Source organism: Marinobacter sp. 2_MG-2023 (genome assembly GCF_030546935.1).
Taxonomy (GTDB): Bacteria; Pseudomonadota; Gammaproteobacteria; order Pseudomonadales; family Oleiphilaceae; genus Marinobacter.
In genome coordinates this window covers 113959-171099 of the sequence record NZ_JAUOPH010000002.1, presented here as the reverse complement: position 1 = coordinate 171099, position 57141 = coordinate 113959, and the positions used below count along the sequence as shown (strand labels likewise).

52 protein-coding genes (2 of these 52 cut by a window edge) are annotated in these 57141 nt (G+C 55.0%); 23 read left to right on the top strand and 29 right to left on the bottom strand.

The window, feature by feature from the left end; genetic code table 11:
- The 4 genes from argE to Q4501_RS04605 all read left to right on the top strand — a co-directional run.
- A protein-coding gene (gene argE / locus Q4501_RS04620; protein ID WP_303594612.1) for an acetylornithine deacetylase crosses the window boundary here: on the top strand, positions 1–362 show its 3' portion. Its footprint begins 835 nt before the window's first position; the window shows 362 of its 1197 coding nt (coding positions 836–1197); the start codon falls outside the window, past its left edge; the stop codon is at positions 360–362.
- Positions 363–551: 189 nt separating this feature from the next.
- The gene (argA, locus tag Q4501_RS04615) at positions 552–1859 is read left to right on the top strand and encodes an amino-acid N-acetyltransferase (RefSeq protein WP_303594610.1); all 1308 of its coding nucleotides are present in this window, start codon (positions 552–554) and stop codon (positions 1857–1859) included.
- A 285-nt stretch (positions 1860–2144) separates the two neighbouring features.
- Entirely contained in the window at positions 2145–5957 is a 3813-nt protein-coding gene (locus Q4501_RS04610) for a DUF1631 family protein (protein WP_303594609.1), read from the top strand.
- 40 nt (positions 5958–5997) lie between these two features.
- Positions 5998–6864: a phosphoribulokinase gene (locus Q4501_RS04605; protein WP_303594608.1), complete on the top strand. Its 867-nt coding sequence runs from the start codon at positions 5998–6000 to the stop codon at positions 6862–6864.
- A 45-nt stretch (positions 6865–6909) separates the two neighbouring features.
- On the opposite strand, the gene speD is transcribed toward Q4501_RS04605, so the two are convergent.
- Positions 6910–7704 (bottom strand): adenosylmethionine decarboxylase, encoded by a 795-nt coding sequence (gene speD, locus Q4501_RS04600; protein WP_303594607.1) that lies wholly within the window; start codon positions 7702–7704, stop codon positions 6910–6912.
- Between the two features lie 171 nt (positions 7705–7875).
- Positions 7876–8298 (bottom strand): OsmC family protein, encoded by a 423-nt coding sequence (locus Q4501_RS04595; protein WP_303594605.1) that lies wholly within the window; start codon positions 8296–8298, stop codon positions 7876–7878.
- 267 nt (positions 8299–8565) lie between these two features.
- Here Q4501_RS04595 and crp point away from each other — a divergent pair, with 267 nt between their 5' ends.
- Positions 8566–9207 carry a cAMP-activated global transcriptional regulator CRP gene (gene crp, locus Q4501_RS04590; protein ID WP_096783948.1) on the top strand — a complete coding sequence of 214 codons (642 nt, stop codon included), beginning with the start codon at positions 8566–8568 and terminating at the stop codon, positions 9205–9207.
- 32 nt (positions 9208–9239) lie between these two features.
- Here the strand turns inward: crp and modC are convergent, their stop codons facing one another.
- From modC to Q4501_RS04570, 4 genes are all read right to left on the bottom strand, one after another.
- Entirely contained in the window at positions 9240–10319 is a 1080-nt protein-coding gene (gene modC, locus Q4501_RS04585; RefSeq protein WP_303594601.1) for a molybdenum ABC transporter ATP-binding protein, read from the bottom strand.
- Positions 10319–10996 carry a molybdate ABC transporter permease subunit gene (gene modB / locus Q4501_RS04580; RefSeq protein ID WP_303594600.1) on the bottom strand — a complete coding sequence of 226 codons (678 nt, stop codon included), beginning with the start codon at positions 10994–10996 and terminating at the stop codon, positions 10319–10321. Before modB ends, modC begins: the two co-directional genes overlap by 1 nt.
- A 19-nt stretch (positions 10997–11015) precedes the next feature.
- Entirely contained in the window at positions 11016–11783 is a 768-nt protein-coding gene (modA, locus tag Q4501_RS04575; RefSeq protein ID WP_303594598.1) for a molybdate ABC transporter substrate-binding protein, read from the bottom strand.
- A 141-nt stretch (positions 11784–11924) separates the two neighbouring features.
- Positions 11925–12665 (bottom strand): glutathione S-transferase family protein, encoded by a 741-nt coding sequence (locus Q4501_RS04570; RefSeq protein ID WP_303594597.1) that lies wholly within the window; start codon positions 12663–12665, stop codon positions 11925–11927.
- 175 nt (positions 12666–12840) lie between these two features.
- On the opposite strand from Q4501_RS04570, the gene Q4501_RS04565 reads away from it, so the two are divergent.
- Positions 12841–13818, top strand: a complete 978-nt coding sequence (locus Q4501_RS04565; RefSeq protein ID WP_303594595.1) for an META domain-containing protein — start codon at positions 12841–12843, stop codon at positions 13816–13818.
- Here the strand turns inward: Q4501_RS04565 and Q4501_RS04560 are convergent.
- The 4 genes from Q4501_RS04560 to Q4501_RS04545 form a co-directional block, all read right to left on the bottom strand.
- Positions 13788–14627 (bottom strand): ABC transporter substrate-binding protein, encoded by an 840-nt coding sequence (locus tag Q4501_RS04560; protein WP_303594593.1) that lies wholly within the window; start codon positions 14625–14627, stop codon positions 13788–13790. The genes Q4501_RS04565 and Q4501_RS04560 overlap by 31 nt on opposite strands.
- A gap of 109 nt (positions 14628–14736) precedes the next feature.
- The gene (locus tag Q4501_RS04555; RefSeq protein ID WP_303594591.1) at positions 14737–15795 is read right to left on the bottom strand and encodes an ATP-binding cassette domain-containing protein; all 1059 of its coding nucleotides are present in this window, start codon (positions 15793–15795) and stop codon (positions 14737–14739) included.
- Between the two features lie 9 nt (positions 15796–15804).
- Positions 15805–16839 (bottom strand): proline/glycine betaine ABC transporter permease, encoded by a 1035-nt coding sequence (locus Q4501_RS04550; RefSeq protein WP_303594589.1) that lies wholly within the window; start codon positions 16837–16839, stop codon positions 15805–15807.
- Between the two features lie 118 nt (positions 16840–16957).
- Positions 16958–17929, bottom strand: a complete 972-nt coding sequence (locus Q4501_RS04545; protein ID WP_303594587.1) for an ABC transporter substrate-binding protein — start codon at positions 17927–17929, stop codon at positions 16958–16960.
- A gap of 341 nt (positions 17930–18270) precedes the next feature.
- Here Q4501_RS04545 and Q4501_RS04540 point away from each other — a divergent pair, with 341 nt between their 5' ends.
- Positions 18271–18888 carry a glutathione S-transferase family protein gene (locus tag Q4501_RS04540; protein WP_303594586.1) on the top strand — a complete coding sequence of 206 codons (618 nt, stop codon included), beginning with the start codon at positions 18271–18273 and terminating at the stop codon, positions 18886–18888.
- A gap of 41 nt (positions 18889–18929) precedes the next feature.
- On the opposite strand, the gene Q4501_RS04535 is transcribed toward Q4501_RS04540, so the two are convergent.
- A complete protein-coding gene (locus Q4501_RS04535) occupies positions 18930–20093 on the bottom strand; it encodes a GGDEF domain-containing protein (protein WP_303594585.1) in 1164 nt (387 codons plus the stop codon).
- Positions 20094–20188: 95 nt separating this feature from the next.
- Here Q4501_RS04535 and Q4501_RS04530 point away from each other — a divergent pair, with 95 nt between their 5' ends.
- Complete coding sequence (locus tag Q4501_RS04530; RefSeq protein ID WP_303594584.1) at positions 20189–20797, top strand: DUF4202 domain-containing protein; 609 nt, start codon at positions 20189–20191, stop codon at positions 20795–20797.
- Between the two features lie 45 nt (positions 20798–20842).
- On the opposite strand, the gene trpC is transcribed toward Q4501_RS04530, so the two are convergent.
- From trpC to rpe, 6 genes are all read right to left on the bottom strand, one after another.
- Entirely contained in the window at positions 20843–21658 is an 816-nt protein-coding gene (gene trpC / locus Q4501_RS04525; protein WP_303594583.1) for an indole-3-glycerol phosphate synthase TrpC, read from the bottom strand.
- 160 nt (positions 21659–21818) lie between these two features.
- Positions 21819–22847, bottom strand: coding sequence for an anthranilate phosphoribosyltransferase (gene trpD / locus Q4501_RS04520; protein WP_303594582.1), 1029 nt, complete (start codon positions 22845–22847; stop codon positions 21819–21821).
- 13 nt (positions 22848–22860) lie between these two features.
- Positions 22861–23442, bottom strand: a complete 582-nt coding sequence (locus Q4501_RS04515) for an aminodeoxychorismate/anthranilate synthase component II (RefSeq protein WP_303594581.1) — start codon at positions 23440–23442, stop codon at positions 22861–22863.
- A gap of 15 nt (positions 23443–23457) precedes the next feature.
- The gene (trpE, locus tag Q4501_RS04510) at positions 23458–24945 is read right to left on the bottom strand and encodes an anthranilate synthase component I (RefSeq protein ID WP_303594579.1); all 1488 of its coding nucleotides are present in this window, start codon (positions 24943–24945) and stop codon (positions 23458–23460) included.
- Positions 24946–25192: 247 nt separating this feature from the next.
- Positions 25193–25882 carry a phosphoglycolate phosphatase gene (locus Q4501_RS04505; RefSeq protein WP_303594578.1) on the bottom strand — a complete coding sequence of 230 codons (690 nt, stop codon included), beginning with the start codon at positions 25880–25882 and terminating at the stop codon, positions 25193–25195.
- Entirely contained in the window at positions 25879–26580 is a 702-nt protein-coding gene (rpe, locus tag Q4501_RS04500) for a ribulose-phosphate 3-epimerase (protein WP_303594576.1), read from the bottom strand. The genes Q4501_RS04505 and rpe overlap by 4 nt, the downstream gene beginning before the upstream one ends.
- 90 nt (positions 26581–26670) lie before the next feature.
- Here rpe and Q4501_RS04495 point away from each other — a divergent pair, with 90 nt between their 5' ends.
- Positions 26671–27618 carry a DUF3530 family protein gene (locus Q4501_RS04495; RefSeq protein WP_303594573.1) on the top strand — a complete coding sequence of 316 codons (948 nt, stop codon included), beginning with the start codon at positions 26671–26673 and terminating at the stop codon, positions 27616–27618.
- Positions 27619–27621: 3 nt separating this feature from the next.
- On the opposite strand, the gene Q4501_RS04490 is transcribed toward Q4501_RS04495, so the two are convergent.
- From Q4501_RS04490 to Q4501_RS04480, 3 genes are read right to left on the bottom strand one after another with little or no spacing between them, the layout of a single operon-like run.
- On the bottom strand, positions 27622–28371 hold the full coding sequence (locus tag Q4501_RS04490) for a molecular chaperone DjlA (protein WP_303594571.1): 750 nt from the start codon (positions 28369–28371) through the stop codon (positions 27622–27624).
- 4 nt (positions 28372–28375) lie between these two features.
- Positions 28376–29083 carry an N-acetylmuramate alpha-1-phosphate uridylyltransferase MurU gene (murU, locus tag Q4501_RS04485; RefSeq protein ID WP_303594570.1) on the bottom strand — a complete coding sequence of 236 codons (708 nt, stop codon included), beginning with the start codon at positions 29081–29083 and terminating at the stop codon, positions 28376–28378.
- Entirely contained in the window at positions 29080–30126 is a 1047-nt protein-coding gene (locus Q4501_RS04480; RefSeq protein WP_303594569.1) for an aminoglycoside phosphotransferase family protein, read from the bottom strand. The genes murU and Q4501_RS04480 overlap by 4 nt, the downstream gene beginning before the upstream one ends.
- A 355-nt stretch (positions 30127–30481) precedes the next feature.
- On the opposite strand from Q4501_RS04480, the gene Q4501_RS04475 reads away from it, so the two are divergent.
- The 9 genes from Q4501_RS04475 to slmA all read left to right on the top strand — a co-directional run bounded on the left by Q4501_RS04475 (position 30482) and on the right by slmA (position 39014).
- Positions 30482–32791, top strand: a complete 2310-nt coding sequence (locus Q4501_RS04475) for an LPS-assembly protein LptD (protein WP_303595459.1) — start codon at positions 30482–30484, stop codon at positions 32789–32791.
- A gap of 97 nt (positions 32792–32888) precedes the next feature.
- On the top strand, positions 32889–34244 hold the full coding sequence (locus Q4501_RS04470; RefSeq protein WP_303594567.1) for a peptidylprolyl isomerase: 1356 nt from the start codon (positions 32889–32891) through the stop codon (positions 34242–34244).
- Positions 34244–35251 (top strand): 4-hydroxythreonine-4-phosphate dehydrogenase PdxA, encoded by a 1008-nt coding sequence (pdxA, locus tag Q4501_RS04465; protein WP_303594565.1) that lies wholly within the window; start codon positions 34244–34246, stop codon positions 35249–35251. The genes Q4501_RS04470 and pdxA overlap by 1 nt, the downstream gene beginning before the upstream one ends.
- Positions 35252–36079 (top strand): 16S rRNA (adenine(1518)-N(6)/adenine(1519)-N(6))-dimethyltransferase RsmA, encoded by an 828-nt coding sequence (gene rsmA / locus Q4501_RS04460; RefSeq protein ID WP_303594563.1) that lies wholly within the window; start codon positions 35252–35254, stop codon positions 36077–36079. It begins immediately after the preceding gene.
- Entirely contained in the window at positions 36072–36872 is an 801-nt protein-coding gene (locus Q4501_RS04455; protein ID WP_303594561.1) for a symmetrical bis(5'-nucleosyl)-tetraphosphatase, read from the top strand. Before rsmA ends, Q4501_RS04455 begins: the two co-directional genes overlap by 8 nt.
- 28 nt (positions 36873–36900) lie before the next feature.
- Entirely contained in the window at positions 36901–37290 is a 390-nt protein-coding gene (locus Q4501_RS04450) for a DUF423 domain-containing protein (protein ID WP_303595458.1), read from the top strand.
- A gap of 7 nt (positions 37291–37297) precedes the next feature.
- Entirely contained in the window at positions 37298–37498 is a 201-nt protein-coding gene (gene thiS, locus Q4501_RS04445) for a sulfur carrier protein ThiS (protein WP_303594559.1), read from the top strand.
- An 84-nt stretch (positions 37499–37582) separates the two neighbouring features.
- The gene (locus Q4501_RS04440) at positions 37583–38392 is read left to right on the top strand and encodes a thiazole synthase (RefSeq protein WP_303594557.1); all 810 of its coding nucleotides are present in this window, start codon (positions 37583–37585) and stop codon (positions 38390–38392) included.
- Between the two features lie 28 nt (positions 38393–38420).
- Entirely contained in the window at positions 38421–39014 is a 594-nt protein-coding gene (gene slmA, locus Q4501_RS04435) for a nucleoid occlusion factor SlmA (RefSeq protein WP_303594555.1), read from the top strand.
- 415 nt (positions 39015–39429) lie between these two features.
- Here the strand turns inward: slmA and Q4501_RS04430 are convergent, their stop codons facing one another.
- From Q4501_RS04430 to Q4501_RS04410, 5 genes are all read right to left on the bottom strand, one after another.
- The gene (locus Q4501_RS04430) at positions 39430–40254 is read right to left on the bottom strand and encodes an inositol monophosphatase family protein (protein ID WP_303594553.1); all 825 of its coding nucleotides are present in this window, start codon (positions 40252–40254) and stop codon (positions 39430–39432) included.
- A gap of 54 nt (positions 40255–40308) precedes the next feature.
- Complete coding sequence (locus Q4501_RS04425) at positions 40309–41604, bottom strand: pyridoxal phosphate-dependent aminotransferase (RefSeq protein WP_303594551.1); 1296 nt, start codon at positions 41602–41604, stop codon at positions 40309–40311.
- Between the two features lie 100 nt (positions 41605–41704).
- Complete coding sequence (locus tag Q4501_RS04420) at positions 41705–43045, bottom strand: substrate-binding domain-containing protein (protein ID WP_303594549.1); 1341 nt, start codon at positions 43043–43045, stop codon at positions 41705–41707.
- Positions 43046–43174: 129 nt separating this feature from the next.
- Entirely contained in the window at positions 43175–43489 is a 315-nt protein-coding gene (locus Q4501_RS04415; protein WP_303594547.1) for a DUF3301 domain-containing protein, read from the bottom strand.
- A gap of 103 nt (positions 43490–43592) precedes the next feature.
- Positions 43593–45191: a methyl-accepting chemotaxis protein gene (locus tag Q4501_RS04410; protein WP_303594545.1), complete on the bottom strand. Its 1599-nt coding sequence runs from the start codon at positions 45189–45191 to the stop codon at positions 43593–43595.
- 263 nt (positions 45192–45454) lie between these two features.
- Between Q4501_RS04410 and Q4501_RS04405 the strand changes: the two genes are divergently transcribed.
- Both Q4501_RS04405 and Q4501_RS04400 read left to right on the top strand, forming a co-directional pair.
- Positions 45455–47131, top strand: a complete 1677-nt coding sequence (locus tag Q4501_RS04405) for a bifunctional diguanylate cyclase/phosphodiesterase (RefSeq protein WP_303594543.1) — start codon at positions 45455–45457, stop codon at positions 47129–47131.
- A gap of 436 nt (positions 47132–47567) precedes the next feature.
- Positions 47568–48260 (top strand): helix-turn-helix domain-containing protein, encoded by a 693-nt coding sequence (locus tag Q4501_RS04400; RefSeq protein WP_303594542.1) that lies wholly within the window; start codon positions 47568–47570, stop codon positions 48258–48260.
- A 63-nt stretch (positions 48261–48323) separates the two neighbouring features.
- Here the strand turns inward: Q4501_RS04400 and Q4501_RS04395 are convergent, their stop codons facing one another.
- The gene (locus tag Q4501_RS04395; protein ID WP_303594541.1) at positions 48324–51401 is read right to left on the bottom strand and encodes an efflux RND transporter permease subunit; all 3078 of its coding nucleotides are present in this window, start codon (positions 51399–51401) and stop codon (positions 48324–48326) included.
- Positions 51401–52504, bottom strand: a complete 1104-nt coding sequence (locus Q4501_RS04390; protein ID WP_303594538.1) for an efflux RND transporter periplasmic adaptor subunit — start codon at positions 52502–52504, stop codon at positions 51401–51403. Before Q4501_RS04390 ends, Q4501_RS04395 begins: the two co-directional genes overlap by 1 nt.
- Positions 52505–52744: 240 nt before the next feature.
- On the opposite strand from Q4501_RS04390, the gene Q4501_RS04385 reads away from it, so the two are divergent.
- Positions 52745–53245: a molecular chaperone DnaJ gene (locus tag Q4501_RS04385; RefSeq protein WP_303594536.1), complete on the top strand. Its 501-nt coding sequence runs from the start codon at positions 52745–52747 to the stop codon at positions 53243–53245.
- 3 nt (positions 53246–53248) lie between these two features.
- Here the strand turns inward: Q4501_RS04385 and Q4501_RS04380 are convergent, their stop codons facing one another.
- Entirely contained in the window at positions 53249–54037 is a 789-nt protein-coding gene (locus Q4501_RS04380) for a secretin N-terminal domain-containing protein (RefSeq protein WP_303594534.1), read from the bottom strand.
- 363 nt (positions 54038–54400) lie between these two features.
- On the opposite strand from Q4501_RS04380, the gene Q4501_RS04375 reads away from it, so the two are divergent.
- A complete protein-coding gene (locus Q4501_RS04375; protein ID WP_303594532.1) occupies positions 54401–55453 on the top strand; it encodes a 3-deoxy-7-phosphoheptulonate synthase in 1053 nt (350 codons plus the stop codon).
- Here the strand turns inward: Q4501_RS04375 and Q4501_RS04370 are convergent.
- Complete coding sequence (locus Q4501_RS04370; RefSeq protein ID WP_303594530.1) at positions 55398–56069, bottom strand: LysE family translocator; 672 nt, start codon at positions 56067–56069, stop codon at positions 55398–55400. The genes Q4501_RS04375 and Q4501_RS04370 overlap by 56 nt on opposite strands.
- A 232-nt stretch (positions 56070–56301) precedes the next feature.
- Between Q4501_RS04370 and Q4501_RS04365 the strand changes: the two genes are divergently transcribed.
- A protein-coding gene (locus tag Q4501_RS04365) for a dihydrolipoyl dehydrogenase (protein WP_303594528.1) crosses the window boundary here: on the top strand, positions 56302–57141 show its 5' portion. 603 nt of this gene lie beyond the right edge of the window; only the first 840 of its 1443 coding nucleotides appear in the window; its start codon is at positions 56302–56304; its stop codon lies off the right edge, out of view.

Sequence of the window (57141 nt, the reverse complement as noted above, 5' to 3'; positions counted from 1 at the left end):
GCCCGCTGCCCGGCATGAGCATGGAAAACCTGCGCCACGACATTCTATACAAAATTCAGCCGGTGGCTGAGCGACGCGGATTAGTTATGGAATTCGAGCCGCTGTTTGATGGCGTACCACCATTTGAAACGCCGGAGGACGCTGCGCTCGTGAAAGCCTGCGAGCAGCTCACCGGCCATACTGCCCACGCGGTCGCTTTTGCGACCGAGGCTCCCTGGTTGCAGAAGCTTGGTATGGAAACTCTGGTTTTAGGGCCGGGTTCTATCGATCAGGCACATCAGCCCGATGAGTTTATAGAGATGTCGCAGTTGGAGCCTACAGTTACCATTCTCAGGGGCCTTATTCGGCAGTTTTGTCTTTAAGTATCCTTGCGCTTCAGACCAAGTGGCTGAGCGCTGCCGGGCGCCCACTCCAAAACACGCCCGTAAATACGTCCATGTAGGGCTCGGTCGCGCCATCCTTGGCGCTCCACGCTTTTGGAGTGGGCGCCCGGCAGCACTCTTGGAGTAGACTGGTAAGCGCGTAAAAAATTACGGATTGAGGATCAACATTTGAAATCGAACGGCTGGCTGCATTCCTTTCGCCATTCATCGCCCTATATCAATGCCCACCGTGGCCGTACGGTGGTGTTGACCATCCCGGGTGATGCGGTTGAGCATGAAAACTTTATCAACATCATCCATGACATCGCGCTGTTGAGTAGTCTGGGTATGCGTTTGGTGGTGGCCTTCGGGTCGCGGCCGCAGATCCAGAACCGCCTGAATGCCGCCGGTCTGGAATCGTCATTTTCCCGTAGCCTGCGCATCACCCCCGAAAACCATTTGCCGCTGGTTATGGAAGCAACCGGTGGCTTACGGGCATATCTTGAAAGCCAGCTATCCATGGGGCTAGTGAATTCACCCATGCACAACGCCCGCATCCGGGTCAGCAGCGGCAACTATGTAACTGCGAAGCCGGTCGGCGTGCTGGACGGAATCGATTTCGGGCATACCGGCAAGGTGCGACGAGTCGATGTAGCCGGTATCGAGAAGCTGCTGGAACATGGGCATATCGTATTACTTCCCCCCATGGGCTATTCACCCACGGGCGATACGTTCAATCTGTCGTACGAAGACGTGGGGAGCCAGGTTGCAGCGGCGCTGCAGGCCGAAAAGCTTATCGTCTTTATCGATGACCAGGGCCTGCTGGAGCAGGACGGTTCTCTTATTCGGGAGCTTTCAGCCCGTCAGGCTCCAGAACGGTTGGCGGACGGAACCGTGACCGGGCACGACGCAGACTTGCTGCGAGCTGCCTGTGACGCCTGTTTGAAGGGTGTGCGGCGTGCGCACATTATCAGCTATGTGAACGATGGTGCGCTGCTGGAAGAGCTGTTCACCCGGGACGGTACGGGCACTCTGGTCAGCGGTGATCACTATGAGCAGATCCGGCAGGCCCGGGCTGAGGACATCGGCGGAATTCTGGGGCTGATTGAGCCGTTGGAAGAGCAGGGTATCCTCGTGCGAAGATCCCGGGAAATGCTGGAAACTGATATTGAGCACTTTGTTGTAGCGGAGCGGGACGGCACCATTGTTGGTTGCGCGGCCCTGCACAACTATCCGGATGAAGGTGCGGGCGAGCTTTCCTGCTTTGCGGTGGATTCTGCCTATCGCCGTGCCGGTCGTGGTGACGAGATTCTGTTAATGATTGAAAAGCATGCCCGGAGCCAGGGCATCCAGAAGTTGTTCGTACTCACTACACAAACTGAGCACTGGTTTCGTGAGCGAGGCTTCCAGCCCAGTACGGTTCAGGCGTTGCCCGGGCCAAAGCTCGCCTCTTACAACACGCAACGTAACTCAAAAGTATTTTTCAAGCCGCTGTGACCACAACGGCCTTGCGGTAACAGGTCATTGTGGTGCAACCGCCAAGAAATGTTATCAGTAGCAAAACTGTATAGATCTGACTAAGCTGTTTCATAGGTTATGAGGTTAATACGCTACTGTTTGTGTGCCCCCAACCAGCCGCTATAGTACAATAAGCATTGCGGTTATAAGCACCGAAGCATTTTTTATAACGACAATTGGCCGAGTCCATTGTTTTTAGTGAAGTTAGTCGTGAGCGGTCAGAATACCCGGCCCCTTCCGGTCTTGCGCAATATCAGGTAGTTCATGGATCCGAGAGAAAGACGCAGCAGCCCCCGCAAACCGATCAAACTTGCTGCCCAGATTGACCTGGGTAGGGGCGAGTCCTGGCCCTGTCAGATTTCGGATTTTTGCCCCGAAGGCCTGTTTGTCCGTTATTCCGGTGAAACATCGCGCAAGCTTGATCGGGCTTTTGCTTCCGCCACGCCATCAGAGTTGATTGTGCGCTTTCGCGATCTGGATGGAAGGCGCCGGCACGAACTTCACGTCAGTGTTGTGCGGCGCATTGACGGTGCTATGGGCGTTAATTTTACACGTACGAACCCGGAAGCAGTTGCGGCGATGTTAAAACAGTGCGGAGGCTCCCATGATCAGGAGCGTGCTTCTCTACGCGCCCCGAGTGAGCGTGTGCAGTTTGTTCTGCATCAGTCTGCGCGCGCAGTTATTCAGCATATAGAACCACTCATGGATACCTGCTTTGTGCAAATGGCCGCAGCCTTGAAAGACGCGGCGCACAAAGCCAAAAACGATCAACAAGCTAACGAAATGATGGATTTTTCGGGCCAGATTCAGGCTCGGCAGCGGGTTATATGGCACCAGATAGCTCGTGCTCTTGAGTCCCCTCTTAAGCCTGCACCCAAAGGGTTTCCGGGTTCCGAGCTTTCGATGGTGGACAAGGGTGAGTTTGAAGACTGGCTGACGATCCGGGTTATGGTTACAAAAGCCGACACCCTTTACCGTAAAGATCTGTTGCAGCTCAAGCTCCGCCTGGACAAGCTGGGCATTGCCAATGCAACCGGGCATCATAATCCTCTCGGCCCCTCACTTGTATGTGAGTCGTTTCACTCCGGCTTGAGTCAGCTCAAAGCGTCCAGAGAGGTTGAAAAAATCTGTCTGAAGGCATTTGAACAGTCTGTGCTGCTTCATCTGGGACCCTTGTACAAAGAGTTGAACGATATTCTGGTTCGCCATGGTGTTCTGCCGGAGCTTGATCTCAGCAAATACTTGAGCGAACAGGCCGTCGGCAGCGCTCAAAGCAAAACCACACCTGACACAAGCGAGCCTGAGCCTAATCAGGAAGAAACAGAACCAAAGGCGTCGCAGCCACATACCTCGGCAGCTGCAGCGACTCAGTCGCAAAATAATCCGGCAGCATGCGCGGCGGATCCTTCACCAAACCGTGATACCGGTTCCGTTAAAACTCGCCTTGGCAGCGAGTTCCGGGGGTATGCACAGGCCGCCCAAACCGCGTTTGCCACGGTGCGAAACCTGCTTGGAACCCTTGCGGCCAGCCGTGCAACCCGTGGTGAAACCGAACCGGCACCTTTCCCGGTCAACGCCCAACCGATGACTTCAGGTGAGCTGCAGCGTGAGCTCCAGCAGCTTCAGGCTGAACCGGTTGCCAGCGCCAGCAACGTTATTCCTCTGCGGGAACGAGTGGTCGAGAAGGTTCTCGAGAGTGGTGAAAAAAAGCTGGACGATGAGCAGCAAGGCACGCTCGATGTTGTCGACCGCTTTTTTAACTCGGTTACCGAGAGTCCGAAGCTGAGCGAATACGCTCAGGAGCGAATGCGCCAGCTCGAAGTGCCGGTTTTGAAAGTTGTGATGCGCGATCCTGCATTTTTTGATGACAGGAATAGCCCTGTCAGAGGGGTAATGAACCGGCTGGCTCAGATTGGTGTGAAGGGTGGCCGGCTCAACCCGGTTGTCCAGCGTCGGGTAGATGAACTCATCCAGCGAATTACCACGGAGTTTGAGCAAGACACCGGTGTGTTTGAGCAAACGGTTCAAGAGCTTGACGGACTGATTGATCGCCAGAATCTGGTCTATCGTCGCAACGTTGAGCGGGTAACCGCCGCAGCAGAGGGCGCCCAGAAAGTTGCCGAATCCAAAACCGCAGTTGTGGATGTGCTGAACCGGAAATTGGCGGGGCGCAAAATACCGAAAGCCGTGCTCAGCCTGCTTGATGGCGGCTGGCGGGATTTGTTATCGCTGACATGGATCCGACAAGGTCCGGACAGCCAGGCCTGGCAGGACTACCTCTCTGTGGTTGATTCATTGCTCGCGTTTGCTGACGACAATGAAAGCACTGTGAACTTGCCTGAATTGCTTCGGGTTATCCAGGATGGTCTGGCGTCGATCTCCAGCAACCACATGCCGTCATCCCAGATTCGTGATGAGCTGAAACAATTTCTGGTACGCAGTCCTGACAAACCCCCTGAAATGGTGGAGGTGCCGCCGACACCGGCCGCGAAAGATATCAAGCAGTCGTTGTCGGAGCGCGAGCAGCGCAGCCTTCAGCGCTGGATAAACCGGGCTCAGAAGCTTCGGACAGGTGACTGGCTGCGGGACCAGGAAAAACCCGACGAGCCACAATACATCCGGTTGGTCTGGGTCGCTCGCGGATTCAGCCGGTTTGTTTTTGTGAACCACCAGGGTATGCGGGTTGTGGAGCTTGAGCTGGAAGCTCTGGCGCGCCACATGCGCAAAGGCATAATCGTGCCCGACGGCCAGTACGAGCGGCCTCTGGTGGATGAAAGTATCGACCGTATGGTTCGCAAGGTCTATGACCAGTTATCCTGGGCGTCTACACATGACGAGCTCACCGGCCTCCTCGGGCGCCGGGAGTTTGAACGCATGCTCGATCAGCAGCTGGCCCGGCGCGAAGACGAGCGCTCCCTGTTGCGACTGGATCTGCGGAAGTTTCGCCTGCTGAACGACACTGCCGGTTATCAGGCGGGTGATGACGCCCTGAAAAGTGTCGCAGATCTGTTGCGCAAGCTTGTGGGCGATGGCATGCCCCTGGCCCGCCTTGCGGGCAATGAGTTTGGGATGTTGGTGCCCTCTGAGAACGCTGACGATGCGGCCCGCAACCTGATCGCAGCCGTCGAGGCCGCTAAATTTATATACGATGGTCGTGACTACAGATTATCCGCCAGTATCGGAATTGTGCCTGAGTTGCCTGGCCTGGTTAGCGCTGAGCGCTGGCTGAGAGCGTCGGAGGAGGCTTTGAGCGCTGCCCGGCAGAAAGGGCATGGCAAAGTGGCGGAGTACTCTCTGGGTGCTGATGATCAGGCCCGCCAGGAGCAGATTGCCGCGAAGGTCGCCAGTCTTGGTGATCTGGATGAAGAGCGGATGTTGTTGCGCTGCCAGAAGATTATTCCGCTGCATAGCCGTACTAACATGGCGGCCCAGTATGAAGTGCTGATCAGCATGTACGATGACGCCGGGGTACTGATTACAGGCCGTGACTTTGTTCGTATGGCTGAGCGGTATGACCGTATGCAGGCCGTTGATCGTTGGGTTGTCGGGCATATGTTGGACTGGTTACGAGTGCAGGCGCCGGACCCCCGCCATTTTGGTGGAGTGTGCATTAACCTTTCCGGCTACTCGCTGAATGACCAATCGTTGCTCGAATACATTTATGAAAAACTGAGTGAAAAGGATGCGCCCATTGAGCGCCTCTGGTTTGAAATAACCGAAGCGTCCGCGATCAACGATGTGGAGGCTGTGGCAGACTTTATTATTGAGATGAAAGAGCTAGGGTGCAGGTTCTGCCTCGGAAATTTCGGTAGCGGCCCCAGTTCATTCGAGTTCATGCGTGCGTTGCCGGTCGACTTGATCAAGATTGACAATGCGTTCATAGGTCAACTTAATACGAGTGAAACCGATCGGGCCATGGTGCAGTCCATGGTGGATATGGCACATTACATGGATCGCGAGGTGATCGCTTCTCAGGTTGAATCCCGCGATGTGCTGGATACACTGAGGCAGCTTGGTGTTGATTATGCTCAGGGGTTCGTAATCGAGAAGCCCCGCTCGCTTGATAGCCTGACCTGACTCTTACCCGACTCCTTTCAAACCCCGGCGCGCCTCAGTTATGTCAAAACGTCACCCTATTATTGCGGTTACCGGCTCATCCGGTGCTGGTACAAGCACCACCGGCCAAATATTCCGACGCATGTTTGCCGGTGAGGGGGTCTCGGCTGCCATGGTCAGTGGTGACAGTTTTCACCGCTATAACCGTGAACAGATGGCCCGGTTGGCGGCCAAGGGACAGTTTGGCGAGCGTAACCATTTTGCGCTCGCCGCCAACCATATAGATAAGCTTGAAGCCCTGTTTTACGACTATGGCCATTCAGGCAATGGCCGCTATCGACAGTATGTTCATGATGAGGATCGTGCTCTGCAGGCTGAGGGGCATAAACCAGGCACCTTCACGGCCTGGGGGTCACTGGAACCGGATACTGATCTGCTCTTTTATGAGGGCTTACACGGAGCCGTTGTAAGTGAGGCGTTCAATATCGCCCAGTATGTGGACTTGCTGATCGGCGTCGTGCCCATTGTGAATCTGGAGTGGATTCAGAAAATACACCGTGATACCCACCAGCGGGGTTACAGTCAGGAAGCCGTGGTGGCAACAATCATCAACCGAATGGATGATTACGTTCACGATATAGTGCCCCAGTTTTCACACACTCATATCAACTTCCAGCGCATTCCTCTGGTGGATACATCCAACCCGTTTGTCGTCCGGGACGTGCCCACAGAGGATGAGAGCATGCTGGTGATCCGGTTCCGCGATGCCTCCGACGTAGATTTTTCCTACCTGTTGCAGGCTATACAGAACAGTACGCTTTCCCGCCACGACACTCTGGTTATTCCAGGCACAAAAATGGCGCTGGCCATGGATCTGATCGTAAGACCCATGGTGCAGCGCCTGATTGCCCAGAAATCGTTTGCCTGACTCCCTTGCCGGGCAAAGGCCCGGCCGAGTCCTCGCCTTGAGCTGTTATTCCACGTTTCGGGAGTAGAAGATCTCCAGCTTTTCGCGGCGCAGCCGATCTTCGATTGATTGCGCTATCTGTGGGTCGAGCTCGTCGGCATTCACGCCGAACACATAGTTATTCAGGTCGAACGCTTTCAGCATCATTTTGGTGTGAAAGAGGTTTTCCTGATAAACGTTCACGTCGATCATCTGATAGGCGTTCTGCGTATCTTCGGTCAGGTAGTTCTGAATCGAATTGATGTCGTGATCAATGTAATGCTTGGTGCCGTCTACATCCCGGGTAAAACCGCGAACCCGGTAGTCAACGGTGACCACATCAGAATCGAAACTGTGGATCAGATAGTTGAGAACTTTCAGCGGCGAGATCAAACCGCAGGTGGAGACATCGATGTCAGCCCGGAAGGTGCTTATGCCCTCGTGCGGATGACTCTCCGGATAGGTGTGCACCGTAACGTGGCTTTTATCCAGATGGGCCACAATGGTGTCCGGAAGCGGGCCGGGTGATTCTTCGTTGTCGGGCTCTTCGCCACTGGTCAGCTCATGCTCGGCAATGAGCATAGTGACTGATGCGCCATGGGGCTCGTAATCCTGGCGAGCAATATTGAGAACGTTGGCACCGATGATCTTGACCACATCAGTCAGGATCTGCGTAAGGCGCTCCGCGTTATACATCTCGTCAATGTAATCGATATAGGCTTCGCGTTGCTCTTCGGTCTGCGCGTAACAGATGTCATAGATATTGAAGCTCAGAGATTTGGTCAGGTTGTTGAAACCGTGCAACTGGAGTTTTGGTTCCATGCTCAGCCCCTCCGCATTATGGAGATGAATGTCGGCAGAGCGTCTGTTGCACACTCTGCATAGGCCGCCACCGACTACTGACCAGGTTGTTCACCTTTTGCGCAGACCGGCGGAGAAAGGGCGGTATTATGCACGCCGAGCCCTATGATGAATAGTGCTTGCTGGCAGGGGTTATTCCGCGTCGCGGATTTCGTGGCTGTGGCTGATTTCCACGCCTGCCTGCTCGAGCATGATCGAGGCGGAGCAGTACTTTTCGGCTGACAGGCTAACGGCGCGTTTTACCTGATTTTCCTTGAGGTTACGTCCGGTCACAACGAAATGAAGATGAATTTTCGTGAAGACCGACGGGATTGCGTCTGCCCGTTCGGCTTCCAGTTCGGCATGGCAGGCAGTGACGTCCTGGCGGCTTTTTTTCAGGATGCTCATCACATCAAATGCTGAACAGCCCCCAAGCCCCATCAGCAGTAATTCCATGGGCCGGGGCCCCAGGTTTTCACCCCCGTGATCTGGCGGGCCGTCCAGTTGCACTGAGTGGCCGGTACCGCTGGTTGCGCGAAAACTGGCGTTTCCTGTCCAGTCGATGGTTGCTTTCATAAGGGGCTTCTCCTTTGGGGCAGGGCGGATGGCGGCCTGCCCTGAAATAAACTGTTGGAGTCGGATGCTAGCACAACCCGGGCCTGCTGACAGACGGTAACAGCCGAATCCAGATACATCTTGTATACTGTTTCCAGTTGCCCGAAGCAGACCTTCTTGTTATAAGTTGCTCTGTTTTGCAGCGAAAATAAATGAACCCGCAGGGAAAGCCGGGTGAATAAAAAAACATTGGAACCCGTCAGTATTTGAGGAGGCACGACTCGCACCATGGCCACTATCGTCAAGCCGGTTGAGCAGAAAACCAAGCATCTCGATTATTTTCTTTCGCAATGTCATCGCCGCCGGTACCCGGCCAAGAGCACCATTATTTATGCGGGCGACAAAAGCGATTCCCTTTTCTACATCGTCAAGGGCTCAGTTACGGTCATTATTGAAGATGATGATGGCCGTGAGATGATCATGGCCTACCTCAATGCCGGAGATTTTTTTGGTGAGATGGGGTTGTTCGACAACATGGATTCCCGCAGTGCCTGGGTGAAAGCGAAAACTGAATGTGAGGTGGCTGAAATCAGCTACCCCAAGTTCCGCGAAATTGCCCAGCAGGACCTCGGAGTACTCTACTTTATTGGCGAACAGATGGCCTCACGGTTGCGCCAGACTACGCGTAAAGTCGGTGATCTGGCCTTCCTGGATGTGACCGGGCGGGTTGCCCGTACCTTGCTGGATTTGTGCAAGGAGCCTGATGCCATGACACACCCTGACGGCATGCAGATCAAAATCACCCGCCAGGAAATCGGCCGTATTGTTGGCTGTTCCCGAGAAATGGTAGGTCGGGTTTTGAAAACCCTTGAGGATCAAGGGCTTGTAAGAGTGAAGGGCAAAACCATGGTGGTTTTCGGTACCCGCTGAGTGGTTTCGGGGTTTCTGATTCGGGAGCCCTGTTAATCAACTATCGCCACAGATTTTACCTGCATCCAGAGCTGTTGCCCGGGTCTTATGGCAAGGGTATGTACAGCCCGTGTCGTTAGTCGTGAGAGAAAGGGAGTTTGACCTGCCAGCAGGCGCACAATGGAGGTTCCCGGGCTGACATTGGAAGCTATCTCGTCGACGGTTGCGGGCAGCAGGTTCTGAATGCTCTGGTCAGTCTGCTCGCTCAGAGCCAGGCTGATATCTCTGGCAAGCACCTGCAAACGGATTTTCTGCCCGATTGGTAAGCCTTCATCCGATCTTACCCATAGACTGCCGCCGGCAAAATCAGCCCGGCACAAATGCCACTGTGCATCATATTCCGAGATGGTCGCATCGAGAATCACGCCAGCATCTTCCTCAAGGCCGAAGGGTTGATCCGTGCGCGCCATTATCTGTTGTAGAGGCCCTTCAGCGACAACGCGTCCTCCATCCATCATCACAATGTGATCTGCAAGCCGCGCCACTTCTGCCGTCGAGTGGGAAACATAGAGCATGGGGATTGCCAGGTTGTCCCGCAAGGCTTCCAGATAGGGCATGATCTCCTGTTTGCTGGTCTGGTCAAGGGCAGACAAGGGCTCATCAAGCAGCAGGAGCCGAGGGCTGGTCAGCAGTGCCCGTGCGATAGCCACACGCTGACGCTCACCGCCGGAAAGCTTTTCCGGCATGCGGCTGAGTAGATGCGATAAGCCCAGCCACGCAACCGCTTGATCAAAGGTTATCTGGCGTTCGCTCTGCGGAATGCGCTTGTACCCGTACATCAGGTTTCGTTTTACCGAGAGATGGGGGAACAGGCTGGTTTCCTGAAATACGTAAGCCAGTGGGCGTTGGTGAACAGGGCGGCTGCCGCAGTCGCTCTGCCACTCATCACCGTTAACGCGCATGATGCCGTCAGCCGCTTGCAGGCCAGCCATGCAGCGCAGCAGCGTTGTTTTTCCGCAGCCGGAATGCCCGAACAGGGCGGTAAGCCCGCTGCCCGGTAGATCCAGGTCAACGTTCAGTGCAAACGTTCCGAACTGGCAGCTGAAGCGCGCCTGTATTCCTTGTGTGGCCATCACTTCACCAGTCCTGGTTGCAACCGGCCATTGAGCGAATAAAGCGTTACGAGCACGACGAAGGAGAACACAACCATACCTGCGGACAACCAATGGGCCTGCGCGTATTCCAGGGATTCCACGTGATCGTAGATGGCCACAGAGAGCACCTTGGTTTCACCTGGTATGTTGCCGCCAATCATCAGAACAACGCCAAATTCGCCGATGGTATGAGCAAAGGTAAGCACGCTGGCAGTCAGAAATCCCGGCCGGGCCAGAGGAATTACAATGGAGAAAAAGCGATCCCATGGCGAGGCCCGGAGCGTCGATGCCACCTCAAGAAGTTGTTGGTTAATCGAGCCAAAAGCATTCTGCAGAGGTTGAACTGTAAAGGGCAGGGAATAAATGACCGAAGCGACCACCAGGCCCTCGAAAGTGAAAGGCAACAGGCTTAGCCCCAGTTGCTCGGTAAGCTGACCAACCATGCCTTTTGGCCCCAAAAGCACGAGCAGGTAGAAGCCGAGGACCGTGGGGGGCAAGACCAACGGCAGCGCGACAATCGCCGCGATGGGTTGCCTCACCCAGTGCTTACTGCGGGCCAGCCACCAGGCAATGGGTGTTCCCACCACCAGAAGCACGACGGTGGTCAAACCTGCAAGTTTCAGGGTGAGCCAAACGGGCTCCCAGTATATGTCCATGGTGTATGCCGGTTACTGCCTAGTTTTCGGTTTCGTAGCCAAATTTCTCAATAATGCCTCTGGCTGTGTCGCCACGCAGGAACTCGAGCCACTTGTGCGCCGCGCCGTTATTTTCACTGCGGGTTAGCAGAATAGCCTGTTGATTGATGGGGGAATAGTAGGATTGCGGAATCAGCCAGAGTGAGCCGCCTTTCTCTTCCCAGGCGCGCACCTGCGAAAGTGCCACGAACCCGGACTGGGCGTTGGTGGTTGCGACAAACTGGAAGGTCTGAGCAATGGAGTCGCCGCGTACCAGGCGATCTTGCAGGTCTTCCCAGAGATTCAGCCCGGTAAGCACCTCCTGGGCGGCGAGGCCATAAGGTGCAGTTCTGGGGTTTGCAATGGCCAGTCGGGCAAAGTCTCCGGACTTTAGCCAGGTTTTCGGGTCTTCGAAGGTTTCGGGCACAGGGCTCCAAAGCGCAAGTTTGCCTCGGGCGTATGTGAACCGGGTGCCCGCTACGCCCTGGCCACTCTCCTCGATAAGTTCGGGGCGCCGACTGTCAGCGGCAAGAAATACATCGAAGGGCGCACCGTTTTCGATTTGCGCATAGAGTTTGCCAGTGGAGCCATAGCTTGCAACTGCTTCTAGCCCAGTGCTTGCACCAAATGCGGCAATGAGATCACGAGTCGTATCGGTAAAATTAGCGGCCACCGCTACACGCACATCGGCGGCGTGAACAACACTGCTGAGCGCAAGCGACAGAAATAGCGTGACCAACTGGCGATAGTGCTTTTTGATCTCGGGCATGCATTGGCTTCCCTGTATCCGGTTGTATATAGCGGTGGGGATGGTATCCCGTTAGCCTGTCCTGGGTGAAGTCACGCCACAGCCCTGCCATCCACTCGAATCTGCACCGTGGGTTCCAGGGCGAAAACAGCGTGTTGGGGGCTACCGGTAATTTTGGTAGACCTTGCCAAGCACCTGCAGTTGCGGCTGCCAATCGGTGAGCCAGGCCTTAATTTCTCCGGGTATTCGGGCTGGCTTGGGCCAGGGTACCGGGTAAGCCTCTGGTTGGAACAGCGGTGCAAAAAGCGCCGCGGCTGCCAGATCTGCGCGGGAGAACGAGTCACCCGCCAGAAAGGGCTGCTGGCTGTAGGCTTCGGCCAGCTCGGTAAGCAGGCTTTCCAGCACGTCTCTGGATTCTCCGGCGGTTTTTTCGTTGATCTTCATCCACTTCCGCATAACCTCGTTTACCCGGCTAAATGCGAGGCTGAGCAGTATTCGATTGTAAAAGGGCGTGCCGGCAGCCAGTAAGGGCACTACGACTTTCGGGCGTTGCAGGAAATGATGATACGAATAACAGCGGACAGCGGGCCCGGCTTCTTCATCCATACGTTTTTCCCATGCCAGTGCCTGGGCTCTTGCTGGTTCCTCTATCGGAGTGAGCGGCTTGTCGGGGAAGGTTCTGTCAAGGTAGTCCAGAATATTGGACGACCCCTGAATAATCTCACCATCATGCTCTAGCACTGGTACAGACGCGCCCCCGCCTTTGGTGAGCTTTTGCATGGTTTTTATGTGCTGCCCCGGCAGCAGGTTCGTGGTTTCGTAGCTGAGGTTCTTGTAGTCCAGCGCCCAGCGGACTTTCTCGCAGTAGTGGGATATGGCGAACTGGTAAAGCCTGAGAGCCATGCTGTGCCTCCTTATTGATAGCCTTCAGCATAACCCTGAGCTAAGTGGATAAAAAGCAGCATGGCCGTATGAGTTGCGTGATTTTAATATCGGTGCGGCACCAACCATTGGTTTTAATTGAGGCTTGTCTATAAGATTCCGACATACATTCACGTGATTACCTTGGGGTGAGTCCATGTCTTTTCAGCGGATCCTGATAACGTCTGTTGTCGTCACTGGCGGGCTATTTCTCTCTGCTTGCGCTACCGGGCCAGATACCCCGGTGGTTTCAGAAAGCTACCAGTGTGGTCAGCTGGATGTCGTTACCACTACTCTGGGAGAGGGCGACCAACTTGCTGTTGATTACCTGGGCAACCGTCTCTTGCTGAATCAGACTGTGAGCGCCTCCGGTGCGCGTTATCAGGCGCAGGATGACGATGAGACCTATTTCTGGAGCAAGGGCGAGCGGGCGTTGTTCAATGTAAAAGGGCAGAGCTATCCTGAGTGTTTGCAGGCCGGAGCCTTGGAACTGCCGTTTGAGGCAACCGGTAATGAACCCTTTTGGCATGTGCGTGTAGCACATCAGCAGTTGGTGTTGAACCGTCTCGATGATACTTCCGAGCCTGAGGTGATTGCAGTCGAAACCACTGCCGCTAACCATCATGGCAGGGAATTCCGCGGTGAGCTGGATGGCCAGGAGTTGACGCTCAAAGTGGCTCGTCAGTTATGTGAAGATACTATGTCGGGCTCCCAGTTTCCGGCACAGGTTCGCCTTGAGTTGAACGGCGAAGTTTACGAGGGTTGTGGTGGCGATCCGCAACGCCTGTTTCGGGGCGTGGAATGGATTGTGGAAGATCTGGCAGGCGCTGGCATTATTGACAGCTCCCGTATGACCGTCGAATTCCTTGATGAGAACCGTCTCGCAGGCCGGGCTTCCTGTAATCGCTACGGGGGGCAATATAAGCTTACCGCTGAGGGCGTCAGCTTCAGTTCTTTGTTTTCAACGAGAATGGCTTGTGCGCCGGCTTTGATGAATCAGGAGCAGCGTTTTCTGGAGCTGATGGCAGATGTGAAACAGGCATCAATCGGCCAGCATGGTGAACTGGTGCTGACAACGTCCGGTGGCGAAAAAATCAAGGCGTTTCAGTCAACGGAAAACAAGGGCAATCCGTAGCTGGCCATAATGTCACCAAGCTGCCCTGATTTTCGCATTGCTCTGGTGCCATCCGATAGCACCCTGGCCAGCTCGGCAGCGTCCGGGTTGGCTGGGGAAAACGCGATAAAGACAGGAGCCTGGTATACCTCGCCGGCATCGCGTGGCGGCGGCAGGTCGCTTTGGGCTTGTAATGCCCAGCTCATGACAAGCTCATCCTCCAGATAAATATCTGCCCGGTGTTGATCAAGCAGGCTGATGGCGCGGTTGAGCGGCGCTGGGCCGGACAATATCCAGACGCGATTCTGGTCGTTCAGGTTACGCGCGATGTAAGCATCGAGTTCCGGGGAGTAGAAGTAGCCATTAATCGCAAGCAGCGTTTGGCCTTGCAGGGAGGCTATGCCCGTGTACGCCCACCGGCTCGCAGCATTGGTATAAAAATGTGTTCGAGATAGGCCGATCGGCTCCTGGGGGAAAACAAAGTCAGGAGCATCTCCTGTAAACGCCACGGCCACTGCATCTATGTGGCCTTCTCTGGCCAGTTGAATGGCCCGGGCCCAGCTTACATTGAGGTATTTGATTGTGTATCCGGCTAAAGCGAAGACCTCCCTCGCCACGTCTATGGAATAGCCTTCGCGGGCAGATTCAGCAAGGCAGTTATAGGGGCACCAGGAGTCACCGGCAATAACAATGGTAAACTTGTCCCGACTTGCGGCCTGGGCATTATCCGATAGACCAGTTACTTGTGCAGGATTCTCGGCAGGCTGCTCCGTTGGTGGTGAGCAACCGGCGAGGCCAAGGAACAATGCAATCAGGATCGTTCGGAGCATGGTTGAAGCCGCATGAATGAAGCTGTATTAGTCTTGCCAGGGTGCTACAAAGGCGAGCGTGCACTGAGATATTAGCTCACGCTCGGATCTTTGTATTGGCTGTGCCTCATTAATTCTTGCTGGCATTGCTCGCGGTGGAAGCGTTTGTTGGAACCAGCGCGCGAGTCAGCTCTTTCATACTGAGGCTGCCTACAGCCTCGCCGTTGCGAACCACCCTGAATGTGAGGTTCGTATCGCCACCTGAGCGGGAGAGCACTGCTTCCAGATTGTCTTTCTCGGAAACGTCCCCTGCGTAGTCGGTATCCTCATCAAGGTTGCGGCTCATGACAGAACGAACCCGAAGCACTCGTGCGCGATTTATATCGTTTATGAATGCAACGATATAGGGGTCATTTGGATGGAGCAGAATGTCCTGCGGGTCCCCCTGCTGAACCACTTCGCCATCTTTGAGAATCACCAAGTGATCTGACAGCTTCAGTGCTTCGTCCAGATCGTGCGTGATGAACACAATGGTTTTTTGCAATTCATCCTGCAGTTCCAGCAACAAATCCTGCATGTCGGACCGGATCAGCGGGTCCAGCGCAGAGAAGGCTTCATCCATCAGCATGATAGGGGAGTTAGATACCAGCGCACGCGCGATACCGACCCTCTGTTGCATGCCACCGGATAACTGATGCGGGTACTGGTTTTCATTGCCCTCAAGCCCCACCCGAGCAAGCCATTTTACCGCTTCCTTCTCAAAGTCCGCGACGGTGGAGCCGCGGATATTGAGAGCCATGCCGGCGTTCTCGAGCACGGTTTTGTGCGGCAGCAACGCGAATTTCTGGAACACCATCGACATTTGTTCGCGTCGCAGCTGGCGCAGTTCCTCTTCATTCAGCTCCAGAACATCTTTGCCATTGAGCCGGATTTCTCCAGCGGTTGGCTCAATCAGGCGGTTGAGATGCCGAATCAGTGTTGATTTTCCAGAGCCCGAAAGCCCCATGATGACAGTGATCTTGCCATCGAGGATATCCACGTTGATATCTCTCAGCCCCAGAACATGGTTTTGCTGGTCCAGAAGATCAGCCTTGTTCATGCCCCGTTTTACATACTCGAGGGCCACATCTGGCGTTGGCCCGAAAATTTTGTAAAGGTTTTTGATCGAAATCTTAATATCGTTCGCCACGTTCTGTCCTCACTGCTTTTGGGAGGCATTGATGCGTGCCAGAGAAGCCTTGGTTACGCGGTCAAGAATGACGGCCAGAATCACAATGCCGAGGCCGGAAACCAGGCCGACACCAAGCTCCAGATTGCGGATCCCGCGAAGTACCAGAACACCCAGCCCTGGGGCCGAAACCAGGGATGCGATTACGACCATGGCAAGGCTCATCATAATGGTCTGGTTTACACCGGCCATAATGTTAGGCAGCGCAAGCGGGATCTGAACCTTGAACAGTTTTTGCCTTGGCGTCATGCCGAAGGCGTCTGCCGCTTCAATGACATCCTTATCGACCAGCCGGATGCCAAGGTTGGTCAGTCGCACCACGGGTACTATGGCATAGAGAATGATGGCGATGCCGTAGAGCTTGGACTCGGTTACGCTGAACAGGAATATCAGCGGAATCAGGTACACAAATGGCGGTAAGGTCTGCAGCATGTCGAGCACCGGAATCATTATCCGTTGCAAGGTGTTACTCCGGGCCATGGCGATACCTATAGGTACTCCAAGCAGGACACAAAGAAAGGCGCAGACAAAAATGATGGCGAGAGTCTGCATGGCGTATTCGTAGTAATCAATAAATGCCAACAGACCAATGCTGACGCCCACGAACAGCACCAGCTTCCAGGATTTGGTGACCACAAAAACAATCGCTAGCATGAGCGGGATGACAATCCACCAAGGCGTGTTCAACATGCCGTAGAGGGCGCTATCCAGAAACCAGCTCAGCGGCTGGGTCAGTGGGTCAAGCACCAGGCTGAGATTGTCTTTTATTGCAAGAAAACCCTGTTCCAGACCTTTGGTGAGTTCCCGCGATTGCGGGAAGGCGGCGCAGGATTCATTGAGCGTGTCCATGGACGGGAAAGGAAGGTCCCACAGAGATTCCGGCTCTGCATCGCTGCCCTTGGTTTTAGCGAGCAGGTCAGCCATCGACATCGGGCCGTCTGATTTACCTTCCGCGCACCATTCTTTTAACCCCAGTGCCGAAAAAAGGGAATCGTAGGTTGCCATTAGTGTTCAGCCTCTTGTGCGCATGGGTGGCCATGCGCCATCGAAATCAGTTGCTATTACTATCGGGCGTGCCCGGGGCAGATCATTGTTGATGCTGCCCCGGGCCAGGGAGGGTCGATCAGTTTTCAAGAAGAGCTGCGAGCTTCTTCCTGGCGTCTTCGTTTAGCCAGTCGGACCATTCATCCCGGTTATTGCTCAGGAAATAGACGGCAGCTTCTTCGGCGGATGCATTGTTGGAGTCCATCCATGCCAGAAGTGAGCTCATGGTGTCCGTCTTGAAGGTCATGTTGCTGAGCATCTCGGTGACTTCCGGTTCACGCTCCTTGAAGTCGGTGGTAACAGAGGTAAGAACAGTCGCTGCGGGGAATTCGGATACACCCGGGTTGTCCGCGTTAGCAGTCTGATTCTTCTGGTGAACCTCTTGCTTGTACTCGCCCAGCTCCACTCGTGTCATATCGTATTTGCCCAGAGGCACGGTCGGACCCCAGTAGTAGCCAAACCAGGGCTCTTCATCCTGGACGGCGGACGCCATTGAAGAAGCGAGAGTCTCACCAGAGCCATGGTTAAAGACCTTGATGCCGGACTCTTCCAGGTCCAGAGCGCGAACCAGGTTGTCGTTGACAACTCTGCAGCCCCATCCGTCAGGGCAGTTGTTGAAACGCGCGCCCACCAACTCGGGGTTAGCCATCACGCCTTCGATAGTTTTTAGTTCAGGGTGTTTTTCTGCCAGATAGGTGGGAATCCACCAGCCTTCAACACCGCCGGGATCCAGCACTTTGGCTAGCCGTTCAATCTTGCCTTCTTCTTCAAGGCGCAGGTAGGCCTCGCCAGCTGAGTTCAGCCACAATTCGGTGACAATGTCCGGCTCGCCGTTTTCCGCAACAGACGTTACAGCAGGCACTGTGTCTGAGGGTATAACCGACACATCGCAGCCATAACCCTGTTCCATAATAAATTTGGCTACGTTGGTGACCACTGTATTGGAGGCCCAGTTCATTTCTGTGATGGATACTTCACCACAGGTGTTGGCCTGTGCCATGGCGGGCACTGATAGCGCACATAGCAGTGCGGCTGACGTAAGCTTTCGCATAGTCACTTCTCCGTTCGAGGGTTGGTGAATTCTGGTATCAGTGGTTTTGCTGGTTTTTGTAATACTGATATGAGGTAACCGGAAAAGGCTCTCTGGTTTGCAGTGTTCTGGTAGTACTGTAAATAGGGCAAAACGGCTTATCTCGGTTAACGCTTAACTTTTAGCATAAGGATCCTGAGCTGAGTTACAAGGTTTTAACGAAAATGGGCCGTTTTTGCAGACGTATCGAGATAGCTTTTGAGGCTTCTGCCCAGTTGCTTGACGCAACCCTTTTTTCGGGCCAGTCTCTTTGGGTTGTTACCTTGAGCCATCCTGAATTATCTGGAACGGAGCTGATAAAAATGAAGATTTTCGAAACAAAAACCGCACCGAATCCTCGACGCGTACGCATGTTCATGGCAGAGAAAGGCTTGCTTGAGAAGGCCGAATTCATAGAAATTGACCTGCAGAAAGGTGAGAACCTTACGCCGGAGTACAAAGCACGTAACCCGATGAAAAAAGTACCGGTTATGGAGCTGGATGACGGAACCTGTATCTCAGAGACCATGGCCATCTGCCGCTACTTCGAAGAAAACTACCCCGAAGCCCCCACACTTCTGGGAGATACTCCGGTAGAGAAAGCTTTGATCGAGCAATGGGTCAGGTGGGTCGAGTTCTACTTCTTTATGCCGACAGGCATGTGCTTTCAGCATACCAGCGGTTATTTCAAAGATCGGATGAATCCCATCAAAGAGTGGGGCGAGGATTGCGGAAAGAGCGTCACCAAATTCATGGCGTTTCTCGATAATCACCTTGCCGATCGGGACTACATTTGTTGCGATCGCTTTACTGCTGCTGACATCAATGCATTTACAACGGTTGCGTTCGCACGGGTAGTAAGTATTCGCATCCACCCTGAACATACGAACCTTCAGGCATGGTATGACCGCATCAAGGCGCGGCCATCGGCGCAGGTCTGATCATAAAGATGGATTGGTATCCCGGTCACTGGATTGATGCGCTATATGCCCTGGTGAGCTGGTAAAGCATGCTCGGAGAGTGGTGGCGCGATAGCCTCTGTTCGGTTACGGCCACCGTCTTTTGCCTTATAGAGAGCCTCGTCAGCCCGTTTGATGGCGTTTTCAATGTCGTTTCGCCCCCGGCAACTAGTGACTCCAAGGCTGATGGTCTGGGGTATCAGGTGTTCGCCGGCATGCATGGGCTCTTCGGCGATAGCGACGCGGAGTTTTTCAGCCAGATGTATGGCGCCTTCCAAGTCGGTTTCCGGCAACAGAATCAGAACTTCCTCGCCACCCCATCGGCATAGAACGTCCTGAGCTCGCATATGGCCGTTCAGCTTTCGTGCAGTTTCTTTCAGCACGGCATCGCCAATATCGTGCCCGTAACGATCATTCACTCGTTTGAATCGGTCGAGATCCCCAAGAATCAGGCTGTGTGTAGTGCCGTAGCGTTGCGCGCGGGAATGCTCTTGTTCCAGCAAGGTATGCATGGCCCTGCGATTCAGAAGCCCGGTCAGTTGGTCGGTGGTTGCCTGCTCCCGGAGCTGCTGGCGGGCCAGAAACTCACCCTCCCGAAGTTGCCTCAATGCCTCGCTTGTCACCATGCCAATGATCATCATGACCAGGGGGTCAAACAAGAAGGGCAGCAGTTCTGAAAGTGCCAGGCCCTGCGTCCGGGCCACCAGCGCAAAGACTGTCATGGGCAGTGCGAACATTAGCCACCACTCTCTTGAGCCTCGTACCGAAAGAATGGCTACCCCGAAAAAGCTTATAACCATGCCGTTGGTTATCTGATAGGTATCGGCTGTTCGTCCGTTATAGTGAATCAGAAACAGTCCAAGTATCATGACCATTACTGAAACCCCCATGCCTCTGAGTAGGTGGCGGTTCTGGCACAAGGGTTTGCTGGCGTAGTGGGAGAGCAAAGTTAATGAAGCGGCCAGCAGAACTGGTATCCGGAGACAAAACTCCGTTAACCAGAGGTCCGGGTGGTGCGCAAGACGCAGTTCATGTGAGAACTGATAGAAGATCACGGTGACCAGAAGTACCCAGGCCGCAATAACGGCGACTTGTCCCTCTACAGTCCGTATGTATTCCTCATAGGCGGGCAGCCATTTGGGTGGTACCTTTTTGTTTGGCGGTTTGAGGCCTGAAAATCTCAACATGCTCTTGATCCGGCTGCCAGTAGTTATAATCATCAGTCAATATGACCCCAGACACAATAACCCTTGAAGGTAATTGTGTCGCAAAAGGAGACAGTATGAAGTGTGCATCTGTGAAATGTGCTCTGGATGCGATCGACAGTGCAAATCGCGCAGATCCCAATATGGCGATTATGGCCGATGAGCACTTGCCCAGAGAGTACGTTTATAGCCTGCACATGACACGATGGTTGTATGAGCTGGAGCCTGCGCCTTCGGAGCGGATGCAGATCGCCTGTCGTGCACAGCATCTCGAGCGCTGGAAAATGCCCCGCAGCGATTACCCGGAAGGCAGGAAGTCCTATTATGAATGGCGTCAGGCCTGTGGGCGAATGCATGGCCGCAGGGCGGCCGAAATTATGGCGGACTGCGGATATCCAGAAAGTGAATGCAAGCGGGTAGAGGTGATTCTGACCAAGCGAGAGCTGCGCAAAGACGCGGACACCCAGCTGCTCGAAGATGTTGCCTGCATGGTGTTCCTGGAAAAATACTTTGCACAGTTCTATGCCGATAACGCGGAGTACGAGCGGGAGAAGTGGCTGAGGATCGTGCGTCGCACCTGGGGTAAAATGTCGCCCCGCGCCCATGAGCAGGCGCTGGCGTTGTCGTCAAAGCTGCCAGAGCATTTGCAGCTGTTGATGCAAGAGGCTCTGACGGATCCCGCCTGACCTGCGCAGGCCTCGGCTTTATGTCTGATTTTGCCCAGGGTTAAGTTAGCTGGGGAAAAAGAGTTCCTGCAACTTCTCTCCGGGATTTGCTGCGCGCATAAAGGATTCGCCCACCAGAAAACCATAGATGCCCCGGCCTGTCATGGCTTCCACGTCGGCACGGCTCATGATGCCGCTTTCGGTAATCGCCATGCGCTCTGGACCTATGCGTTGGTGCAAGTTAAAAGTGGTGTCCAGAGAAACGTCGAAGCTGTGCAGGTCGCGGTTATTGATGCCCACCAAGGGTGTGCTCAGCGTTAATGCTTCGTCCATTTCTTCGCTATTGTGCACTTCTACCAGTACGTCCATACCTGTTTCGTGTGCTATGCCTTCCAGTTCCTGCATTTGGTCTTTGGTAAGGCAGGCGGCAATCAGGAGTATGCAGTCGGCGCCGATAGTGCGCGCTTCATAGACCTGATAGGGCGCTACCATAAAGTCCTTGCGGATAACCGGCAGGCTGCAGGCATTGCGTGCAGCAATCAGGTAGTCCTCATGGCCCTGGAAGAAATCGTGGTCAGTAAGCACTGATAAGCAAGCGGCACCGCCCTCCTCGTAGCTTTCTGCGATTTTGGCGGGCTCAAAGGGGTCGCGGAGTATGCCTTTACTGGGTGAGGCTTTTTTAATTTCGGCAATGACTGCTGGAGTGCCCACTTCGATGCGCTGACGCAGAGCATTGGTAAAGCCGCGGGTGCCGGGCTGGTCGCCGGATTTGGCTTTGAGATCTTCCAGGCTTGTTGTGCGTTTCCGGGCGCCTATTTCTTCCCACTTTCTTTCTACGATCTTGCGCAGAATGGTGGGGGTTTTGTCGTTTTGCATAGCCATTTTCAGTCTGATTCCGTGCTTGAGCCTGCCGGTAGTCGCCTCTCAAAACACGCCCGTTAATACGTCCTTGTAGGGCTTGGCTGCAGCCATCCTTGGCTGCAGACAGTTTTGAGAGGCGACTACCGGCAGGCTCTCATGTTTGGGTGCTGGCTTTATCTGCTCAGAAGCAGTGTGAAAAATCTGCCAATTCCGCCAGTTTGCCCGCGGCAAGACCGGATCCCATGGCGTCCAGGGCCATTTCCACGCCTGCTTTAGCTGTTGGCGCCAGGCCGGATACGTAAATAGCTGCGCCTGCGTTGAGAGCGATCAGGTCCCGGGCTTTTTCCGCCATGTCATCGTGGCCGCGGCCGAAGGCGGCTTTGATCAGATTCAGGGAGTCTTCGGCATTGTTTACAGACAAGCCTACAAGGCTCTGGCTTTTAATACCCAGGTCTTCCGGGGTGATGTCATATTCGGTGATCTCGCCATTTTTAAGTTCAGCTACATGAGTGGCGCTGGCGAGGCTGATTTCGTCGAGACCATCGTTGGATGCTACTACCATGATGTGTTCAGAGCCGAGTTTTTGCAGCACTTCTGCCATAGGGCGGCAGAGGGCTTTACTGAATACACCCAGAAGTTGGCGTTTAACGCCCGCAGGATTGGTCATGGGGCCGAGAATGTTGAAAAGGGTGCGGCAACCCATTTCCTTGCGTGGGCCTACGGCGTGCTTCATGGCGCCGTGATGGGCCGGGGCAAACATGAAGCCGACTCCAATCTGCTCTACGCAGCGGGCGACCTGTTCCGGCGTCAGGTTGAGGTTGATGCCGGCCTGTTCAATCAGGTCGGCGCTGCCGCTTTTGGAGGAAACCGCACGGTTACCATGCTTGGCCACAAAGCCGCCAGCCGCTGCAACCACAAAAGCCGAGGCTGAAGAAACGTTGAACAGGTTGGAGCCATCGCCACCAGTGCCTACGATATCAACCAATGGTTCGGCTTTAATGGTTACGCCGGAAACCAGTTCGCGCATGACCTCCACGGCACCGGTGATTTCGTCAACGGTTTCGCTTTTGATGCGCAGGCCCATGAGCAGGGCACCGATCTGAGCGTCGGTCGCCTCGCCGTTCATGACAATGCGCATCACACTTTTCATTTCTTCCCGGGACATGTCCAGGTTTTCGGCCACCCGGTTAAGTGCGTCTTTCATGTTCATTGGTCTTGCCTTTTTATTGGGTTCGCAGGAAGTTGCGCAGCAGTTCGTGACCCTGTTCGCTCATGATCGATTCCGGGTGGAACTGTACCCCTTCGATGGCCAGGGTCTTGTGGCGCACGCCCATGATTTCTTCCACGCTGCCGTCGCTGTTGCGAGTCCAGGCGGTCATTTCCAGGCATTCCGGCAAGCTGGCTTGTTCAATTACCAGGCTATGGTATCGGGTGGCCTGCAAGGGATTGCTGAGGCCGCGGAACACCCCCGTGTCGTTGTGGAAAACGGGAGACACTTTGCCATGCATGACGCGCCCGGCACGTATGATATTACCGCCGAAAACCTGGCCAATGGCCTGGTGGCCAAGGCAGATGCCCAGGATGGGGATCTTGCCTGCAAAGTGCCGGATGACTTCTGTGGAAACTCCGGCCTCCTTCGGTGTGCAGGGCCCGGGTGAAATCACGAGCCGCTCCGGGTTCAGGGCTTCGATCTGTTCCACAGTGATTTCGTCGTTGCGGTGCACCTGAACGTCGGCGCCCAGTTCCGCGAGATACTGCACCACGTTGTAGGTGAAGGAATCGTAGTTGTCGATCATTAATAGCATGATGTTTCCCTCGCCTCAGTGGTCAAAATCGTTATAGGTCATGGCCACTGCTCGGAAGATAGCGCGGCCCTTGTTCATGGTTTCCTTCCACTCAAGTCGAGGCACCGAGTCGGCGACGATACCCGCACCAGCCTGTATGTGCAGCGTTTTGTCTTTGATAACGGCGGTCCGAATGGCGATAGCTGTGTCCATGTTGCCATTGAACGAGAGGTAACCAACCGCACCACCATAAACGCCACGTTTTACCGGTTCCAGTTCGTCAATGATTTCCATGGCCCGGGTTTTCGGAGCGCCACTGAGGGTGCCGGCCGGCAGGGTGGCTTTCAGTACGTCGAGACAGCTGGTGCCGTCTTTCACCCGGCCGGTTACGTTAGACACTATGTGCATTACGTGGGAGTATCGCTCGACGGCCATTTTTTCGGTCAGCCGCACGGTGCCGGTTTCGGATACGCGGCCTGCGTCGTTGCGGCCCAGGTCAATAAGCATAAGGTGCTCGGCGATCTCTTTCGGATCGGCCAGCAGCTCGGCTTCCAGTGCTCGGTCTTCTGCCTCGGTAGCGCCGCGCTTGCGGGTTCCGGCGATAGGGCGGACGGTAACTTCGCGGTCTTCCATGCGCGCCAGAATTTCCGGCGACGAGCCAACGATGTGGAAATCGTCCAGGTCCAGGTAATACATGTAGGGAGACGGGTTGAGTACTCGGAGCGAGCGGTACAGGTTCAGCGGTGGGGCTTCGAAGGGGATCGACATACGCTGGGAGATGACGGTTTGCATCACGTCACCGTCCAACACGTAGTCTTTGATTTTATCGACAGCAGCCTCGAATTTTTCCTGGCTGAAGCCCGACACAAATTCGCTTTCATCTACCGTTTTGCCGCGCAGGTGCGCCGGGGTTTGCGGAGCGTTGGCGGTTTGCCGGTGCAGTTGTTGTTCGAGCTCGTCGAGTCTTCGCTGGGCCTGTTCGTAACCCCCCTCGTCGGTGGGGTCGACGTGTACTATCAGGTGCAGTTTGCCGCGCAAGTTGTCGAACACAACCAGTTCATTGGATACCATCAATAATATGTCGGGCGTGCCAATGCGATCAGGAGGGCAGGTGGCTGCAAGGCGTTTTTCGATGTAGCGCACTGTGTCGTAGCCGAAATAACCCACCAGGCCGCCATTGAAGCGCGGGAGCTCCTCGAGGTCTGGGGCGTTAAAGCGTTCCTGGTAGCCTGCAACAAAGGCCAGCGGGTCGTCCACTTCCGCGGTTTCCACAAGTTCCCCGTGCTGGCGGATCTCTACGCGATGGTCGTAGACTTTCAGCACTTCCTGACTGGGCAGGCCAATAATGGAATACCGGCCCCATTTTTCACCGCCTTGTACCGACTCAAACAGATACGAGTATGGTCCACTGGCCAGTTTGAGGTAGGTGCTCAAAGGGGTGTCCATGTCCGCTAGAACTTCACGGTACACGGGGATTCGGTTGAAGCCAGCCTGTGCCAGCTTGCGGAATTGTTCGAAGGTCATGGTCGGGTTTCCTGAAATCTGATCTGCGTTACGGCCGGCCCATGTTAATGCTGGCGGGCTTTGTCGGGTGGTGGCATCAAGCGGGCAAGCGCTCACTTTCTACCGGGCTGAGTATTTTCAGCCGGTACGCCATCGCCACCATCGCGTTGCGCGGGTTATGAGGATGCCTCGCGCTCTAGTCAGATTCAGTCCCTGCACGGCAGGAATCTCCCGAAGTTAAAAGATTGAAAGTCCAAGGCCTGAGAGGTTACAAAAGCTCGCTCAGGGAATCAACCACAGCGTCTGCACCCAGTGTCTGCACTGAGCGCCCAAAGTTGTAGCCATAAGTCACTGCTACACAGGGAATGCCTGCGGACTGAGCAGCACTGACGTCTGCTGCCGAGTCACCGATCATCACAGTAGTGCCTCGGCTACCCTGAAGCGCCTCCATGGCATGCAGCAGTGGTGCGGGATCCGGCTTTTTCGTACTCAGCGTATCGCCCCCGACCACCAGCTGAAAATAGTGTTCCAACCCCAGCTGTTTCAGCAGGGGACCAACAAACTGTTCCGGCTTGTTGGTCACAACGGCCATTCGACAGCCTCGCGCGCGGAGTGTCTCAAGGCAAGTTTCAACCCCTGGGTAGACCGCGGCACGCTGGCCGTTGAGTTGACGGTAGTTGTTGAAAAACAATTCCAGAGCATCATTAAATAGAGCGTCGTCTGCCGCATTCGCTGGCTCCCAGTCGACTCTGCCCGCGAGTGCGCGCCGCAGTAGAATCGGGGAGCCGTGGCCAACCCATTGGCGCACCTGTTCAATGCCGGCCGGTTTGCGCCCCAACTGTTCAAGGGTGCGATCAACCGCAGCGGCAAGATCTGGGGCACTGTCCACCAAGGTGCCATCAAGGTCAAACAAGGCAACCCCTGGCCAGCGATCGTTGAACAGGCCGGCCAGACTCACTGGTCCGAAACCTTGTGGCCCAATGCGGTGCGGGCCTGTTCCAGTTCCAGGCGCATGGCTTCAATGGTGGCTTTGTAATCGCTTGTATTAAAAATGGCTGAACCGGCAACAAAGGTGTCCGCGCCGGCTTCGGCAATTTGACGGATGTTGTCGGTTTTTACACCCCCATCGATTTCCAGCCGGATGTTGTAGTTGCTGGCGTCGATGCGGCTGCGGGCTTCCCTTAGCTTATCGAGGGTGCCGGGGATGAATTTCTGGCCGCCGAAACCGGGGTTAACCGACATCATCAGAACCATGTCGAGCTTGTCCATTACATGGTCCATGTGGTGCAGGGGGGTGGCCGGGTTGAACACCAGGCCTGCCTTGCAGCCGCCCTCGCGAATCAGCTGTAGGGAGCGGTCGATGTGCTGGGAGGCCTCAGGGTGGAAGGTGATGTAGCTGGCACCGGCGTCAATGAACATGCGAATCAGGTCATCCACCGGGGATACCATCAGGTGTACGTCTATGGGCGCGGTAACGCCATGCTTGCGCAGCGCTTCACACACCATCGGTCCGATGGTCAGGTTAGGGACATAATGGTTGTCCATAACGTCAAAATGCACCACGTCTGCACCGGCGGCCAGAACGTTATCGACTTCTTCGCCCAGGCGAGCAAAGTCAGCAGACAGAATAGATGGGGCAATCAGGTAAGGATTCATCACGGTTCTCGCAAACAATTGGCAGCCATTGATAATAGTGACAGTCTAACAGCTCGAGAGTGCTTTTTCGTAGCCAGAGGAGCAGGAACTGTGCGCCGATTGAGAACAATAGCCCAAAGTCGTGGCCGCAAGAACCTAAGTAATTACCTGTTGGCCCTGACTCTGATATGTGGCGGAATGCCTGCCTTTGCAGAGGAAACGGCGGCTCCCGAGGCGCCAGATCAGGCCGAATCCGGGGAAGTGCGTGGAATCGTCTCCTCCGGGCCGGGTGAACGGGGTTTGAGCCTGAGGTTCCCGGATTCCGCACTCTGGCTCGATCGCGAGGACGGGGGCCGCACACTGGCGCTTTTCTGGCCAGAAACGGAAACCCCCGCAAAGGGGGCACTGATTATTCTGGCCGATGAAGGCGAAAACGCAGAGTCGGGGCTGACGGGGGCTCTGGCCCGTGAGCTGACGCACCGAAAGTTTGCAGTACTTGCTCTGGGGCTGGAACCACCGCGGGGAGTGCTGGAGCGCATCCTGGAACGTCAGCGCCTGGCGCCTTTGGCAGAACCTGAAGACCCGAACCCGGGTGCCTCAAGTCCGACTACGATCGATGTATTGGCGCCGGAAGCCGTAGATGAATTGGAGGCCGACTACCGGGCGCGCATTATTCAGGAGCTTGTGGCCGGAGCTGCAGAGCTCAGAAAGCGTGAATACGAGCTCATGGCTGTGATCGGGATAGGTCGGGGTAGCAATCATGCTGTGTCTTTTGCGGTGGATCAGGAGCCCCCTTCAGCTCTGATCTGGGTCGGCCCGAAGTTTTATCCTCGCGATGGCAGTCAGTTGGCTGAAACGCTGGCGACAGCTTCTTTGCCGCGCATTCTGGAGCTCTCCTCAAGCGATGAAGGCGAGCAGCGCAAAGCTGATCTGGCGCGAGCAGGGGTGGAGAGCTTCAGCCTCCAGTCTGTGGGGTCGAGGGCTTCTTTTCTGCCGCGAAACGGAAAGGCTCTTGCTGGCAGGATATCTGCCTGGCTCAAAGCGGACTCGCGACAATAACGGCTAGTGATGTCGCCGGATAAGTTCCCAGGCTTGCTGGTAACGCAGAAGACGGTCCTTTGCCAGAGCGCGTTCGGCTGGGGTGAGCTCTTGCTGCGCCAGCTTGTCGGGGTGGCACTCGGAAACCTTTTTGCGGTAGGCGCGCTTGATTGTTGCGACTGGATCCCGCCTTGTCACGCCCAGCAGAGCGCATGCCTGCTCGAGAGTTACCGGCTTTGACACTGCCTCACTGAGGTCGCCCCACGCCTGGGTGGCGTAGCTGTCAAAGATGTCTTCGCTGATGGAGACCGGCATGCCGATCTGGTCGATGGTGTCTTCACAGCGATAGCGTCGGGGTTTGAGGGGGCGGCCCTTGAGCTGCGCCGCGTGGCAGAGGCAGATGGCCATTTTCAGGGCCGGAGCAGGCCAGATGCGGTGGCTTAGTCTTAATGTGAGTCCGCTGAATGGCGGCAGTGTTTCGGATGCTTTGCCTTCCTGGAAACTGTGAATGGCTTTTCGTCTTTGCCGTTTTGAGAGCCTCAGCGCCGCCATAAGGTTTTCTGCAAAGCGGATATCCTGCTCCGAAACCCGCCCATCTGCCCTGGCGATGTAACCAAGAAAGAAAAACAGCGGTCGACGACACCAGCGTGGCAGGCTGGTTTCGCCGATCAGTTTATGTGCCTGATGCCTGGAAGCAGAGAGTTTATGCAGAAGGCCGGAAAATGCAGCTTCCATTCGTGGCGGCAGAGCTGGTTGTGCAGAACGAGTCGCCATTATTCTAGGACTCCCGAGTCGCCAGGTACTGGTCTAACGCCCGCAAGCGTTCCGGGGTTCCCACGTCAATCCAGACACCCGGGTGATGCAGTCCTGCTACCCTGCCTTTACCCATGGCTCTGCGCAGCACGGGCCCGAGCTTGTCGGCCTGGTCAGTCAGCCCGTCAAACAGCCTGCGGTGCAGAAGGCTGATGCCGGTAAAGGTTAGGCTTTCACCGTCCTTTCCGGCGCACTCCTCAGAAAGCATGCCGTTGTCGTTAAGGCAAAAGTCGCCATGGCGATGGTGCGGGGGGTTATCTGCCAGCACCAGAACCGCATCGATGGCAGACAAGTCTGCAGCTGGGATCGACTGAAGACGGGTGAGATCGAAATCGGACCAGATGTCGCCGTTTATAACCATAAACCACTCGTCGCCACTGGCGGTGAGCAGGGGCAGTGCCCGGACAATGCCGCCCGCTGTCTCCAGTGGCTCACCTTCACGTGAGTAGTGCAGTGATAGCCCGAATCGCTCGCCGTTGCCCAGTGTGAACTCGATCTGCTCCCCAAGCCACGCATGGTTGATGACAACATCCTGGAAGTCGGCGCGGTGGAGGTGCTCCAGGTGGTGTTCAATAAGTGGTTTACCACCAGCACTCAACAAGGGCTTGGGGGTTGTCAGGGTCAGTGGCCGCATACGCTCCCCTTTACCTGCGGCAAGAATCATCGCCTTCACTGTGCCAGATGCTCCTGATTCGGAATTGGGCCTATCAACGCTTCAATTCGCGGCACAGCCAAGGCTTTGAGCCAGTCATGGAAATGCATCAAGGCTGGCAGCCTTTTGCTGGCAGTAAGCAGGTAACCCACTGTACGGGGAATGTCCGCAAGGTAGCCCGATTTGCCATCGCGCATGGCAAGCCTGGCAAAAATACCTGCGGCTTTCAGGTGACGTTGCATGCCCATGAGTTCAAACCACTGGCGGAAAGTGTCGCTGTCGGCATGGTGCAACCCTGCTGCCAGAGCTTGTACGCGGAAGGTTTCCAGCCACGCGCTAATCCTCTCTTCTGGCCATTGAATATAACAATCCTTAAGCAATGAAACTGCATCGTAGGTAACAGGGCCTGTTACCGCATCCTGAAAATCGATAACGCCAGGGCGAGAGCTTTTTTGCCGCACCAGCAGGTTTCGGGAGTGGTAATCCCGATGCACGGTTACTTTGGGCTGAGCCAGCGCGCTCTCCCGGAGGAGCGCGAAGGTGGTATCAAGCATGGACTTCTCGATGTTATCGAGTTTCAGTTCCAGATAGCCTTCCAGCAGCCAGTCCCTGAATAGTGCCATTTCACGGTTCAGCAAAGCCGTGTCATAGGCTGGCAAAGAATAGTCAGGCGGTGCCGGCAACTGCTGGATAAGCACGAGTTCTTCCAGTGCACTCTGGTAAAGCGCGTTGGCAGTGTCCGGGTTGAGCTGTCCCAACATCAGCTGGTCGCCGAAATCTTCCAGTAACAGCAGGCCCCGTGCAGGATCTGCTTCGAAAATCTGCGGGACGGCAATGCCAGCCTGGTGCCAATGGCGGCCTATGCTGATAAAAGGCGCGCAGTCCTCTTGCTCCGGAGGTGAGTCCATAGCGATGAAAGAAGTGTTGCCACCATCGGCGCCTGTTTTGAAAATCCGGAAGTAGCGCCGGAAACTGGCGTCGCCGGAAACGGGCAAAACGTCGGTGTCCTCAAAGCCGGGAAACTGTCTGACCCAGCTGGTCAGCATTTGCAGGCGGTTATCCATAGCTAGGGCGATCATCCTGAGGTCATGAGTACATTGAGGAAAACATGAATGAGCCTTGGCGTTGTCCATAATTGGAGTTTATTCCAGAGGCTCCTCGGGATGGAGTATAAAGAGGGTAAAACGGTTTTGCAGCGGAGTTTCGTGTATCGGGCCCCGTTTTCGTTAACAAGCCTCAGGGGCACGTGTAAACTAGGCCGCTGTCATTTGTGTATTCGTGCCCCGTTGCGCTATCCACAGTTTTCCATGCACCCGGAACAGGAACCTTGCTACCGTGCCATTGTCCGACAGTTATCTGCAGGCGCAGAAGGGCATATCTCAGCGTCGGATTGCACGCCTGATTGCCGGTTTTGCACTGATGTCGGCGACCGGCCTTTCCTATGGCGAGGAAGCACCATCGGCTGCCGAACTGGATTGGCGGCCTAAAAGCCAGCTCCCGGAGTCTGTCAGGAACTCACTGCCGGTATTTTGCTCTGGAGGCTATTTGCCATCTGGCGGCGGAGAGGATGGTTCGGGTGTTTTCGGTGAAGGAATTGCTGGAGCTGACGAAGCAGTTCCCCTGCAGGTTAGTGGCCTGAATGCCCGTTATGAGATTGATCGGGAGCTATATCTTCAGGGCGACGTGCGTCTTCGTCAGGGTAACTTTCAGGTGACGGGTACAGAGGCCCGTTACAATCAGAGTCTCGGGCAGGTATCGATTCAGGGCCCTCTGGTCAGCCGTGGTCAGGGGTTTTTGCTAACCGGGGATCGCGCCGAATACAGCGTGGACTCAGGGCAATTCGATATCAATACCGCTACCTTCCTGTTGCATGGCCCGGAAATGCGAGGCAGGGCCGGAGCCCTCTCCCGCGTGGATGAGTCCAGGGTGGAAATACGTGATGGCATGCTCACCACCTGCGGGCCGCAGCAAAATGACTGGGCTATTGTTGCGTCTGATATCGAACTGGACCAGGCCGGTGGTTTCGGAACTGCCAAGCATGTTCGCTTCGAGATTCTGGATGTGCCGGTGTTTTACTGGCCTTACGCCAGCTTTCCCATTGATGATCGCCGCAAGAGCGGCTTTCTGTATCCGGAGTTTGGTTCTTCCAGTGCTGGCAGTGGGGCGTTTCTCGCGACCCCCTATTACCTGAATCTGGCGCCCCATTACGATGCCACGATCACACCACAGTACATTCATGGTCGCGGCCTGTTTAATGAGGTTGAAGGCCGTTATCTCAGTAGCGTCGGACAGACAACGCTTCAGGTGGGTTATATAGATAACGACTCTGCCTATGCAGATGAGAACCCCGGTGAATCCGGTCAGCGCTGGGCGCTGGATGCCTCCACCCGCGCGACCTTCGGCAGTGGCTGGAACGGCTATGGTGATTATTCCGTAGTCAGTGACAACGACTATCTCAGTGACCTGAATCGCAGCCTGGAAATCAGTCAGACTAGCCACCTGCAACGCCGTGGCGGGGTGCGTTACCAAACAGCTAACCAGTATTTCGATGCTTACCTCAATGATTACCAAACGATCAGCGACAGCATTGCTGATGAAGACAAGCCTTACGCACAATTACCGCAAATCGTTTATGCAGGAACAGCTGAGGCTGGCTGGCTGGAGGCAGGCCTGGAAAGCGAGTATGCCTGGTTCTACCGCGAAAATGACTCCTTGACCGGTCTTGATAAAGCCAATGGCCAGCGCTTCCGTGCACGCCCCGAGCTGGCACTGCCGATGCGCGCGCTCTGGGGCTTCAGCCGTCCGTCGTTAAGCCTGGATTACACGCGTTACGATTTGGAGGACTACAGTGCCGGGGACGGAGAGTTTGATCGTACGGTTCCTGTCGTAGAATGGGATAATGGCTTGTATTTCGATCGCCGCTCGAGTCTGTTCGATGTGCCCTACAACCAGACACTGGAACCCCGGCTTTATTACGCCTGGGCAGATGCGGATGCAGACCAGAACGATATTCCGGCCTTTGATACTGCCTTCGAGAGTTTCAGTTTTGACCAATTGTTTCAGCCCGACCGTTTTGTAGGGGGCGACCGGGTCGGTAATACCAACCAGTTGACGGTGGCCCTGACCAGTCGGTTCAATGATCTGGTTACGGGGGCCGAGAGAGCACGCTTCAGTGTTGGCCAGGTTCAGTATTTTGAAGATCGCGAGGTGACGCTGTTTGGTGAAGGCGCAAGTAATCTCAGCAGATCACCCTTGGCGGGTGAGGTTGTGCTTAACCCGCTACAGAATCTTCAAATCCGCTCTACCGGGCTCTGGGATCCGGAGACAGGGGATACGGAAGAGGGTCGGAGCCAGTTGATCTTCCACTCGCAGGACTACAGGTATCTGGCGAGTGTTGGCCATACTTATAGCCGGGATGAGTTGGAACAGTCGGATATTGCGGCGGTTATCCCGGCAACGGACCGTGTTAGTCTGATCGGCCGCTGGGTATATGATTCGGATCTGGACCGCACGGTTGGCTCCCTTGCCGGTATTGAATACAACAATTGCTGCTGGAGTGTTCAGGTGGTTCACCAGAATTACTTCACCGATGATCAGGAACTGGAAAGCCGCATATTGTTCCAGATTCAGCTAAAAGGCCTGGGTGGCAGCGGAGGTTCTTCGACATCGATCTCCGAGGCCATTTACGGTTTCGATGAACGTGAGCAACGCCGGTTTGGAACACCCTGACGGGGGTTCCCGATTGGCTCTCTTGATTGTACCCCTGACGACAAAGGCGCCTTCCGGTACCCTGTTTGCAGGCTAATATCTTCATTAAGAGGTGATTATGAAGGCGACGCTTCGCCAAGGTTTACAGACACTGTTGATGTTATTGGCAGTGGTGCTTTCTTTTTCGGCCCAGGCTGAGCGCAAACTGCTCGACCAGGTGGTTGCCATTGTTGATGACGATGTGATCCTTCAGACCGAACTGGAAGCAAGAATCAACACCATTGTTGGACGACTCAGTGCCCAGGGCACGGGCCTGCCGCCACGCCGGCTCCTTGAAGAGCGTGTCCTGGAACAGTTGATCACCGAATCCGTTCAATTGCAGATGGCCGAAAAAATGGGGATGCGTATCAGCGATAATGAGCTGAACGAGACCCTGGTCAACATTGCCGAGCGCAATGACATGACACTGTCTGAATTTGAAGAACAGCTGGTTGTTGAGGGCGTAAGCTATCGCCAGGCCAGGGAGCAGATTCGCCAGGAGATGATCACCGGCCGGGTTCAGCAGCGCCAGGTGGGCGGCCGGGTCCGTGTGACGGATAGCGAAGTTGAGAACTATCTGCAGGCGCTGGAGTCTGGCGGCGGGAATGGTGCGGAATACCGGTTAGCCTATATTTTTATCGAGCCGGATAATCCCGCCGATGATGCGTCTGTGGACGCGACGCGCGAAAAAACAGAAGAGCTTCGCGCTGCCATTCTGAACGGCCGCGACTTTCGTGAGGTAGCCGTGGCGGAATCAGATGCCAGCAACGCACTTGAAGGGGGCGACATGGGTTGGCGCAGCGAGCGGCAGTTGCCATCCTTGGTTGCGCCGGTCGTGCCGGAGCTTGAAGTTGGCACACCTTCGGAGGTCCTTGAGAACAACAGCGGCTTCCATATGGTTATGGTGATGGACAAGCGCGGCGGTGCTCGGAAGGAGGTCATTCAGCAGAACCGTGTGCGCCATATTCTGATCCGGCCTTCTGAAGCCGTGACTGATACTGAAGCAGAAGCCACCATCCGGGAGATCTCTGACCAGATTCGGGGCGGGGCCGATTTCGCTGTCCTGGCTCGTGAATATTCTGATGACCCTGTGTCCGGTTCCGACGGCGGTAATCTTGGCTGGGTAAGCCCCGGGCAGATGGTGCCCGCGTTTGAACAGGCCATGCAAGAGGCCGAAGTCGGCGAAACCAAAGGGCCATTCCGGTCCCAGTTTGGTTGGCATATTCTTGAGGTTGAAGAGCGCCGGCAGAAAGATATAAGCAGCGATGTCGAAAAAGCCGAGGCCCGGCAGGCAATATATGGTCGCAAGTTCGAGACCGAACTGCAGAACTGGCTCCGGGAAATTCGTGATGAAGCTTTTGTTGAGTTCAAAGGTGAATATGCAACAGATGCCGCTGAAGATGAATCCGGTAGTGCGCAGGAAACTGCAGAATAATGAGTGACGGTGTTGTCCTGGCGCTAACCGCTGGCGAGCCTGCGGGCATAGGCCCCGAGCTCTGCCTGCAGCTCGCCATGGGTAAGCGTAATGTTGGTGTAGTGGTGATTGCGAGCCAGCAATTGCTGGAGGCAAGGGCCAGCTTGCTGGGCCTTGAGGTTAGGTTGCACCCCTGGACACCGGGCACTGAGCCAAGAAAGGATGCAGGTGAGCTTTCGGTATTACACGTTGAAGGTTGCGCTTCTCATCAAGCGGGAGAGCTTGATACTGCCAACAGCCGATATGTGCTGGAAACCCTGAAAGTTGCTGCAAGAGGTTGTCTTGACGGTGATTTTGACGGCATGGTTACGGCGCCGGTACACAAGGGCATCATCAATGATGCTGGTATCGAGTTCAGCGGCCATACCGAGTTTCTTCAGGAACTCTGCGGTGTGGAACGCGTGGTTATGATGCTGGCCACAGAAGAGTTACGGGTAGCTCTGGTCACCACCCATTTGCCCCTGAAAGACGTGCCCGCCGCTATTACACCCGAACGGCTGAGCCAGGTGGCTAGCATCCTGCATGCCGACCTGAAAACCTTTTTTGGCATTGAACAGCCAAGAATTCTTGTGGCTGGCCTGAACCCCCACGCAGGGGAAGGCGGCCATCTCGGCCGTGAAGAAATTGAGGTGATTGAGCCGACGCTTGATAAGCTTCGTGATAAAGGATTACAGCTGACCGGCCCCTTGCCGGCAGATACGCTGTTTACACCCCATTGGTTGAACGATGCCGATGCCGCCCTGGCCATGTATCATGATCAGGGCTTGCCGGTTCTCAAGTTTCAGGGCTTTGGTCGCGCGGTCAACATTACGCTTGGTTTGCCCATTGTGCGTACCTCCGTGGATCACGGCACAGCTCTGGACCTCGCTGGCACGGGTAAAGCCGATCCCGGTAGCCTGCAAACCGCCATTCGAGTGGGCGAGCAAATGGCTCGCTCCCTCAAATCCGCTAAAAAGAGAGAAACCTGAGTGAGTAAAAAAGCCGGCCATCAAGCCAGGAAGCGGTTTGGCCAGAATTTCCTGCAGGATCCAGGCGTTATCGAACGTATCATTCGGGCCATTCACCCGAAGCCGGACGATGCGATTGTAGAAATCGGCCCTGGCCTGGGAGCCATAACCGAGGAGATTCTGGCGGTCAATCCGAAGCTCCAGGTAGTGGAGTTGGACCGCGACCTCATCCCGGTGCTGCGCACCAAGTTTTTCAATTATCCCGAATTTCATATTCATGAAGCGGACGCGCTTAAGTTTGATTTCAGCCAGCTCATGGATGGAAAGCCTTTGCGCATTATCGGGAACCTGCCTTACAACATTTCTACACCGTTGATTTTTCATCTGTTGTCTCAGACCGGCGTTGTGCAGGACATGCACTTCATGCTGCAGAAAGAAGTTGTACAGCGGATGGCGGCAGTATCCGGGGACAATAATTACGGCCGGCTGGGCATCATGACCCAGTACTTCTGCAAGGTTCAGCCCTTATTTGAAGTTGGCCCCGGTGCGTTCCGGCCGGCTCCGAAAGTAGATTCCGCCATTGTGCGTCTCGTTCCTCATAAAGAGCTTCCGTATCCAGCGAAGGATCTTGGCACCTTGCAAGCGGTGGTAAGAACCGCGTTTAACGCTCGGCGCAAAACCCTGCGCAAGGCGCTGGCCGGTATGATCTCTGTGGAACAGCTGCAGGCCCTCGGAATCAACGACGGCCTGCGCCCTGAAAACCTTAGTCTGGCGGACTTCGTAAGCATCGCGGACTTGCTCGTAGGCGAGAAGGGCGCCGATATAGCCGATGAGGCCAGTCATGACTGACTATGCGATTGGCGATATTCAGGGTTGTTATGATCGCTTGAGGGATGTTCTGGCGAAGGTGGACTTTTCGCCTTCCCGTGATCGACTCTGGGTTGCGGGTGATCTGATTAACCGGGGTCCGGCGTCCCTGAAAACCTTGCGATATATTGAAAGCCTGGGTGATTCGGCTGTGGTGGTTCTGGGCAACCACGATTTGCACCTTTTGGCAGTGGCTCTCGGTGGCCATGCGCCAAAACGCAAGGATACACTTGCAGAAATACTGAGTGCCCCTGATCGTGACAAACTGGTGAGTTGGCTGCGACAGCAGAACCTGTGTGTGTATGACTCTGAACGTAACATCATGATGGCCCATGCCGGGATGCCTCATATCTGGAGCGTTCAGCAGGCACTCGCCAATGCCCGGGAAGTGGAAGAGGTGATTCGCGGGGAAAACGCCTCGGAATACTTTGCGCTGATGTACGGGAACAAGCCTGAAGGCTGGAGCGACAATCTGACAGGTATGGACCGTTGGCGGGTCATCACCAACTACTTTACCCGGATGCGTTTTATTGCCAGCGATGGCAGGCTGGAACTCACAGCTAAAGAGTCGGCCGGTAATGCGCCAAAAGGTTTCGCCCCCTGGTTTGAGTTTCCTCGCACAGATGAGCTGCGTGTGGTCTTCGGGCATTGGGCAGCCATTGAGGGGAAGACCGGCTTCGACCGGTTTATTGGGCTGGATACCGGTTGTGTCTGGGGCGGAGCGCTTACGATGATGAACCTGGATACGGGAGAAAAAATTCATTGTGACTGCTGAATCCGTAAAGCCTCAGGTTCAGGTTTTTATGCGCCTGCCTCTGGTTACCGGTGCCTTATTTGCACTATTGGCCGTCATGTCCGGTGCCTTTGGGGCCCACGGGTTGCGACATGTTGTTAGTGAGCGCAGCCTTGAGGTGTTCCAGACAGCGGTTACCTATCAGATGTATCACGCCATCGCACTGGTGCTGGTCGCCCTGTTGTCCGGGCTTGGTCTTTCGCGTCGATTGCTGGGGCTTTCGGTCGGGTTCTTTTTTGCTGGCATCATACTGTTCAGTGGCAGTCTTTATGTACTGGTGCTGACCGACCTACGCTGGGTCGGCATGATCACGCCCGTTGGTGGCGTATGTTTCCTGGCCGGCTGGACGTTGATACTAACAGCTGGAATACGCGGGCAAGCGAACAGAGACAGGGGTTAGGAGAGATATGCAGGTACAAGTTAATGGTGAAGCCATGGAGCTTCCCGAAGGCGCCACGGTAGGAGCACTGGTGGAAAAAATGAGCCTCGTGGGCAAACGGCTGGCGGTGGAGGTAAACGAAGACATAGTACCTCGGAGCCAGCACACTGAATTTGCACTGAATAACGGCGATCGCGTTGAAGTGGTACACGCGATCGGAGGTGGCTGAAGCCCCTCATGGCCAAGTGAAAACCTCATCCCGAAACGTCTATCAATAATTTACATCACTAGGTTTTACCAACCCGGAATTACTATGACCGACAAGCCAGAGATCCAGTTGCCCGAAGACAAACCTCTTGAAATCGCAGGCCGCACATACCAGTCACGGCTATTGGTTGGAACGGGCAAGTACCAAGATCTGACGGAAACCGGCCGCGCGATTGAAATGAGCGGCGCTGAAATGGTGACTGTCGCCGTTCGCCGTACCAACCTCGGGCAAAACCCCGACGAGCCAAACCTTCTGGATGTGATCTCCCCGGAACGCTACACCATTCTGCCTAATACGGCCGGCTGCTATACCGCTAAAGATGCTGTGCGAACCTGCAAGCTGGCGCGTGAGCTGCTTGACGGCCGCGATCTGGTCAAACTGGAGGTGTTGGGTGAACACAAAACCCTGTACCCGAACATGCCGGAAACCCTGGTGGCCGCTGAAGAACTGATCAAAGACGGTTTCAAGGTTATGGTCTATTGTTCCGACGATCCCCTGCTGGCGATGCGTCTTGAGGAAATGGGCTGCATCGCGATTATGCCACTGGGTGCCCCGATTGGCTCCGGCCTGGGTATCCAGAATCGCTACAATATCCGCCTGATCGTCGAAAACGCCAAGGTGCCCGTACTGGTGGATGCTGGCGTTGGCACGGCTTCCGATGCCACCATCGCCATGGAACTCGGCTGCGATGGCGTACTTATGAACACCGCCATTGCCCAGGCAAAAGACCCGATTAAAATGGCCAACGCCATGCGCCTGGCCATTGAAGCCGGGCGCGAGGCCTATCTGGCGGGGCGGATGCCCAAAAAGCTATACGCTAGTGCATCGTCGCCTCTCGATGGCACTTTCTTCTGATTCAAATTCTGATTAAGAGCGCTGCAGTATGGCCACAATGAATCAGAAGCCCAGTCGCCGGGAGGCGATTCTCCATGCCCTTCTGGAACTCCTGGAAAAGGATCCGGGGGCCAGAATTACCACCTCGGTTCTCGCCAAATCCGTTGGCGTGACCGAAGCGGCGCTGTATCGCCACTTCCCCAGCAAGCGGAAAATGTTCGAGGCGCTTCTGGAATTCGCAGAAAATGCTGTGTTCTCTCGCTGTCAGGTAATCCTGCAGGAACAAGAGGACGTGCGGGTTCGTTTGCAGCAGTTAGTGCACCTTGTACTGGTTTTCGCTGAGCGCAATCCGGGGTTGTGTTGTGTTCTCACCGGCGATGCTCTTGTCGGCGAAAACGACGCCTTACGCAAACGTGCTTCCCAGTTCTTCGAGCGCCTGGAAACCCAGGTGCGGCAAACCCTGAAAGAAGGCGAGATTCGCCAGGGCTTGCGGCCACGCACCAGCGCTACCCGGGGCGCAGATTTTGTTCTGGTGTTCATGGAAGGTCGGATTCAGCGGTTTGTCCGCTCATCTTTTACTCGAGCGCCTTCAGTCGACTTTGACGAGAGCTGGGGTCTGGTTGCTGAGGCGCTTTGGGACTGACTCCGAGTTTTCTTCCAGTAGCCTGCTGGTTTTGGGGTGGCGCAGTCAGGAAGGCCCTGCCCCGGAACCGCTACAAGCACGTCCGTGTGCGCTTGGCTCCGGCCATCCATGGCCTCCGACATTCCGGGACAGGGCCTTCCTGACTGCTCAATCGAACCAATGCGAAATCTTAGAGAGGGTTGCGTGACTTTCTTCAGGTCTCAGCAGCTAAAGGCACTTTAGAGAAAGACGAAAAGAAGCCCGATATATCTGGGTTATTTGATAGAGGTTGGTGGGGTCGGTTTGCACAGAATGTTGGAGGCCAAGGATGGCCGGAAACAAGCGCACATGGATGTGCTCGTAGCGGTTCTGTGCAGACCGACCCCACCAACCGCCCGCACCAAAATTAGCAGGCTACCGGAAGCCTTCCCCTAGCTCACTCATACCCAGAAGCAGACCGAAGAATCTGACGAATGGGTTCCCAGATAGCAGGCGCCGAAATCAGGATGTCGCGACCCCAAAGATCCTCAGGGTAACCCTCAGGAACTTCGCTGAAATGGCCGGCTGTGGCACCAGCTTCCAGGGCGATCAAACGGGCGGCCGCGAAATCCCAGGGGCTGACGTTTTCGTAGTAGATGTCCAGTCGGCCGCAGGCTACCCAGCAGATATCCAGAGCAGCGGAACCGATGCGGCGTAAGTCGCGGCATTGGTGAATCATAGCGTCCAACCGGCTCACCAAAGGCGCTAGATTATCTTTGGTGTAAGGGAACCCGGTTGCAAACAGCGAGTCTCTAGGCACCGTGGCGCCGCTATGGTTAATAGGCTTGCCATTGAGTGTGGCGCCGTCGCCTCGGGTAGCACGGAAGGTTTCGCCGGGGAAGGGCGCGTGCACCACGCCTGCTTGCACACGGCCGTTTTCGGCATAGGCAATGGATACCGCAACCTGCGGGTGGCCGTAGGCGTAGTTTACCGTGCCATCAATAGGGTCAACGATCCACAGAGGGGTTTCGAGTTCCTCAGCCTGGCTGAGGTCCGGCATGCTTTCTTCAGACAGAATGCGGTGGTCGGGGAAGCGCTTCTGGATGGCGCTGGTGATGAACTCATCGGCCATGATATCTGCGTGAGTAACCAGCTCGGCCTCGTATTTGTAATCAGTACGGAGAGTGCTGTTATCACGCTCACGGCGAATCAGCTTTCCGGCCTCCAGGGCCAGGTCTTCTGCGAAATCCGTAATGTCCTGCAGGGAAACAGAATCAAACATGACGCCCCCGTTTTAATCTCTGAAGAGTGAGGGCGCCAGTCTATCACGGCTTGATCAGAGGCTGTTCAGCCAGGCTTCCATCTTGTCCATGGCTTTCACCAGGCGGGGGCATGCCTTGTCGACAAAGTCATCGGCAAGCTCCTGATCGGCATAGTCTCCGCCGGCCAGTTGCAGGGACTCGGCGCCGTCGAAGTCTACGAATGCCAGGCGCGCACCAAGGTGATCCGGCACAAAGCCGAAGTCACTGGCTGGCAGAATGGCTACACCGGTGTTTTCCAGTAACGCCTGGCAAAACGCCTGGCTGGTTTTGATGTCTTTTTCTGCAAGCTTGTCCCGGAAGCTGTCGAAATTCGGGAACAGATAGAATGCGCCCTCGGGCTTTCGTACTGAAGCTCCCATATCACTGAGGCGTCGGTGCATGTACTCACCAATCACCTTCAACACACGGCGAGACTGTTTTAAATACTCTTCTATGTCATCGCCACCGTTAAATGCAGTGATCGCAGCGTGTTGTATGGGGGCGCTGGTAGCCGTGTAGGTTTCACTGGCGATAATCGCCATGGCGTCTTGCAGCGGGCGTAATTCACTCGGGAAGATGAAGGTGCCCACACGCCAGCCACCGGCACCGGCCCACTTGCTGAGCCCGGTACTGATAATGGTACCTTCCGGGTAGTAGCGAGCAATGGATTTATGTTTGCCCTCAAAGTTCACTTCGCCGTAAATCTCGTCAGACAGCAGGATGATCCTGTATTTGCGAGCCACATTCGCAATGGCCAGCAACTGATCGTCTGTGTAGGTGCAACCGGTGGGGTTGGAGGGGTAGTTCAAAATCAGGATGCGCGGGCGGGAAACGTCGTCCCGACAAACGATGTCCAGTTCCTCAGCGGTCAGTTGCCAGTTGTTCTCTGCGTGGGTGGGTATCCAGTGCACCGAGCGGCCGATAATGCGGGCCTGTGGCGCATAGGAAACCCAGCTTGGGCGGGGGATCAGCAGATCGCCGTAGTAGGCTAGCTGTAAGATGAACAACAGCTCTTTGGAACCAGGGCCAATCAGCACATCTTCCCAGGTACAACGCATGCGTTCACTGCGGTTGATGTAACCGGCGATGGATTCTCGCAGCTCTTTCAGGCCTTTGACTGGCAGGTAATCCTTTTCGTGAGCGTGCTCTTTAAGCGCATCTACAACACGTTCGGGAACCGGGAAGGGCGATTGCCCCAGCCCGAGTTTGATGATGTCCTTACCCTCAGACTTGAGCTGGTTGCTTAATTCATTGATACGCAAGGTGGCCGAGGGCTGAATGCCGCGAACGTTCAGGTTGATTGCATAGCGTTGGTCGTTTTGGATAATCATTGTCCCGGTCTGTAGGTTGAGAGTGGCCCCGGTAGTATATGAAACCCAAACATATCTGTGAGCGTTGTGCGGATAGGTGATTGCCGTTACAGGGGCACCCTTAGCTGTCGCGAACCCAGACTTCTACCCGGCCGTTGCGTTGCTGGCCGGTTTCCCCTCCATAGGTGCCGACCGGCATGTCGTGGCCGTAACCTGTGTGGCTGACCTTATGAATGTTGAGGTCAGACAAAGCCTTGCGTACGGAAAGGGCTCTTAGTTCCGAGATCATTTGTGCCCTTAATTCGTCAGTTTGTTGGTCGGCGAAGCCGATCAGCAGGAGGTCGTCGGCAGTGCGGTTTTCCCTGTTGAGGAATTCAGCCAGTCGCTTCAAATCCCTTTGCGCCTTGTTGTCCAGCCTGGTGCGCCCCTCTGAGAACCGGAAATTGACGGTCAGGCGGCTGTAGTTTTGGGTCAGGAGCCTGAAAGTGGCTGGGACGCTATCGCCCAGATCGGGTTTAACGGCGAGTGGGTTCTGGGAAACAAATCCGGATTCAGAGACGATAGCCTGGCCTTCTGCGCCCAATACGAAGTCCACAAAGTCTTTCGCAAGGGTGGCAGTTGCACCACCGGAGGTGTACATGAACAGTCGCCTGGAAAGTGGGTAATCTTCACTGGCTACCGTCAGTCTGGAAGGTTTTAGTGCAGGCGCTTCGCCATCTGCGATTGCCAGCAGCTTGCTCTTGCGCACTGAGGCCAGTCCTGAGAAGCCAATGCCTCCCTGGTCAACACTGACACTGTCAGAAAGTTGGTCGTTTGATTCATAGCGCCTGGCGGACGGGTGCAGCGGGTACTGCTTGCCCAGAACCAGGCTCTTGAAGGTGTCCCAGGTACCTGAGCGATCATCCCGCGCATACAGGTTAATGGGTTGGTCAGCACCGCCGATCTCCGACCAGTTACTGATCTCACCTGAAAATATCCTGGCTAGAGTATCGGTATCCAGCTGGTTGATTGGATTCGATGGGTGAACCAGCACCGCGAGGCCGTCAATGGCAATAACATGCTCACTTTCGAGACCTTTCAGATCGGCATGCACGGACATGCGCTGCACCTCAGCCGGTTTGACGGGGCGGGAGGAGGCCCATACATCAGCAGTTTGGGCTTCCAACGCCCTGAACCCGGTGCTGGAACCATGGGCAGCAACCAGAACCCGAAGAGGAGAGCCGTTCTTATCCCCGATCAGGACTTTCTCGTTGTCCTTTCCGTTGCCAAGAATTCGGACAGGTCCCTGCTCGTTGCTGTTCAGGAAACCCTCTACAAGCATGGGTGCGAGTTTTGCGCCAATTGTATTGGATCCGTGAATCTCCATGTCTTCGGCGTAGCCTGAAGGTGCACTGAAAACCGAAAACAGGCAGAGCACACCCAGCAGGGCGCTCTGCAGTTGGAGTGGGCGGAACTTTAGCATTAGAAAACCTCAGGACAACAGTAAGTTAGCGTTGCGGGGAGAATGAGGCAGAATTATTACAGTAGTGTTACAGAGATGCTTCAATGGCTGTGGGTAATCATTGTGAACGGAGGGCGTCGTTCCGGGGGATCAGGAGAAACGATGAGGCTCCAGTTCCATATGCAGTATTCGCTGGCCAAGCATGATCACTCGACCGCTGTAGCGCTCTTCTCCTGTTGATGTGAAATCAAACATGAATCGGCGCCACACGCGGATCTGGCCCTGGTCGTCGCGTTTGAACCAAATGCCGCGCAGATAAATGGCGTCGTCCAATAGCATAACGTCCATGGTTTTACAGTAACGGCGGGCGGCTTCCAACACAGAGTCTTTGATGGCTTTCGCGCGCCACCAATACCAAATAGCAAAGGTTGCGACAAACAGCCAGAACAGGGTTCCCAGAGTCATGATAACAACACGATAGCGGCAATCTTCCGAATGAAATAGCGGGACAGAGCGCCAGACTACCTTATTGTAAGGTTTCGGGGAATCGCTATGGGTCCTCCTGTGTTCAGGCCGGATTTGGTATGTTTAGGCGGGCAGAGAGCATTTTCAGGAAGTGACTGGTGAGCAGCTGGGCCTGATCCACGCTGTGCCCGAGATCTTCTGACTCCTTGCGGGCACTTTCGCCGCTTCGGACAGACTCATCCCCCAGGGCAAGCAATCGCTCTACTTGTTGCTGCACCTGAAGGCTGAGGGCGGATTGCTCTTCTGTAGCGCCAGCCACTTCGTGGGTGCAGTTGGTAATGATCCCGATGTCTTTGAGCGTCGATATAAGAGCTTTGCTGGCTTCACCTCCCATAAAGGTGGTTTGCTTGCAGGCGCTGGCACCCTGTTCGATAACGTCAACAACACAGCGGGTTTCGCTTTGCAGGGCGCTGATTATTTCCTCGATTTTACGGGTTGATTCGTGGGTGCGCTTTGCCAGCCCCCGGACTTCATCAGCGACAACGGCAAATCCGCGGCCAGCATCACCCGCCCGCGCAGCCTCAATGGCTGCGTTCAGTGCGAGCAAGTTGGTCTGCTCCGCAATATCGGAAATTACGTCCAGCACCAGACCGATCGCGTCACTCTTTTCTGAAAGAGCGGTTATTCTCTCGTTGGCGGCAAATAGCTGGTTTTCGAGACCGGACAAGTCGTCATTCATGATCTGCATTTGCTGTTGGCAGTGTTCAGCGGATTTCGTGGCATCCACGGTTGCTTCATGGGTCCGGCTTGTAAGCTCATCCACGCCTTTGACGCTGCGCGAGAGTTCATCGAAGGCCTGGGTGATGCTCTGGATGTCTTCGCGCTGGCTGCGAATGCTGGCAACTGAATTTGATACCCATTCGATCGTGCGTTGCTTGTTACCATGCAGTTCACCGACATTGGTGTGCATTCTGGCCGATACCGCGCGCAGAACGGCGTTGCGCTTTTGTCGGTCGAATTCTATCCACGCACATTCATCGTGCCGGCCGGTATAGATCCAGGGCATCGCCGGGTGGGCATCGCCACAAACTGCGCGCGCGCTCCGAACCATCGGGCGAGTCATTAAGTGCAGAGACAAAAACGTAACCAGTAAACCCCCTTGCAGGAGGGCCAGGCTTTGCAGGCTCAAAGTGCTTGTGCCCAGAGCCAGGAGGCATGCGGCAAAGGCTAAGTACAGGCAGAGCAGTTTCCAGGGCAGGGCGGGGCTGACAGCGAGAAACCGGCGTGAAATGGTGCCACGATTCCATGCAGCGTAAGCCATTTCCGCCCTCTTGATCTGGGCGGGATCAGGGAGTACGCGAACAGACTGATATTCAACGACGCGACCGTTATTAAAAATCGGGGTAACAAAAGCGTCTACCCAGTAATGGTCACCGTTCTTGCACCGGTTCTTGACCATCCCGCGCCAGGAATCCCCACTTTTTATCGTTTGCCAAAGATCTGCGAATGCTCCGGGTGGCATGTCCGGGTGTCGTATAAAGTTATGGTCCTGACCAATCAGTTCCTCTTTGGTGTAACCAGACACTTCCGAGAAGGCTTCGTTCGCTGCGGTAATCTTGCCTTGCAGATCTGTGGTGGTAATAAGGTTGAAATCGTCGGGATAGGTCTTTTCTTTCTGTGTGACCGGTTCGTTTCTACGCATACCAAATCCTGCCTTTCTCTTATTGTTTTTTTGCGCAGGCATGTACTGGCGCACATGCGCAGTCGAGATTGATCAGTTTGCGATGAAAAGTACTTTGGTTAATATCCATATAATGCAAATTATGAACTTGTGTTCAGTTTTAGTTACTATTGGTCTGAAACGTTCATATTTTGCGTAATGTGGATAGTCGTGGGCGGGTTTCCCTCTAAGCTGACGGTGAGTATGTGAGGGTCGCGGGCTGGACTAGCGGGAGCAGATTAGTCATGCAGTTTGAGCAACAACACGATTTCAGGGCTTTGGTAGACCAATACCCACGAGCCATCATGATTGCTACCAAAGAACCCAGAATTACCTATGTAAACCGCATGTTCCGCTTCGTGACCGGCTACCAATCTAATGAAGTTATGGGCGAGTCACCTTCGGTTTTGAGTGCGGGGTTACATGCACCGGAATTCTACCAGGCTATGTGGCGGTCTCTCGCTGGAGACGGGCGCTGGGAGGGGTTGGTCTGGAACCGAAAAAAAAGCGGTGAAATATACCCGCAGTGGCTCAGCATTTATCCGATGGAGTATGAAGGGCGCCAGGCCTATGTCGGCATGTTTATGGATATGGGCGAGAGAGCTGGCGCGGATGAGCGACTGGCCTCGCTTGCATATTACGACCCCCTTACCGAATTACCCAACCGGTCGTTGTTTCAGGAGTTTCTGGAAGCTCGCGTAAGCCAGCACTCCCGGGGAGAGGTTGGCTTCGCGGTCTTGTTTATTGATCTGGATTTTTTCAAGTCAGTCAATGATCTGCATGGGCATGACTGTGGTGACGGTGTATTAAAACAGGCAGCCATGTGTATTCAGAGTGTGGTGCGCGAGGGGGACGTTGTAGCGCGACTGTCAGGTGATGAATTCGCTGTTATTGTTGAATTGGCGGGTCATGATGACTTGAATGAGGTTTGTCAGCGCATGAACCAGGCTTTGCGGGCTCCGATGATCGTTGCCCACAGAGAGTATTTTCTCTCAGCGTCCATAGGAGCGTCTGTATATCCCGCTCATGGGGAAAGTGGTGCGGAGCTTTTGCAGAAGGCCGATCGAGCTATGTATGCGGCAAAGCTGGCAGGTCGGGCCTGCTACCGTGTATATAGCGAAGCGGACGACGAGCAGGGGCGGCGTGAGCAGCAGCTTGCTGAAGCCCTGACTACATCGCTGAAAACCTCGCAGGATGAATTCCATGTGGTTTATCAGCCCCAGTATGACCTTGAAACAGGTCGGGCTGTGGGAATGGAAGCTTTGTTACGCTGGCACCACCCTGAATTCGGCTCAGTCTCACCCGCCGATTTTGTGCCTCTTGCAGAGCGCCGGGGGCAGATCCATGAAATGACTCAGCGTTTGGTGCGCGGAATACTGGCAGATTTAAGAGATGCTCCCTCGAGCTTGCCGGGCGAGTTCCGGTTGGCGATTAATATATCCGCCCGTCAGATTACGGATGCCCGCCTGGGCCCCGCTATAAGCCCCTTGTTCTCCCGTATCCGCGAGTTAGGCTGGCTCCTGGAAATTGAAATCACTGAAACGCATATCATGCACTTGTCCAGCCAGTGCCTGGATACGCTCAGGGCGTTCCAGAATCAGGGGGTGGTGATAGCCATCGATGACTTTGGAACTGGCTACTCTTCTCTGGCTTATTTGCAGAATTTGCCGGTACAGGTGCTCAAGATAGATCGACAGTTCATCGGAGGCCTGGGTAAGGAAAATCGTGACTCGCGAATTGTGGCGGCCATTCTGGGGATTGCGGAGGCCTTGGAGTTGGAAGTGGTGGCTGAAGGTATTGAAACTGACGCTCAGTATCAGGAGCTTCGCGAATTGGAGTGTCAGCGTGGGCAAGGGTTTCTGATGGCGAGACCGCAGCCTTGGCAGCAGGCAAGAATGACCATTATTGATCTATATCAATAAATACTGAAATTGAGGCTCGCCTTTCGGGTGATTTGCAAGATACGGCCAAGGTGATGAGGGCTATTGTTCTAGATTGTTGCAATTAAAGTGTAGAAAAAAAGCGCAGCACACCTTCGATAACCTCAGATTTGCCGTACTTATGAGAAAACCAATAATAAGGCCTGAGATGGACGCGTATCTTTGTCTCAGCAGGGCGCGATGCGATACCTGGTGCCGGGCCATAGGCGTGGCGTCCGGACTTTCAATTACAGAGTGCCGATCTCACCATAATACTGGCCCAATGGGTGGCAATACCGGTCCAATGGGCGGGCTGGCTGAGCTTGCTACCGCGTCGGGCAGCACGGTCTGTCTTCAAACAAATCAATATAGGGAGTTAGGGAACTGCCAGTTGCGTGGCGGCTCGTTGCTGTTATTTTCACCGGACAGCGAGGTATCAATGGCCCCGTCCGGTGAAGCCTGGCAGTCGTTGGAGGTGCCAACCTGGGTTTGCCCGAAGAAGGTGTTTGACCTCAAGCTCGCAGAGAGTAGCCAGCTTTTTATCATGAAGCCGGCGCACCAGTACTCTGCTGTGATGCCATCGACAGGCACCCATCAACTGCTGGCCATAGCGCCCTTGTTAAAGCGTTACCTCGAAAACATCAAATTCTATGTTGATCATGCACATGCGAAAGCGCTTACTCGCGAGCTGTTTAGCCAGTTGGCAAAGTGCCAGGCTGGCGGTCAGTTGGCGGATGTTCCGGGCGCGGAGCCGACGGATTGGCGTCTGTTGCGGACGATTGAAAAGATTGAGCAGAACCCATCATGGGAATTTAACCTGCAGGAACTCGCCAGTTATTCGGGTGCGAGTGAACGTAATCTTTATTACCTCATGAAGCACAACACGGGGATGACGCCCTACCGGTTTTACCAGCGTCAGCGCCTTATTCGGGTGCGGCGTCGCCTGGTGGACTGCCAGATCGGTGAGCCCCACATCTCACGCCATGCAGCGGATGAAGGGTTTTCCCATCTGGGCCGTTTTTCTGCGTTATATCGTGAGCACTTTGGCGAGTTACCCAGCAAGACAGTTCGGGGCCGCCAGCGTTTTTGCAGTTCAGAAGTTGAGGCCTGCGAAGAGGTGGAGCAGGGTTGAGAGTTAATAAAAAGCCCGGCTGGCCTTGAGGCTAGCCGGGCTTTTACGTCTCGCGCTGATCAGCTATGAACGGGTCGGCGCCGTTTCAGGAAGAGTGTTTTTATCTTCCTGTTCCTCGTTGTGATCGCGAGCCAGCAAAATGTAGAACGCTGGGAGTACGAAAACAGTGAACAAAGTACCAATGCCCAAGCCGGCACTGATGGTCAACCCGATGGCAAAGCGGCTTTCTGCGCCCGGGCCAGCTGCGAGGAGCAGCGGCACCATGGCAAAAATCAGCGCCAGAGATGTCATGATGATCGGGCGAAGACGGATAGCCGCCGCTTCAATAACCGCATCTACTTTATTCAGTCCTTTTTCCTTCTGGAGCTGGTTGGCAAACTCCACGATGAGTATGCCGTTCTTTGACACCACCCCGATGAGGGTGATCAGACCTACCTGGGTATAAATGTTCATCGTTGCGAAGCCAAGTACGATAAACGCCATGGCACCGGCCACTGACATAGGCACGGATACGAGAATGATGAACGGATCGCGCCAGCTTTCGAACTGAGCCGCGAGCACCAGATAGATAACCAGCAGAGACAGGAAGAAGGTTACAACCAGTGCACTGCCCTGGTTTGCCAACTGTCTGCTCTGCCCGGTGTAATCATAAGTGAAGCCCTGCGGGAATATTTCGTCTGCTGTCTGTTGCACGAATTCCATGGCCGTACCTGCGGCCACGCCCGGCATCACCACTCCCTGCAGCGTCAAAGAGTTTTGCTGGTTGAATTGTGTTCGGTTTGAAGGCTCTACGTCGTGGGTAAAGCTTACAACGCTGCTCAAAGGTACAAGCGTGCCTGAGCCCGAGCGGATGTAGTAATCATTCAGCGCCTGCTCATCCAGACGAAATTGTTGGTCTACCTGAGGGATTACCTGATAGGACCTGCCTTCCATGCTGAAGCGGTTAATGTATCCGCCGCCAAGCATACTGGATATCGACTGCCCCACGTCCTGCATGGAGAGGCCCAGATCTGCAACCCGGTCACGATCGACGTTGATACGTGTCACCGGGCGGTCGAAGTTGATGGACTTTTGCAGGAACATGAAGTTGCCGCTGCCCATGGCTTTACCCAGCAATTCGTCAGCCACTTGATCAAGCTGTTCGTAGCTGTTGCCCGTCGTGATAACAAACTGGAACGGCAGACCGCCGCCAGAGCCCGGGAGTGCCGGTTGCGGGAAGACCGCTGTTTGCAGGCCCGTGACCTGTTTGAGCTCGGCGTCGAGCTGGGGTTGAACCTCGAACTGGCTAATTTCCCGCTTGCTCCAGGGCTCCATTTTGAAACCACCGAATACCGCATTGGGAGCCGTGATACCAACGATCATGAAGTCCTCTGCGTAGCCGGGTACTGTGGCCAAGCGCTGCTGAACCTCCTCTCCATGCTCCAGAAGATAATCCAGAGTGGATGTCTGTGGTCCCAGGCCCTGATAGAACAGAATGCCCTGATCTTCAGTGGGTGCCAGCTCGTTCTGGCTCATCATTGCCATGAAATAGATAGAGCCCAATACAACCAGAGCAAAAAATACCACTACGGATTTGGTTTGCATCAGGGAACCGAGCGCGGTTTTATAACCTGAAGAGATGCCGTTGAACACGCGCTCTACAAGGCCCTCGAATTTTCCCGGATCGCCATGCGGCTTCAGGACCTTTGCGGACAGCATTGGAGAAAGTGTCAGTGCAACGATACCCGAAATTACCACCGTACCTGCCAGCGTGAATGCGAACTCGGTAAACAGAGAGCCCACCAGGCCGCCCATAAAGCCGATGGGGGCATAAACTGCAACCAGGGTCGTGGTCATGGCTATGATGGGCACAGCCATTTCCCGTGCGCCATGAAGCGCCGCGTCAAACCGTGACTCACCTTCTTCAATATGCCGGTGTACGTTTTCCACCATGATGATGGCGTCGTCTACCACCAGCCCAATGGCCAGAACCATGGATAGCAACGTCAGCAGGTTCAGGGAGAAACCGAACATCAGCATGAAAAAGGCACCGCCAATAAGGGACAGCGGAACCGCTACAGAAGGGACGATGGATGCCCGGATGGATCCCAGGCACAAAAATACCACCACGAGTACGATACCCATGGCTTCAATAAGGGTTCGGATAACTTCGTTTATAGAGTCATCAATAAAGTCTGAAGCATCGTAGGCAAGCCTTACGTTCAGGTCGCTCGGCAGTTGGCTTTCGATCTCCGGCAGGTCACCTTTTACCAGGCCTGCCACAGTGAGCGGGTTGGCGCCGGGCGCCAGTTCTATCGCCACATAAGTTGCAGGCTGGCCCTTGTAGAGCGCCAGGGCGCTATAGGTCTCTGAACCTAGCTCAACCCGGGCAATGTCCTGGAGTCGAATTTGGGTTCCATTGGCCTGTTTGACTACCAGATTGCGGAACTCGTCCGGGTCCGCCACATCGGTATCGCTGGTCATGCTGACTTCGGTATAGGTGCCTTTGGTATTACCTACGGCGGCCTGATAGTTGTTGGCACGCAGTTTGGCCACAACTTCCGTGGGTGTCATGTCAACGGCAGCCAGGCGTTCCGGGTCGAGCCAGACACGCAGGGCAAACTTACGGCCAAGCAGTTGTGCTTTACCAACGCCGGGCAGCGCCTGAATTCTTGGTTGCACAACTCGGGTCAGGTAATCGGTAATCTGCGGAACGGCCATTTCTGAACTGTAGAAGGCGATGTACATCAATGCCGTTGAGTCGCCTGTGCTCGAAGTGATAACCGGGTCCTGGGCGTCGGCAGGAAGAACGTTACGCTGGCTGGCGACTTTTGCCTGTATTTCGGCCAGGGCGGCGTTGGCGTCGTAGTTCAGTACCATTTTGGCTTCAATGGTCGACGTGCCCTGTGAACTCGTAGAGGTCAGGTAATCGATGCCGCTGGCCTCTGCAATAGCCTGCTGCAGTGGGGTCGTGATAAAGCCTTTGATCAGGTCCGAACTGGCGCCCGGATAGGCCGTTGTGACCGTAACCGTGGTGCTCTCGAGCTCCGGATATTGCCGGATCTCCATCTCCATGGCAGCTCGGGCACCGAGCAGCAGGATAAGCAGGCTGACAACCGTCGCCAGTACGGGACGATGGATGAAAATGTCGGTGAATCGCATTACTCAGATGCCTCCTGCGGCTGCTCTTCTTCATCCTGAATCTCGACCTTTTGACCGGCACGGAGTCTCAGCAATCCTTTGGACACGACAGTCTCGTCTGCTTCAAGGCCGGAAAGAATGGCAACCCGCGTGTCGCGGGTCTGGCCTGCAGTGATTGAGCGGCGATTAACAATCAGTGCACCTTCATCGTTCTCTTCAACGGCAAAGACGAAATCGCCATAAGTATTGTAGGAAATGGCGGTGCGGGGCACGGTAACAACCTCGTTGTCCTCTGGCTGCCTGGTGAGTATGGTTGCAAACATGCCCGGACGCAGGAGGCCTTCGGGATTATCCAGAGTCGCACGAACGCGGACGGTGCGGGTTTCGGGGTTTACGGAGGTGTTAATGGCACTGACCTTGCCTTCGAACTCCTGGCCCGGCACAGCTGCCACGGTAGCAACAACTGCATAGTCTCGGGCAACATCCGGCAGGTTCTTCTCGGACAAGGTGTAGTCCACATAGATCGGGTCGAGCATGTTGATCTCAACGATCGGTGTGCCGGTGGCAATGTATTCGCCTTGGTCTACCATTCGAATACCGAGGGTGCCGTCGAACGGAGCACGGATTACTTTCTTGCTCAATTGCGCTTCTGATTCATTCACACGCGCACGTGCGGCGTCGAAATTCGCTTTGGATTCGTCATACTGGGACTGGGATACAGCACGTTTCGGGAGCAGATCTGATATGCGCTTGAATTCCTGCTCTGCCAGTTGCGATTCCGCACGGCGGGTACGTAGGGCCGCATCTTCGATTGCGGTGTCCAGGCGTATAAGAATGTCGCCTTGCTTGACGGAGTCACCGGATTCAAAGTTAATGCTTTTAATAACGCCCGGAACTTCGTTGGCTACCTCGATACCGTTAATGGCCGTGATGCTGCCCACAGCCTTGACGGAAGGTGTCCAACTTTCTGTTTGTGCTTTGGTGGCGGATATTTGCGCAGGCGGTTGGGGCTGGGACATTTGTTCTCCCATCTTCCCGAATTGGTAAAACTTATAGCCGAAGATGCCGCCAAGCACGACGCCAAGAAAAACGATTGCGATCAGGAAGCGGGAAGCAGTGCGCATAGTTCAGGTCCTGGAATGCTCTAACTTGTCCGGGTTTTGCGTCGAGCGGAAAGGGAAGTGGCCTCTCCGGGTCGGTGCACAACAGCAGACTGTATGGATGCGGAAATATTGATTAACGACAAAGAATAGCATCCTACAAAATCCGATGTGCATTTGTCACCGGTTTGTAGGTATTTGTCTTTAGCATTGTCGTCATTTTAGGTGACAGAATTACGATTTTACCTCACTAAAGGATCAATCATGCAGTGGATATTGGGAATCGCCCTGGCGGCAGCCGTCTTTGTGATTCTGAAACAATGGGGCGGATTATCTGCAGAGAAAAAGAAAGCCGCCACCTGGAAGCTTGTACTGGTTGTTGGGGGAGCTTTCCTTGCGTTCATGGTTCTTACCGGCCGGGTGCACGTGTTGACGGCTGCAGTCGCAGCGTTAATTCCACTGTTGCGTAAACTGCCAGAGCTTGTTCGGTTTATACCTGCATTGAATCGCTTTTTTTCGGGCACGAGGGATGCTGGCAATGGGCACGGGTCGAGCGGGGGGCAGGCGGGACCCTTGCCGAGTAATGCAATGTCTGAGCGTGAGGCGTGCGAAATACTGGGTGTCAGTGCGGCTTGCACAAAAGACGACGTCGTTATGGCTCACCGGCGGCTGATGCAGAAAATGCACCCCGACCGTGGTGGAAGTGATTACCTTGCCGCAAAGATCAACGAAGCCAAAAGTGTATTGCTGCGCAACAGGGTCTAGGCCTCAGTGAATAACGTCGACCTTAACTTCGAAGCTCCGGTTGTCTGACTTGCTGCTGTTAACGCTGTAAGCAATACCTGATTGTCTGCTGGTCGATTCGGTTGAAGTGCTGCCAAGAGATACCCATTGGCCAGGCTCCACTCTGCGAATCGTGACGACGGCCTGGGTTTCGTACCCTTTCAGCTCCGCAGGATCTGCTTCAAAAGACATAACGTTCAACTCTACTGCGCGGTCGGAAATCACATGAGGACTGACAACGAATCCACTGCGTGTTTCTACTTGCTCAAAGATGGCCGCCGGGTTTTTACCTCCCTGCACCGCAAAGGGTAGGGTGCGCACCTGGCCTGACGTGATATGGGCTGACTGCCCATCCATAACCATCAGGCTTCGCTCCCGGGAGCCTCCAGTGCTGGTAACCCTGCGCTCTACGGTAACGCCAATTTCGTTTCGTGTTGTAGTGACTCCACCGCCAGAGCGTTTGCCGCCGATATCTTCTGTAGAGCGCACTGTGATTCGGAGCTGCGCGGGCGCTACATCGAGGGTTTCGATTAACGTACCGATTTCATCCAGCAGCTGTTCATTGCCCCGAACTACAAGCTGTTGCCCGCGAGCGGTGAGGGAGATCGGCTCGTCCTGATACAGCTCCCGCACCTGACTGGCCACATCTGCTCCAGGCCGGTTATTGAGCTGGTAGGCTCGAGACTCAGCGTAAGCTGACCCAGCACCTGATATGGTTGTAAGCGTGAGAACGAAGAAGAACAGGAAGGTGTAATTCCGTAGGTTCAATGTCATTGCTGGCTCCCAGTTTCCCGAAAAAATCCGGTTTTTCTGCTAAAAAGACCGGTTACGGGTTGCCAAGTTGAAAACCCGGGGTATATATTGATAAGCATGAAGACGACACAAGCGATCTGTCAATTGAATGTTCTGCAAGCTTTCGGCCAGAAGCCGGTGGCGGCAGTCGCTGCTGTGTTTTTTTGGTGGCTTGGTTATGGCTTTTATTTTAGCCAGATCCAGGGCCGCCCATAGCATCTTCTTCAAACGTACAATGAGGATGGCAGCCCGGGAAACCCAGGCTGCCGTCGGACTCAAAAAGCCCCGACTGGTAGCCCAGCCGGGGCTTTTTTGATTCTGACGCAGGGAAACAGGAACACAGATATGAACATGCCTTTGGAAACCGCCGGGGAAGGTCGGGCAATGAGCTCCACAGTAACGCATCGGCACGAAACCGCACTGCCAACGCCTTCTGAGCTGCGGCAGCGATTACCCATCGACGAGCGGCTTGCTCGGCAAGTCGACAGGCACCGGCAAGCTGTGCGGGACGTTTTGCATGGCAAAGACGACCGCACGTTAATCGTGGTCGGGCCTTGCTCAATCCACGACGAGGTAGCAGCACTGGAGTATGGCAAAAAGCTAAAAGTGCTGGCGGATGCGGTCAGCGATCGGTTTTTGATTGTCATGCGAGCCTACCTCGAAAAACCGAGAACAACCGTAGGCTGGAAGGGGTTGTTATACGACCCTGAGCGCACCGGTGCCGGTGATCTCAACGAAGGTTTGTTACGTTCACGCCGATTGCTGCTGAATCTGGCCGAGATGGGTTTACCGCTCGCAACTGAAGCACTTAGCCCCTTTGCTATGGATTATCTTGGAGATCTTGTGAGCTGGACAGCGATTGGTGCGCGGACTACCGAATCGCAGATTCATCGTGAGATGGTAAGCGGCCTGCCTATGCCGGCCGGGTTCAAAAATGGCACCGACGGGGGAATCAGCGTTGCTATTAACGCCATGAAGTCGGGGTCCCACCCACATCATCATCTGGGCGTTTCCGCCAATGGCGCGCCGGTCATGGTGAGTACCCGGGGTAATCCAGACACTCATCTGGTGCTGCGTGGTGGACGGGGTATCACCAATTACGATGAAGTGAGCATTCAACACGCCGCGCAAAGCCTTTCAGGCGCGGGCCTGTGCGCCGCTATCATGGTCGATTGCAGCCATGACAATGCTTGCAAGCAGGCTGAGCGGCAGATTGACGTTGCCCGTGAAGTGATGCGCCAAAAGCGCGCTGGTAGCAACAGTATTCGCGGCCTCATGCTGGAGAGCTTCCTCGAAGCTGGCCGGCAGGATGACGGTGATGATCTGCGTTATGGCTGCTCTATTACTGATCCATGCCTGTGCTGGGATCAGACGGAAGCTCTGCTCCGCTCACTGTAGAGAACAGGAGTTGGCCGGCCAGCAGCAGGAGAATTCCGCCCATTAACCGGTCCAGCCAGTGTCCGAAGCGGTTGAATCCTCTGCGCACAGCAGGCAGCGTGAAAAAAACGGCCACCAGAGTGAACCAGAACGCAGTCGCCAGAGCCATGTATACGCCGTAGCCTGCTTGAACTGCTACAGGGGTTCCGGGACTGATAATGACGGAAAACAAGGAAACGAAGAACAACGTGGCCTTGGGGTTAAGAGCGTTGGTAAGAAAGCCCAGGCGCAAGGCGGCAAAACCGGATTGGGGAGAGCCTGTTTCCGTGTCCACATAAACGCCACCGGCTCTGGCCTTCAGGCATTGCACGGCAATCCAGGTCAGGTATAGCGCGCCGGCAACCTTGAGTATGGTAAAGAGCATGATTGACTGCTGGATTACTAGGCCGATGCCTAGGAGCGAGTAGCTCACGTGCACCAGAATACCTGCGCCAATACCAGCTGACGTGAGCAAGGCGTTTTTTCGGCTCTGACATAATGCTTGCCGGAGCATCACGGCAAAGTCTGGCCCGGGGCTCGCAACAGCCAGTAAATGTACCAGTGCCACGGTGAAGAATTCCGGCCAGTAACTGTTCATACGTTACGTTCTCTCAAAACTTGGATTCTGTTGACGTCGGGATTAAGGGTAAAGGCTTATGGTCAGGGATCCTGAGATTGTCAGAATCAGTACAGGCCTGTCAGCATAAACCCCGGTGAGGTTTTTTTCACGTACCGCGCAAAACAATCCCGTCTTCTATACTGACGTACCTATTATTGAACTTATCATCTAGGTTCCCGGCTTTTTTGGGGTACCGTTCTGGAGGCAAGTTATGGAAAAACGCGAAGTGGATGTGGCGATTATCGGCGCAGGAACATCGGGAATGGTAGCCTATCAGCGGGTACGAAAGGTCACGGACAAGGTGGTGCTGATTGAAGGCGATCAATACGGTACTACCTGTGCAAGAGTGGGCTGCATGCCAAGCAAGCTCCTGATCGCCGCAGCTGACAGTGCATACGAGATGGCCCACGGAGAGCTGTTCGGGGTCGCCGCCGGCGAGATTTCGGTGGATGGCAAGAAGGTGATGGCCAGGGTGCGCTCAGAGCGAGACCGGTTTGTCGGCTCGGTGATACGTTCGGTAGAGAAATTCCCCGAAGAACACCGTATCAAAGGCAGTGCCCGCTTCGCTGGTCCAAATCGCTTGATCGTCGGCAACGAAACTGAAGTTTATGCACAGCGGATTATCATCGCGACCGGCTCCCGTCCCAACATTCCAGGCTTTCTGAAAGAAGCGAAAGACCGCTTGGTCGTCAATGACGATATTTTTGAATGGCAGGATCTGCCGGAGTCGGTGGTGGTATTCGGTCCAGGAGTGATCGGGCTTGAGTTAGGCCAGGCGCTCAGCCGGCTCGGTGTTCGGGTAAGAATGTTTGGCGTAGGTGGTGCTGTCGGTCCGATCCGCGATGGGAATATTCGCAAATACGCGCTCCGGCAATTCAATAAAGAATTTCCGCTGGACCCCGACGGCGATGTGAAACGGGTTGAGCGGGTTGATGGCGGCGTCGCCGTAACCTTTACAGATGGCAACGGGGGTGAGAAAACCGAAACCTTCGACTACCTGTTGGCGGCAACCGGGCGCCGGCCAAACGTTGATGGCCTGGATATCCAGAAC

What these genes read in the sequence shown, in the direction of transcription:
- Q4501_RS04385 (WP_303594536.1), top strand. Translation starts at nt 52,745, where the DNA reads ATGCAGTGGATATTGGGAATCGCCCTGGCGGCAGCCGTCTTTGTGATT.
- crp (WP_096783948.1), top strand. Translation starts at nt 8,566, where the DNA reads ATGGCCACTATCGTCAAGCCGGTTGAGCAGAAAACCAAGCATCTCGAT.
- Q4501_RS04530 (WP_303594584.1), top strand. Translation starts at nt 20,189, where the DNA reads ATGAAGTGTGCATCTGTGAAATGTGCTCTGGATGCGATCGACAGTGCA.
- modA (WP_303594598.1), bottom strand. Translation starts at nt 11,783, where the DNA reads ATGCCCGAGATCAAAAAGCACTATCGCCAGTTGGTCACGCTATTTCTG.
- Q4501_RS04540 (WP_303594586.1), top strand. Translation starts at nt 18,271, where the DNA reads ATGAAGATTTTCGAAACAAAAACCGCACCGAATCCTCGACGCGTACGC.
- Q4501_RS04425 (WP_303594551.1), bottom strand. Translation starts at nt 41,604, where the DNA reads ATGATTATCCAAAACGACCAACGCTATGCAATCAACCTGAACGTTCGC.
- thiS (WP_303594559.1), top strand. Translation starts at nt 37,298, where the DNA reads ATGCAGGTACAAGTTAATGGTGAAGCCATGGAGCTTCCCGAAGGCGCC.
- speD (WP_303594607.1), bottom strand. Translation starts at nt 7,704, where the DNA reads ATGGAACCAAAACTCCAGTTGCACGGTTTCAACAACCTGACCAAATCT.
- Q4501_RS04380 (WP_303594534.1), bottom strand. Translation starts at nt 54,037, where the DNA reads ATGACATTGAACCTACGGAATTACACCTTCCTGTTCTTCTTCGTTCTC.
- Q4501_RS04470 (WP_303594567.1), top strand. Translation starts at nt 32,889, where the DNA reads ATGAAGGCGACGCTTCGCCAAGGTTTACAGACACTGTTGATGTTATTG.
- Q4501_RS04405 (WP_303594543.1), top strand. Translation starts at nt 45,455, where the DNA reads ATGCAGTTTGAGCAACAACACGATTTCAGGGCTTTGGTAGACCAATAC.
- Q4501_RS04440 (WP_303594557.1), top strand. Translation starts at nt 37,583, where the DNA reads ATGACCGACAAGCCAGAGATCCAGTTGCCCGAAGACAAACCTCTTGAA.
- Q4501_RS04605 (WP_303594608.1), top strand. Translation starts at nt 5,998, where the DNA reads ATGTCAAAACGTCACCCTATTATTGCGGTTACCGGCTCATCCGGTGCT.
- Q4501_RS04515 (WP_303594581.1), bottom strand. Translation starts at nt 23,442, where the DNA reads ATGCTATTAATGATCGACAACTACGATTCCTTCACCTACAACGTGGTG.
- rpe (WP_303594576.1), bottom strand. Translation starts at nt 26,580, where the DNA reads ATGAATCCTTACCTGATTGCCCCATCTATTCTGTCTGCTGACTTTGCT.
- Q4501_RS04490 (WP_303594571.1), bottom strand. Translation starts at nt 28,371, where the DNA reads ATGGCGACTCGTTCTGCACAACCAGCTCTGCCGCCACGAATGGAAGCT.
- Q4501_RS04400 (WP_303594542.1), top strand. Translation starts at nt 47,568, where the DNA reads ATGGCCCCGTCCGGTGAAGCCTGGCAGTCGTTGGAGGTGCCAACCTGG.
- Q4501_RS04450 (WP_303595458.1), top strand. Translation starts at nt 36,901, where the DNA reads ATGCGCCTGCCTCTGGTTACCGGTGCCTTATTTGCACTATTGGCCGTC.
- modC (WP_303594601.1), bottom strand. Translation starts at nt 10,319, where the DNA reads ATGGCCACACAAGGAATACAGGCGCGCTTCAGCTGCCAGTTCGGAACG.
- Q4501_RS04545 (WP_303594587.1), bottom strand. Translation starts at nt 17,929, where the DNA reads ATGCGAAAGCTTACGTCAGCCGCACTGCTATGTGCGCTATCAGTGCCC.
- Q4501_RS04475 (WP_303595459.1), top strand. Translation starts at nt 30,482, where the DNA reads ATGTCGGCGACCGGCCTTTCCTATGGCGAGGAAGCACCATCGGCTGCC.
- Q4501_RS04570 (WP_303594597.1), bottom strand. Translation starts at nt 12,665, where the DNA reads ATGGCTCTCAGGCTTTACCAGTTCGCCATATCCCACTACTGCGAGAAA.
- Q4501_RS04430 (WP_303594553.1), bottom strand. Translation starts at nt 40,254, where the DNA reads ATGTTTGATTCTGTTTCCCTGCAGGACATTACGGATTTCGCAGAAGAC.
- Q4501_RS04535 (WP_303594585.1), bottom strand. Translation starts at nt 20,093, where the DNA reads ATGTTGAGATTTTCAGGCCTCAAACCGCCAAACAAAAAGGTACCACCC.
- trpC (WP_303594583.1), bottom strand. Translation starts at nt 21,658, where the DNA reads ATGGCTATGCAAAACGACAAAACCCCCACCATTCTGCGCAAGATCGTA.
- Q4501_RS04480 (WP_303594569.1), bottom strand. Translation starts at nt 30,126, where the DNA reads ATGGATAACCGCCTGCAAATGCTGACCAGCTGGGTCAGACAGTTTCCC.
- Q4501_RS04370 (WP_303594530.1), bottom strand. Translation starts at nt 56,069, where the DNA reads ATGAACAGTTACTGGCCGGAATTCTTCACCGTGGCACTGGTACATTTA.
- Q4501_RS04420 (WP_303594549.1), bottom strand. Translation starts at nt 43,045, where the DNA reads ATGCTAAAGTTCCGCCCACTCCAACTGCAGAGCGCCCTGCTGGGTGTG.
- Q4501_RS04610 (WP_303594609.1), top strand. Translation starts at nt 2,145, where the DNA reads ATGGATCCGAGAGAAAGACGCAGCAGCCCCCGCAAACCGATCAAACTT.
- Q4501_RS04410 (WP_303594545.1), bottom strand. Translation starts at nt 45,191, where the DNA reads ATGCGTAGAAACGAACCGGTCACACAGAAAGAAAAGACCTATCCCGAC.
- Q4501_RS04390 (WP_303594538.1), bottom strand. Translation starts at nt 52,504, where the DNA reads ATGCGCACTGCTTCCCGCTTCCTGATCGCAATCGTTTTTCTTGGCGTC.
- Q4501_RS04560 (WP_303594593.1), bottom strand. Translation starts at nt 14,627, where the DNA reads ATGCTCCGAACGATCCTGATTGCATTGTTCCTTGGCCTCGCCGGTTGC.
- Q4501_RS04595 (WP_303594605.1), bottom strand. Translation starts at nt 8,298, where the DNA reads ATGAAAGCAACCATCGACTGGACAGGAAACGCCAGTTTTCGCGCAACC.
- pdxA (WP_303594565.1), top strand. Translation starts at nt 34,244, where the DNA reads ATGAGTGACGGTGTTGTCCTGGCGCTAACCGCTGGCGAGCCTGCGGGC.
- Q4501_RS04375 (WP_303594532.1), top strand. Translation starts at nt 54,401, where the DNA reads ATGAACATGCCTTTGGAAACCGCCGGGGAAGGTCGGGCAATGAGCTCC.
- Q4501_RS04395 (WP_303594541.1), bottom strand. Translation starts at nt 51,401, where the DNA reads ATGCGATTCACCGACATTTTCATCCATCGTCCCGTACTGGCGACGGTT.
- trpD (WP_303594582.1), bottom strand. Translation starts at nt 22,847, where the DNA reads ATGAACATGAAAGACGCACTTAACCGGGTGGCCGAAAACCTGGACATG.
- slmA (WP_303594555.1), top strand. Translation starts at nt 38,421, where the DNA reads ATGGCCACAATGAATCAGAAGCCCAGTCGCCGGGAGGCGATTCTCCAT.
- Q4501_RS04565 (WP_303594595.1), top strand. Translation starts at nt 12,841, where the DNA reads ATGTCTTTTCAGCGGATCCTGATAACGTCTGTTGTCGTCACTGGCGGG.
- modB (WP_303594600.1), bottom strand. Translation starts at nt 10,996, where the DNA reads ATGGACATATACTGGGAGCCCGTTTGGCTCACCCTGAAACTTGCAGGT.
- Q4501_RS04550 (WP_303594589.1), bottom strand. Translation starts at nt 16,839, where the DNA reads ATGGCAACCTACGATTCCCTTTTTTCGGCACTGGGGTTAAAAGAATGG.
- Q4501_RS04415 (WP_303594547.1), bottom strand. Translation starts at nt 43,489, where the DNA reads ATGACTCTGGGAACCCTGTTCTGGCTGTTTGTCGCAACCTTTGCTATT.
- trpE (WP_303594579.1), bottom strand. Translation starts at nt 24,945, where the DNA reads ATGACCTTCGAACAATTCCGCAAGCTGGCACAGGCTGGCTTCAACCGA.
- Q4501_RS04455 (WP_303594561.1), top strand. Translation starts at nt 36,072, where the DNA reads ATGACTGACTATGCGATTGGCGATATTCAGGGTTGTTATGATCGCTTG.